Below are 55866 nucleotides of genomic sequence, written 5' to 3'. Positions count from 1 at the left end.
GGCCGCGGGCGAAGGCGGCGAGCCAGGCTTCGTCCTTCTGCCGCAGCGCCAGTGTCAGCAGGAAGCCGGCGGGGGCCGCGCCCTTGGCGGCGAGATCGGACAGGTTCACCCGCAGCGCCTTGCGCGCGATGGTGTCGGGTGGATCGTCGGAGAGATAGTGAACCCCTTCGACGATCGCGTCGGTGTTGACGACGAGGTCGTCAGCGCCAGCCGGGATGGCGGCGGCGTCATCGACGAGGCCGAAAGCGCCGGGATCGGTGGCCAGCGGCTTGAAGTAGCGGGCGATCAGCGAGTCTTCACCGGAGGGCGCTTGGGTCATTGGCGCCCACTCCATCCGCCGTTGTCATCGCCCGGCTCGACCGGGCGATCCAGTACGCCGCGGCCTCTCCGTATCCTCGAGGCGTCTCTGGAATACTGGATCACCCGCTTTCGCGGGTGATGACAGCGGAGTGAACACGCTGGCAGGGTGCCGGTCCGCAAAACTGTTGCGCCGGCCCGCCTCACCTACTTCGGCCCCATCTCGTCGCCGCGATACTGCCGGGCGAGCTGCTCCAGCACGGCGTTGACCATGCCGGTCTCGTCGCGCTCGACGAAGGCGTGGGCGATGTCGACATATTCGGACACGACGACCTTGGCCGGCACGTCCTTGCGCCGCTCCAGCTCATAGGCGCCGGCGCGCAGCACGGCACGCAGGATGGCGTCGATCCGCTGCAGCGGCCAGCCCCGCTCCAGCGCGGTGTCCAGCACAGGGTCGAGCTTGGTCTGGTCGCGCACGACGCCAGAGACGATGTCGCGGAAGAAGGCGGCTTCGGCTGGCAGATACTGCTCGCCCTCGACCTCGTTGCCGAGCCAATGACTCTCGAACTCCGCGAGGACGTCATTGATGCCGGCGCCGGCAATGTCCATCTGGTACAGCGCCTGGACGGCGGCGAGCCGGGCGGCGCCGCGGCGGTTGGCCTTGCGGTCGGAGTTGGCGCGGATCGGGCCCCTGAAGGGTTTGTTCTCCGCCATCTCAGCCTCGCGACAGACGGCGTTTGATGCGCAGCACGGCGAGCGCGGCGCGGGCGGCATCGCCGCCCTTGTTCATCTCCGAGACGCGAGCGCGCGCCCAGGCCTGGTCCTCATTGTTCACCGTGAGGATGCCGTTGCCGAGCGGCAGGCCGCGCGCCACCGACAGGTCCATCAGCGCCCGCGACGACTCCTGCGAGACGATCTCGAAATGGATGGTGTCGCCGCGGATCACGCAGCCGAGCGCGATCGCGAGATCATAGGGCTTGCCGTTCTTCGCGGCCGCGTCCAGCGCGATCGCAATGGTTGCTGGGATCTCGAGCGAGCCGGTGACGGTGAGGACGTCATAGCTCACACCGGCCGCTTTCAGCTCGGCGGTAGCGCCCTCCAGCATGGCGTCCTGGATGTCGTCGTAGAAGCGCGCTTCCACGATCAGCGCCCGGGCGCCGGTGATGTCGGTCTGGTCTTTCAGCGGCGCGCGCCGTGCGTCTGCCATGGTTCTGTTTCCATTGTCTTCAAGCTGCCTCACCCCTCAAGGGAGCGGCCACTCGGCCGCGTCGCGAAGGGCAAGATGAAATCAACTCATGCTGCGAACCGGCGCAGCAGCGCCGTCTCGCCATGAGGGCTGGCCTTGTAGGCGCGAGCGCCGACAAAGCCAAGACGGAAAGCCTCGGCTCGAGGCTACTTCATTTCCGTGAGGCGTGCCGCATAGCGCGCCATCAGGTCGACCTCGATATTGACCTCGCTGCCCGTATGCCAGGATGACAGCGTGGTCACTGCAAGCGTATGCGGAATGATCAGGACCGAAAAGGTCAGCTCGTCCACGGTGTTGATCGTGAGCGAGACGCCATCGAGGGTGATCGAGCCCTTGGTGGCGATGAAGCGCGCCAGCTCGCGGCTCGTCTTGAACACGAAGCGCGCCATGTCCGGCAGGTTCTCACGGCTGACGATGGTGGCGATGCCGTCGACATGGCCGGAGACGATATGTCCGCCGAGCTCGTCGCCGATCTTCAGCGCCCGCTCGAGATTGAGCCTGGTCCCGACGCGCCAATGCTTGGCGGTGGTCAGCGCCAGCGTCTCCGCGGCGGCGTCGACCTCGAACCAGGTCTTCCCGTCGGCTGTGCCGGACTGCACAACGGTGAGGCAGACGCCGTTGTTGGCGATCGACGCGCCATCGGCGATCGTGGACTGGTCGTAGCTGCAGGCGATGCGCAGCCGGTGCAGCTTGCCCTCGGTCCGCGGCGTCAGGCTGACGATCTCGCCGATGTCGGTGACGATGCCGGTGAACATTACACGCGCTCGTAAATCGTGAGGATGTCGGGATCGAGCGTCTCGCTAGCACGAACGCGATAGGCGGGCGACTGCGTGATTGCGGTCAGCGGCAATGCGTCCAGCGCAGCAATGCCGTCGGCGCCGATCTCGCTGGGTCCGCGCAAGAGCCAGATTTCATCGACCAGGCCGCTTTGCATGAAAGAAGATGCTACGCGGCTGCCGCCTTCGATCATCAGGCGGGTGATCCCCTTCTCCGCAAGCGCTTTGACCACGGCCGGCGGCTCCAGCGCGGAAGGGTCGGCCTGCGGCGGCACACGGATCACCTGGGCACCGGCGGCGCCCAGCCTTGTCGCCGTCGCAGGCTCCGCCACCTCGGAGGCGACGAGCCAGAGCGGCGTGGTCCGCGCGGACTGCATCAGGCGGCTATTGGCCGGAAGCCGCAGCATCGGGTCGAGCACGACGCGGACGGGCGAGCGCGGCTCCATGCCCGGCAGGCGGCAGGTCAGCAGCGGATCGTCGGCGATCGCGGTGCGCACCCCGATCAGAATCGCGTCGCTCTGCGCGCGCAACAGATGCACCCGCGTCCGCGCCGTCTCGCCGGTAATCGCGACCGGCTTGTTGCCAGCGGCGGCGATCTTGTCGTCCGCCGAGACGGCCAGCTTGAGGATGACGTGCGGCCGAGCATCGCGGATGCGGCGGAAATGTCCGGCATGGTCGCGCTTGGCGTCCGCCGAACAGAGGCCGACCTCGACCTGAATGCCGGCAGCACGCAGCTTGGCGTGCCCCTGCCCCGCGACTTCCGGATTGGGATCCTCGATCGCCGAGACAACGCGACTGATGCCGGCGGCGATCACCGCATCGACACAGGGCGGCGACTTGCCGAAATGCGAGCACGGCTCCAACGTCACGTAGAGCGTGGCACCCTTGGCGGCCTCACCGGCGCGCCGGAGCGCCTCCGGCTCGGCATGCGGCCGCCCGCCGGGCTGCGTCCAGCCGCGGCCGACGATCACGCCATCCTTGACAACAACAGCGCCGACGGCCGGGTTCGGCCATGTCCGCCCCTGCCCGCGACGTCCGAGCGTCAGCGCCAGCTGCATGTAGCGGCGGTCGGCGTCCTTCTGCGCCTTCAACTTCTCACCGACCTGATCGACCAGCACCCGGAAGATCATTTGCGGACCGGCGCCAGCCGCGGGGCCTCGTCTTCCGCCGAGAGCTCGCCGAGCACGGCCTCGAAGTCCTTGGCCTCGCGGAAATTGCGATAGACCGAGGCGAAGCGGACATAGGCAACGTCGTCGAGGTCGCGCAGATGCTCCATCACGATCTCGCCGATCGCCTCCGAGGACACTTCCGACTCGCCGCCGCTCTCGAGCTCGCGCACGATCGCCGACACCATCTTCTCGACGCGCTCCGGATCGACCGAGCGCTTGCGCAAGGAGATCTGCACCGAGCGCATCAGCTTGTCGCGGTCGAACGGCACGCGGCGGCCGTTGCGCTTGATGACGGTCAGTTCGCGCAGCTGCACCCGCTCGAAGGTCGTGAAGCGGAAGTTGCAGGTGACGCAGACCCGCCGCCGCCGGATCACCGAGGAATCCTCGGTGGGACGGGAGTCCTTCACCTGCGTATCGAGGCTGTTGCAGCTCGGGCAGCGCATGTCGCCTTACGCCTTACTGATAGATGGGGAAGCGGTCAGTCAGCGCCTTCACCTTCTCCTTGACCGCGGCTTCCACCAGCGGCGCGCTGCCGTCAGGGCCTTGCGCGATCGCGTTCAGCACCTCGGCAATGAGGCTGCCGACCTGCTGGAATTCAGCGACGCCAAAGCCTCGGGTCGTCGCCGCCGGGGTGCCGAGACGCAGGCCCGAGGTGACGAACGGCTTCTCCGGGTCGAACGGAATGCCGTTCTTGTTGCAGGTGATGCCGGCGCGGACCAGCGCCTTCTCCGAGACGTTGCCCTTCAGCCCCTTCGGCCGGAGGTCGACCAGCATCAGATGGTTGTCGGTGCCGCCCGACACGATGTCGAAGCCCTGGGCGCGCAGCGATTCCGCCAGCGCCTTGGCGTTTTCGACGATGTTCTTCGCGTAGGTCTTGAACTCCGGCCGCAGCGCCTCGGCGAACGCCACCGCCTTGGCGGCGATGACGTGCATCAAGGGACCGCCCTGCAGGCCCGGGAAGATCGCCGAGTTGAACTTCTTGGTGAACTGCTCGTCGTTCCACAGCATCAGGCCGCCGCGCGGGCCGCGCAGCGACTTGTGGGTGGTCGTGGTGGTGATGTGGGCATACGGCACCGGCGAGGCATGCACGCCACCAGCGACGAGGCCGGCGAAGTGCGCCATGTCGACGAGGAGATACGCGCCGACGCTGTCGGCGATCTCGCGGAAGCGCTTGAAGTCCCACGGGCGCGAATAGGCGCTGCCGCCGGCGATGATCAGCTTCGGCTTGACCTCTTCCGCCTGCTTCGCCACCGCGTCCATGTCGATCAGATGATCGTCGCGGCGCACGGTATAATGCGCGGCCTTGAACCACTTGCCGGACATGTTAACCGGCGAGCCGTGGGTGAGATGGCCGCCCGCGGCGAGGTCGAGGCCCATGAAGGTGTCGCCGGGCTGCAGGAGCGCCAGGAACACCGCCTGGTTCATCTGGCTGCCGGAGTTCGGCTGGACGTTGGCGAAATTGGCGCCGAACAGCTTCTTGGCGCGGTCGATCGCGAGATTCTCGGCGACGTCGACCCATTCGCAGCCGCCATAATAGCGCGCGCCCGGATAGCCCTCGGCGTACTTGTTGGTCATCACCGAGCCCTGGGCCTCCAGGACCGCCCGGCTGACGATGTTTTCCGAGGCGATCAGCTCGATTTCGTGCCGTTGCCGACCGAGCTCACCCTTGATGGCGGCGGCGATCTCGGGATCGGCCTCGGCCAGGGTGGCGGAGAAGAAGGAATCGACGGACGAAGCGGGCTTGGCGCTGGAAGCGGTCATCGGCGAATATCTCCACGTCCGCAAAGCCTTACGTGGCTTGCGGTCGGTTCGGTGAAGGCGGTCGGAAAAGACCCTTGCCCTGTACCATACGGGCGGCGGCAGGCCAAGGGACAGGCCAAGCGGTTGCGGGTCAAACCGGACAATTGCGCCAGATATGGTGGACGGCCGCGGGAGCAAGCCCCTGTTCAGGCGCCACCGCAGGCGTGCCAGCTCTCCGACATCTGCCAGGTCTCGTTGGTCCGCGGGTTGATCGCCTTGTAAATTCTCCCCCGATCATCTCCGGGCGGACACTTCTTGGGCTTGAAGACGGTGCCAAGACGCACGGGATCACCGATTTTGGAATGGGCCACGCCGGCATTCCACGCCGCGTCGATCTGCTCGGCGCCGTTCTGATACTGCACGTAGGTGCCCTGATCCATCATGGGCTCACCGTCCTTGTCGAGCGTCTCGCCGGACTTGAACGGGGTGGGCGAAAGCGGGCCATCCGACCGATCCGCGATTTTCGTGATCGTCGTTTCTGCGCAGGCTCCGACCCTTCCTAACGCCTTCCAGGCTTTCGTCACGGTCGGGGGAGCAACCGTCTCGGCTAAGCTCGTCGACCAATTCGATTGCGCACACGAGCCAGCCAAAATCACTGCTGCACTCACCCAAGGCGTCAACCGCATCGTTGCCCCCAAAAACAAACAACCCGCATGAAACCGGACGGTCTCATACAGGTTGTCGGTATCATGAGGCAAGCGTGAGGCGCGAGTGGCCTCGCGCCAAAGACATCAAAGCCCGGTGTAGCCCGCCTTCACCGGATCGACGCGGCCGTCGAGCTGGCGCAGATAGGTCAGGCCGCAAACCGTGAGGCGATGCGGATCGCGTTCGCCGGCTTCGAACAGCGTCTGGATGTAGGCGCTCACCTTCTGGCGTGCTTCCTGGCTGGCCGCAGCGGTGCGGTTCGCGAGCAGGTCGTAGGTGTGCATGATGCGATCGATAGCGGCTTCCATATCATCCCCTCTTGATGGTCAGGCCGCATGGGCCGTCTCGAACATCGAGATCGCCCTGTTTGCGAGCCTGAGCTTGTTGAACTCTCCGCGGTGGATCAGCTGCACGAGGATGTCGACGAGACGATCATCCGGCGTGATCGTGTCCGGCATGGCCCCCGACAAACGCAGATAGTTGGCCGCGATCGCGTAGGCGTCGCTGACCAGTTCCACGTTCATGACCTGCATTCCGTGATCGTGCAGCATTGGCCGACCTCCGGACGAGACAAGTCCGAGCGGCCGGATTGGTTCCAGTCGGTTTCTCGCAATCGCGAATGATGATCGGGCAAACAAAGAAAAGCGCCGGCCCGCATGGGCCGACGCGAGGTCGAACTCGAGGGATCGACGACTGTCCGGTCTTGGCTCTCTTGGGTCGGAGGCCGGGTCAGCCGAAGTGAGATCAGCTCAGAGCCGATACAGGATCTGGTCGGTCCAGAACCGCTCGAGGCGATGCAGCGACTTGTTGAGCGTGGAGAACTCCTCGCTCGAGATGCCGCCGACCTGCTCCACGGTCTTGACGTGCTTCTGATACAGCGAGTCGACGATGCGGCGGATCTCCTGGCCCTGCGGGGTCAGGCGGATGCGGACCGAGCGGCGATCGACGCGCGAGCGCTGGTGATCGAGGAAACCGAGCTCGACCAGCTTCTTCAGATTGTAGGAGACGTTGGAGCCGAGATAGTAGCCGCGCGTGCGCAGCTCGCCCGCGGTCAGCTCCTTGTCGCCGATGTTATAGAGCAGCAGCGCCTGGACCGAATTGATGTCGGAACGACCGCGACGGTCGAACTCGTCCTTGATGACGTCGAGCAGACGGCGATGCAGCCGCTCCACCAGCGTCAATGCTTCTAGATAAAGCGACTGCACGGTGCCACCCTGGCCGGGCGCAGCAGTCTCCACGGCCGTCGCAACGGCTTTCATCATGACACTTCCCCTGTCGTCGTTTTTGTCGACTTATTCGACGAAACTTGCGTCCCGTCTGATAGAGCGAACTTAAGGGGGTGCTTTGAAGATCGCCTTAAATAAGAGCATAAAGAGAGAATGAATCGCGGAGAGTGAATCGTCTTTTAATTCAGTAATTACAGAGGGTTTCGCAAGAGTCCGTTGACGGTGGAGACGCCATGTTCTCGCTTCGTTTCATCCACCTGTCGCATTCCAAAACACGCCTGGGTAGCGCCGCTAAGGTCTCTGTAACAGCTGTGGCAGGCGGTCTTAAGGTGTTCGAAACATTACTTGCATCGCGCTGAAAAGATTTATGCCGTGCAAGGATTGCAGCCCACCACCTACGGTGGCCGCTCGCGAGCCGCCATCCAGGCCAGCACGAGATACGCGGCCAGCATGACCGCCTCGCCGGCGACCACCAGCAGGTTGCCGCCATAGATGCCCGGGAACATCAGCTCGATCACCGCCATCGAGACCACGGTGGTCAGCCACACCACGGCGCCCCAGGGTGTCGCCAGCCACAGCCCGACCGCGGCGACGAGCTCAATCACCGCGAAATAGACGGTCGCAGCCTGCCAGGCCATGGGCTGGTTTTCGAACGCCTCGTCCTCGCCGCCGATGAAGCCGGTGACCTGGGCCCAGTGATAGAGCCCCTTGGCGATGGACAGCATCGCCATCACGCGCAGGAACAGCACCAGCCGCCGCGTCCAGACATTGTCGTCGCCTTCGCGCCGGTCCGAGGAGAGGGCCGCGACCGACATGGCGGTGTTGTCGCGCGCCAGATCTCGCGCCGAGGGGATCTCAGGCATGGGCGCTCGAGCAGAACTGGCACGTCGTCAAGGGGATCATCGAGGCCTCTCAAGACCGGAAGGATGGCGATTCCTGGGCCTGGGCGGCACCGTGAAACCAACCGGGCCGGAAATCAACCGGGCTGCTTGCGTCAGGTCAAGTGACGCGCGACGTGCAAAGTGGTACAGATTGTTCGAATTACAACAAATCAAAATCCGGCTCGCCGGCCAGCTCAAGGAGCCAGCACCCCATGGCGATCAAATTCGGGCGCCCGATCGAACTGCGCGATGTCGCGCACAATCCCTCCGCTCCGGCGCTCGATCTGACCATCCGGCCGCGTCGCAACCGCAAGGCCGAATGGGCGCGGCGACTGGTCCGCGAGAACGTTCTGACCACCAATGACCTGATCTGGCCGCTGTTCGTCGTGGCAGGCGACCGCGTCCGCAGCACCGTGGTCTCGATGCCGGGCGTGGAACGGCTGAGCGTCGACGAGATCGTGCGCGACGCCGAGCGCGCGGCCAAGCTCGACATCCCCTGCATCGCCCTGTTCCCCTATACCGACCCATCGCTGCGCGACGAGCACGGGTCCGAGGCCTGCAATCCGGACAACCTGGTCTGCCAGGCCGTGAAGGCGATCAAGAAGGAATTCCCGGAGATCGGCGTTCTCTGCGACGTCGCGCTCGACCCGTTCACCAGCCATGGGCACGACGGCCTGATCAGGGATGGCCGCATCCTCAACGACGAAACCGTCGCGGTGCTGGTCCGCCAGGCCCTCGTCCAGGCCGAAGCCGGCTGCGACATCATCGCGCCGTCGGACATGATGGACGGCCGCGTCGGCGCAATCCGCCAAGCGCTCGACCAGTCAGGCTTCCTCGACGTTCAGATCATGGCCTATGCGGCCAAATACGCCTCCGCGTTCTACGGCCCGTTCCGCGACGCGATCGGCTCGGCCAAGACGCTGAGCGGCGACAAGCGCACCTATCAGATGGACAGCGCCAACACCGACGAGGCGCTGCGCGAGGTCGAGCTCGACATCGCCGAAGGCGCGGACATGGTGATGGTCAAGCCGGGCATGCCCTATCTCGACGTCGTCAGGCGTGTGAAGGACACTTTCAGCATGCCGACGTTTGCCTATCAGGTGTCCGGCGAATATGCGATGATCGCGGCAGCCGCGAACAATGGCTGGATCGACGGCGATCGGGCGATGATGGAGAGCCTGCTGGCCTTCAAGCGCGCCGGCGCCGATGGCGTCCTCACCTATTTCGCGCCGCAGGCGGCGGAGCGGCTGCGCCGTCAGGGGTGAGACCTGGACCGTCGCAATTCGACCGCCGGCGCTCGAAGCCGCTTCGCTGGTCGCGCCCGCCACACGCGTCGCTGAAACGCCGGAAATTTGCCGCGCGCGTTGCAAGGATTGCCCCTTGCAAGCGCGCGCGCTGTTCCCATGTCCTGTTGGCCAGTTCTGGAGGGGACAACCATGGCGTATACGGGCCCAGGCAATGGCGGCTGGAGCAGCGGCGGAGCCGGGATCAGACCGCACGCCTATGATCCCTACCAGCAGCCGGAGCTGTTCCGCGGCGTGCTGACACGGCGGGCGATTGCCTTCCTGATCGACCTGCTCGTCCTGTCCGTCCCGGTCATTCTGGCCGTGATCTTCATCGCCTTGTTCGGCGTGGTCACGCTCGGGCTTGGCTGGGCGCTGTTCTGGCTGGTGTCGCCGGCTTCCGTGATCTGGGCGATCGTCTACTACGGCGCCACGATCGGCGGCCCGAACTCGGCGACGGTCGGCATGCGGGTCATGGATCTGGAGGTACGAACCTGGTACGGCGCGCCGGGCTACTTTGTGCTCGGTGCCGTGCACGCGGTGTGCTTCTGGATCTCGGTGTCGGTGCTGTCGCCGTTCGTCCTGCTGGTCGGACTGTTCAATGGCCGCCGCCGGCTGCTGCACGATTTCGTGCTCGGCACCGTCGTGATCAACACGTCGGCGCGGGCCCAGCCCGCCGGGGCCGCACGGACGTGGTGAGACATCGCACGTCGCATCAAAAGCGATTGACCGGTCGTCTCCGGAGCGCAATTCTGTCTGATATCGCCTCGGAGGCACACGACGTTCCTTGACCCAGCACTCGCGTGATACCCCGCAGTTCTACCTGACTGCGCCATCGCCCTGCCCGTATCTGCCCGGGCGGCAGGAGCGAAAGGTTTTCACGCATCTGGTCGGCGACAAGGCCACCGATCTCAACGACCTCCTGACCCATGGCGGCTTTCGCCGCAGCCAGTCGATCGCCTACCGGCCGGCCTGCGACCAGTGCCGCGCCTGCGTGTCGGTGCGGGTGATCGCCAACGAATTTCGGCCCTCTCGTAACTTCCGCAAGGTGCTCGCGCGCAACTCCGATCTGGTCGGCGAGCAGCGCAGCGCGGTTCCGACCTCCGAGCAATATTCGATCTTCCGCAGCTATCTCGACCAGCGTCACCGCCACGGCGGCATGGCCGACATGACGGTGCTGGACTACGCCATGATGGTGGAAGACAGCCACGTCGAAACGCGAATCATCGAATATCGCAAGCGCAACCTGAGCAACGGACCGAACGCCCGCGGCGGCGAGCTGATCGCCGTGGCCCTCACCGACGTGCTCAGCGACGGGCTGTCGATGGTGTACTCGTTCTTCGATCCATCCGAGACGACGCGCTCGCTCGGGACCTTCATGATCCTCGATCACATCGCCAGAGCCCGGCGGCAGGGTCTGCCTTACGTCTATCTCGGCTACTGGATCGAGGGCTCGAAGAAAATGGACTACAAGAGCCGCTACCTGCCGCAGCAGCGGCTTGCGGCTGCGGGCTGGCTGCGGATCGACGCCGAGGGCGGCACCGCGCCGGAGCCGCAGGAGTGAAAGCGGGCGAATAGCGATTGGCGAATAGAGCTCTTCCGTTTCCCTATTCGCTACCCTTTGTTCGCCATTCGCCTCTCATCATCCCGTCGCCAGATCCCACACCAGCTTCGCATTGAGCGCGATGATCACGGCCGCAATGACCGCGGCGATGGCCGTCAGCCAGCGCGGCGCCACGAACTGCCCCATCTTGGCGCGGCTCGCGGTGATCAGCACCAGCGGCACGATTGCGAAGGGCAGCTGCAGGCTGAGCACGACCTGACTGAGGATCAGGAGCTGACCCGTGGCCTTCTCGCCGGCCCAGATCGTCACCACGACAGCCGGCACGATCGCGATCATGCGGGTGATCATCCGGCGCAGCCATGGCGCGATCCGCCACTGCAGGAAGCCTTCCATCACGATCTGGCCTGACAGGGTGGCGGTGATCGTCGAGTTGAGGCCGCAGCACAACAGCGCGATGGCGAACAAGGTTGGCGCGAGCGTCGAGCCCAGCAACGGGGCCAGGAAGGAATGCGCCTGGTCGAGCTCGGCGACGTCATGCTGGCCGGTGCGGTGGAAGGTGGCCGCCGCGAGAATCAGGATCGAAGCGTTGATGGTGAGCGCGAGGCACAGCGCCACCGTCGAGTCGATCGTCGACAGCGTGATCGCCTCACGCTTCTCCGCCGGACTGTCGCCATAGCCGCGGGTCTGCACCAGGCCGGAATGGAGGTACAGATTGTGCGGCATCACGGTTGCACCGAGGATGCCGAGCGCCAGATACAGCATCTCGGGATTGGCGAGCAGCTGGCTGCTCGGCACGAAGCCCTTCACCACCCCCGCCCAATCCGGCTGCGCCATCGCGATCTGGATCGCGAAGCAGAGCGCGATCACGCCGAGCAGAGCGACCACGAAGGCCTCGATCCAGCGAAAGCCGAAGGCCTGCAGGGCCAGGATCAAGAACACGTCGAGCGCGGTGACACAGACGCCGATCGACAGCGGCAGCCCGAACAGCAGGCTGAGACCGATCGCCGTGCCGATGACTTCGGCGAGATCGGTGGCCGTGATGGCGATCTCGGCCGACAGCCACAGCGGGATCGAGACCCAGCGAGGCGTGGAATCCCGGCACGCCTGGGCGAGATCGCGGCCAGTGGCGACGCCAAGCCTCGTGCACAACGACTGCAGCACGATCGCCATCAAATTCGACAGCAAGGCGACGGACAGCAGCATGTAGCCGAACTTGGCCCCACCGGCGAGCGACGTTGCCCAATTGCCGGGGTCCATGTAGCCGACCGCGACCAGATAGCCGGGGCCTAGAAACGCAATCAGCTTGCGCCACAGCGAGCCCTTGGCGGTGGTACGCACGGACGCGAACATGTCGCCGAGCGACGGGTCACCCCGCTCGTTGCGCCAACCTCCCGCCATCAGGCTGTCACCCGGGGGAACCATGGCATGCAGTTGCGAGAGGTCTGACGATTTTGCGTCCATGACATCATCCTGAACGAAACCGACCTTTAATGCAACTTATTTGCAAAAGCGGATTGCAGAGGCCGATCGGCCAGCCGACGCTGGCAAAGTTCGCGCCGCGCTTCATCATCGGGACAGCCCGCTGATGCCGATTCGTCTCTGGTCGAAGGCAGAGCCATGGCCGCCGCGCGAGCCGTCGCCCCATTCACGGAATTCAAAATGCTGTCTACTCAACTCGGTCTCCGGCCCATCTCGAACGCGCCCGTGCCCTGCAAGATCTGTGACGGTCCTGCCAATCTGTTCGGCGTGGTCGACATGAACCGCCCCTGCCAGATCGCGCATGTGCCCAACGCGCCGCTGTCGGGCGTGCCGATCTACTACCGGCGCTGCGCCGATTGCGGATTTCTGTTCACGGACGCATTCGACGACTGGAGCATCGAGCAGTTCAGGACCCACATCTATAACGACGGCTATGAAGCGGTGGATCCAGACTATCGGATCAAGCGGCCGACTGACAACGCTGCGGCCATTGCCCGCTTCTGGGGGCCGCACAAGGCCGGCATGCGCGTGCTCGACTATGGCGGCGGCAATGATGTCCTCTGCGCCGGCCTGCGCGCGCAGGGCTTCGGCGAGGCTGTGACCTACGACCCGATGGTGCCGGAGCACGCGGCCCGTCCCGAGGGCAAGTTCGACCTCGTGACCTGCTTCGAGACGCTGGAGCACGTGCCCGATCCGCTGGCGACGATCGGAGCCATTGCGGCCTGCCTGGCCGAACCTGGCGGCGTGTTCTACTCGACACTGACGCAGCCCGACGATTTCGACACCCAGGGCATGGGCTGGTGGTACGTCGGGCCGCGCAACGGGCACATCTCGATCTACACCAAGCACGCGCTGGCGCTGGCCTGGAACAAGTTCGGCTTCAAAACGGCGCCGCTGAACTCGGGCACGCATCTCGCGTTCAAGACGCTGCCGCCGGAATGGGGCCTGGAGGAAGCACCGAGTGCGGCTTAGATCGGCGCGAGTCTGACACCGCGGCGCGGGCTGATCGGAAAGCGGGTGGGCGCGAGGTGACCTGCGGCGGATGATGACGGCCTCCTCATGCCAGGTTGTCTCATGCCCCTCCCGCTCCGCTTGCCCGCCAGCTTTCATCGGCTCGCCTTCTCCAATCTCACCGCGCAATCGGCCGAGCAGATCGCGCTTGCCGCCGCACCGATCGTCGCGGTGCTGGCGCTCGGTGTCGGCGAGGGTGAGACCGGCCTGCTGCAGACGGCGCTGACGGCGCCGTTCGTGTTGTTCGCCATTCCCGCCGGATTGCTCGCCGACCGCATGCCGCGGCGGCGGCTGATGGCTGCGGCGGAGGCAATGCGCGCGCTTGCGCTGCTCGCGATCCTGCTGGCCTTCGCGGCCGGGATGCTCGCGCTGTGGCTCCTGGCTGCGCTCGGCTTCGCGGCCGTCTGCGGCACGGTGGTGTTCAGCGTCGCCGCGCCGGCCCTGGTGCCGAGCTTGGTGCCGCCAAGCGAGCTCGCGCGCGCCAATGCACGGATCGAACTCGCCCGCACGATCGCCTTTGCCTGCGGACCGGCGCTCGGCGGCGTGCTCGTCGGCTGGATTGGCGGCGCGCTGGCCTTCGGCACGGCCGCGGCGCTGTCGCTGATCGCAGCCGTCTTGCTCGCGGGCATCTCCGAGCCCGCTCGCGTCCCCATGCCGCGCCGCCACCCCCTGGCCGACATCCGCGACGGCGCGGCATTCGTGCTGCATCATCCGCTGCTGCGGCCGGTGTTCGTCACCCAGTTCGTCTTCAACACCGCGCACTTTCTGCTGCTCGCCGTGTTCGTTCCCTACGCCGTTCACCGGCTTGGCCTGTCCGTAGGCGGCGTCGGCACGGTGCTGTCGATGTTCGGCGCCGGCATGGTGTGCGGGGCGCTGCTCGCAACGCGGCTCATGCGACGTCTGCCGTTCGGCACGGTGATCGGGCTCGGCCCCGTCACCGGCTTCGTCGCGGCGCTGGTGATGGCGCTCACGACGCTCGTCCCCTCTCCCTATCTGGCCGCGCTCAGCTTCTTCCTGCTCGGCGCCGGACCGATCCTCTGGGTCATCTCGACCACCACCTTGCGGCAGGCGGTGACGCCGGCCGGACTGCTCGGGCGAGTCTCGGCGATCAACATCCTCAGCTACGGCGCACGCCCCCTGGGCTCGCTGCTCGGCGCCATCGTCGGCGGCCGCTACGGCGCCGACGCCTGTATCTATCTCGCCGCCGCCATCTTCGGCCTGCAGGCGCTCGTCATCCTCGTCTCGCCCGCGGTTTCGATCGCGCGGCAGCCCGCACCGCAGCCGGCCTAGCGATAGACCAGGATCGGCACGGTCGAATGCGTCAGCACCTTCAAGGTCTCACTGCCGAGAAGCGCGGAGACGCCACGCAGGCCGTGCGAGGCCATCAGCACCAGGTCGCAAGCCTCGTTGCGCGCGGTCTCGACGATCGCCTCATAGGGCTTGTCATGCTCGACGCAGAGCGTGGCGCAGGCGACGCCCGCCTGCTCCGCATCATCCCTGACGTGATCGAGATATTTCGCGGTCTGGTCGGCCACCAGCGACTTGTATTGCGCGAGCGCCTTGGTGGCGGCGTGAGGATCGACGACGAGGGAATGCAGCGGCGTCGACACCACCAGCGCGGTGACCCTGGCGCCGGTGGCCTTGGCCAGCGCGACACCGTGCTTGATGGCGGCCCTGGACAGGTCGGATCCATCGGTCGGCAGCAGAATATGCGTGTACATGTGCGTCATCTCCCCGGCCGATGATGCTGGGCAGACTCCGCGCTGCTGGGCATTGACGTGCGTCAAGGGTGCGACATCTCGTCCGAGAGGTAGCTCTCATAGGCTTTCGTCGCAGGCCGGCTCGCCGCGATCTCGGGATCCAGCGTGTAGAGATCCTGCGCGCGGCCGATGCCGCGCAACGCGTAGCGGCCGGTCGACACCAGATAGCGCCGGCCCTCGTCGTCGAGCCCCGCGCAGAACTCCGACGACGCCAGCAACTCGCGATCGACCGAGCGACACATCGAGGCGATGCGGCTGACCTCGTTGACCGCCGGCCCCACCACGGTGAAATCGAGCCGGTCCTCGCTGCCGATGTTGCCGTAGAACACCTCGCCAACATGCAGGCCGACATAGGCCGTGGTCACGGGCCGCCCCTCCCCGCTTCGCCGCGCATTGAGCTTCAGGATGTTCAAGCGGAAGCGATGCTCGGCACGCAGCGCAGCCTGCCGCGCCGTCGCCATGTCGCCGGTGAAGATCGCCAGAACGCCGTCACCGATCAGCTTCAGCACGTCTCCGCCGGATTCGTAGATGGCTTCGATCGAGGCTTCCGCATAGTCGTTGAGCAGCGGGATGATCTCGTCCGGCGAGATGCTCTCGGAAATCGCAGTCGAGCTGCGCAGGTCGGAGAACCACAGCACGGCATTGATGCGCTCGGTGACACCGCGGGAGATGCGGCCGCGCAGCACCTGCTCGGAGGCATCGCGCCCGAGATACACCCGGCCGAGCGTGCGTACGATGTCGACCTGCTGCGCCGACTTGATCGTGAACGCCAAGAGCGGGATCAGGTCGCGCAAAGCGCCGATCTGTTCCTCAGTGAAGCCGTCGTGACGGCGCGTCAGCCAGTTCGAATAGAAGCAGTCCATCTGGCCGAGCGTGCCGGCTTCGCCGAACCGGTGCACGAAGGCAAGGTAGTGCTTATGGCCCTGGGCCGAGAGTTCCTCGATGACCGGAAAATCGAGATGCGCGGAGTTCAGCAGGTCGATGCGGAACTCATCGTCACCGCTCTCCAGCATGTGATGGAAGACTGAGCGCCGCCAGTTCTGGGCCGCCTCGCCCTCATTGCTCGAGCCGTATTCGAAGCTGTCGGGCTCGTTGGTGTCACGGTCGTTCCAGCGGAAGCCACGGCCTTCGAAGATCGGATGCAGCGTGTCGATGATCGTGAGGCTGCGCGACAGTTCGAGCCCGGCCGCGCAGCAACGCTCGCAGAACCCACGCAGGATTTCGTTTTCCGGCACGCCGGTGAGGCCCTGCGCCGTGAGCCAATTGATCACTTCGAGACGGGTCGCCGTGTCCATTTTCTCACTCACCAACGCGTCACAAAATGCTCCGGACAGCTTCAGGCAGGCCTCGCCACCACCTCGCCATCCTCCTTGGTGAAGGAGGCAACGGGATGGTCCAGCAGGTCGAGCACGAGTTCCGACGGACGGCACAGCCGCGCCCCCTTGCCCGTCACCACGATCGGCCGATTGATCAGGATCGGATGCGCGAGCATCGCCTCGATCAACTGGTCGTCGCTCCATTTGGCATCGCCGAGGCCCAGCTCGCCATAGGGCGTCCCCTTTTCGCGCAGCACCTCGCGCACCCTGACGCCCATCGCATTGATCAGCGCCACCAGCTGCTCGCGGCTCGGCGGCGTCTTCAGGTATTCGATGACATCAGGCTCCTCGCCGGAGGCACGGATCATCGCCAGCGTGTTGCGCGACGTGCCGCAGGCAGGATTGTGATAGATCGTAACGGTCATCGGGGCAGTCCATCCAACTGAAGCCAAGAGCAATTTCAGAAGCCGTTATCAGACATGCAAGCCGTGCTCCACCTCCACGGTGACATGGCTGAGGCCGTGCAGGTCACGCAAACGCTGCTTGTACATGGCCGGGGCCAATGGCGCATTGGAAACGATCGAAGCCACCACGGCGCGGTGCCCGGGCCCGACCTGCCACAGATGCAGATCGGTGACGCGGTCCCCACTCGCTTCGAGTCGCGCCCGGATCGTGGCCTCCAGCCGTCGGTCGCCATTGACGTCCAGCAGCACCGCGCCGGCATCGCGGATCAGTGCATAGGCCCAACTCGCGATCACCAGACTGCCGATGACGCCGACGGCGGCGTCGGCCCAGCTCCAGCCGAGAGTCATGCCGATGACCAATGCCCCGATGGCCAGCAGCGAGGTCGCTGCGTCCGCGAGCACGTGCAGATAGGCCGCGCGCAGATTGTTGTCGTGATGACCATGGTCATGATGGTCGTGGTGATGATCATCATGGCCGTGATGGGCATGATCGTCATGGTGATCGGCGTGATGGTGATGGCCGTGATGATGATGCTGGTGTGAATCCGCCAGCAGCCAGGCGCTGACGAGGTTGACCAGAAGACCGAGGACGGCGACCGCGATCGCTTCGCCATAGGCGATCGGCTCCGGACGCAGCAGCCGGATCACGCTCTCATAGGCCACCTGGACCGCGATGATCAGCAGGATGATCGCGCTCGAGAACGCCGCGAGCTCGCCGAACTTGCCGGTGCCGAAGGTGAAGGACGGATTGCGGGCGTGGCGGCGGGCAAACAGGTAGGCCAGCCCGGCGATGCCGAGCGCGGCCGCGTGGGTGCCCATGTGCCAGCCGTCCGCCAGCAGCGCCATCGATCCGAACAGCGAGCCGGCGGCGATCTCGCCGGCCATCATCACCAGGGTCAGCCCGACCACGAACCAGGTACGGCGCTCGTTGCGCTCGTGCTGCGCGCCGAGGAAGACGTGATCGTGGGCCCAATGATCGGCTTGTGATGGCATCTATCGTTCTCCTCATCGGTCCCGGCGCGCACCGCCGTGCGCGGCATCGAACTTATCACAGGACAAAGCGACCGCCCTGTCGCGATTGACACCGCAGACCGGTTCCGCTGTAATGTTCCCATGGGGACTTCGCGATCTCCCCACGAGGCGACATGCCCAAGTATCGCGTCCCGTCATTTTCGCACGAGGACGCATAATGTCATCCTTCGCATCGATTTCTCCCGACAAGCTGAGCCGGTTGATCGGAACCCCGAACGCACCCGTCCTGATCGATGTACGCACCGACGAGGATTTCAGCGCCGATCCAAGGCTCCTTCCCGGCGCCATCCGACGTGACGCCTTGACGGCTGCGCAATGGAGTTCGGAGTTCGCCGGTCGTTCGGTGATCGTCATCTGCCAGCGCGGCGCCAAGCTCTCGCATGGCGCTGCGGCCTGGCTTCGCGTGGCCAAGGCCTCGGCCGAAAATCTCGAGGGTGGCTTCGAGGCCTGGAAGGCGGCCGGTTTGCCGCTGGTGCCGATGTCCAAGCTGCCGCCGCGCGACGACCACGGACGAACGGTCTGGGTGACGCGCGCACGGCCGAAGATCGATCGCATCGCTTGCCCCTGGCTGATCCGCCGGTTCGTCGATCCGCAGGCGGTTTTTCTCTATGTTGCGCCATCCGAGGTCATCGCCGTGAGCGAGCGCTTCGGGGCGGCGCCGTTCGACGTCGAAAACACCTTCTGGAGCCATCGCGGAGAGCTTTGCACCTTCGATGTGATGATCGAGGAATTCTCTCTCACCACGCCTGCCCTGCAACGGTTGGCCACGATCGTCCGCGCCGCGGATACGGCGCGGCTCGATCTCAGCCCCGAAGCGCCCGGCCTGCTCGCCGCCTCGCTCGGGCTGTCGCGCATCTACGATGACGACCTCGCCCAACTCGAGGCTGGCCTTGGGCTCTACGATGCGTTCTATCGCTGGTGTCGCGACGCGACTACCGAGTCGCACAATTGGCCGACGAGCAAGGTGAAGCCATGACCGATCTGGTCTCATCGACTGCCCCCACCAAAGCTGACGCCGGCCACGGCGTCAGCTTTGCCGAGGCGTTCAAGGTCTGGCTGCGCGTAGCGTCGCTGTCGTTCGGCGGCCCGGCCGGGCAGATCGCGGTGATGCACCGGATCATCGTCGACGAGAAGCGCTGGGTCTCGGAGAGCCGGTTCCTGCATGCGCTGAACTACTGCATGCTGCTGCCCGGACCGGAGGCGCAGCAGCTCGCGACCTATATCGGCTGGCTGATGCACCGGACGGCCGGCGGCCTGATGGCCGGCGGGCTGTTCATCCTGCCCGGCATCATCGCGATCATGGCCTTGAGCTGGATCTACGTCGCATTCGGTCATGTCTGGTTCGTCGAGGCGCTGTTCTTCGGGCTGAAGGCGGCGGTGCTCGCGATCGTCATCCAGGCGGTGGTGCGCGTCGGCAGCCGCGCGTTGCGTAACACCGTCATGATCGGGCTCGCGGCAGCGGCGTTCATCGCGATCTTCTTCTTCGCGGTGCCCTTCCCGCTGATCATCATCGCCGCGGGACTGATCGGCTATCTCGGCGCTCGCGCCGGCCGGCCGGAATTCGCCGCGGCGGGCCATGGCTCCAGCGGCAATGGCGATGGCGACAGTGCGCTCGGCGAGACCCTGCCGGAGCACGCCCGGCCGAATGGACGGCGCACGCTGCTCACCGCGCTGGTCTGGCTCGCGCTGTGGCTGGTGCCGGTCGCCGCCATCGTCGCGGTGACGGGTATCGGCAGCACGTTCAGCCAGATCGCGCTGTTCTTCAGCAAGATGGCGATGGTGACGTTCGGCGGCGCCTATGCGGTGCTCGCCTATGTCGGTCAGCAGGCGGTCGAGCACTATCACTGGCTGACCCCTCCGGAGATGCTCGACGGGCTCGGCATGGCCGAGACCACACCGGGGCCGCTGATCATGGTGCTGCAATTCGTCGGCTTTGTCGCCGCGTCGCGCGATCCCGGCTCGCTCTCGCCGCTGATTGCCGGCACGCTCGGCGGCCTGCTCGCGACCTGGGTGACGTTCGCGCCCTGCTTCCTTTGGATCTTCGTTGGGGCGCCGTATATCGAGCGACTGCGGGGCAACAAGGGCCTTGCGGGTGCGCTCGGCGCGATCACGGCGGCGGTGGTCGGCGTGATCCTCAATCTCTCGATCTGGTTCGCGCTGCATACGCTGTTCCGCCAGACCGTGCCGGTCAGCGGCTTCGGTCTCGACTTCGATGCGCCGGTGCTGTCCAGCGTCGACGGCGCCGCGCTGCTGCTGTCGCTGGCCGCGGCGGTCGCGATCCTCCGCTTCAAGCTCGGCATGCTCACTGTGCTGGCTGCGTCATGCGCCGCCGGTGTGCTGATCAGGCTGGCCGGCTGGAGCTGACGCATCGCGATCTCACACCACGTCGGCCGGCGCCAGCTTGCACGGCTTGCCATCGGCCTCGATCTGCAGGGTGGAATGCTGGATCTTGAAGCGCCGTGACAGCTCGGCGCAGACCTTGTGCAGGAACGCGTCGTCGGTACCGCCGGGACACACCAGATGCGCTGTCAAGGCGGTCTCGTTGGTGCTCATCGCCCAGACGTGGAGATCGTGCACCTCGCTGACGCCGTCGAGCGACGCGAGATAGTCGCGCACCTCCGGCAGCGCGATGTCGCGCGGCACGGCGTCGAGCGCGAGATTGACGCTATCGCGGGCGAGATCCCAGCCGCTCAGCAGCACGACGAGCGCAATGACGAGGCTGACGACCGGGTCGACCCACAGCCAGCCGGTCCAGATCGTGATGGCGGCAGCGACGACGACGCCGAAGGACACGGCGGCATCGGCCGCCATGTGCAGATACGCGCCGCGGATGTTGAGGTCGCTGTCGCGGCCGCGCATGAACAGCATCGCGGTCGCGCCGTTGATGACGATGCCGAGCGCGGCCACCCACAGCACGGTGACGCCGGCCACCTCGCCCGGATTGCGCAGGCGGTCGAACGCCTCGACCGCGATGCCGCCGACCACGAGCAGCAGCAGGCCGGCATTGATCAGCGCCGCCAGGATCGAGGCGCGGCGATAGCCGTAGGTGTGGCGGTCGGTCGGGCGGCGCCCGGACAGCCACAGCGCGCCCCAGGCCAGCAGCAGCGACATCACGTCGGAGAGATTGTGGATGGCGTCGGAGATCAGTGCCAGTGAGTTGGCGGCGTAGCCGAACACGAGCTCGGCGATGACGAAGGCGGTGTTGAGCGAGACGCCGACCGCGAACGCCGTGCCGAAGCTGGTGGGCGCATGGCTGTGGCCGGCGTGGGAGTGGGAGTGAGAATGGGCGTGGGAGTGACCATGGAGATGGTCATGATCGTGGTCGTCGTGATGTTGGTGTGAGTGCGCCATCTGACAACCTACAAGCTGACAACCTACGACGCGGTGCTGATCATTGGCTCAACTGTCGTCCCGGCGAACGCCGGGACCCATAACCACCGGCGGCATTTGGTTGGCACGCGCGTCGCTCCAGCCTGCCCCATCCCGCGTCCTGTGGTTATGGGTCCCGGGTCGGCGCCCCACGCGCTCCGCGCGCGGGACTTGCACGGGACGACGACCTTTTTTGTCGTCGCGGTGAGTGGCAGACCGAAGAGGCGTTCGATCGTCACTCTGCCCGCCTCACTCGATCGGCCGGTTGAACTTGTTCGACTTCGGCAGGCCCTGCGCGATGCGGCCGGCGTCGGCGCGGTTGCCGCGGTAGTCGGCGAGGTCCTTCCAGCTCAGGCCCTGGTCGCGGCCGGCAGAGTCCTTCCAGGCGAGGCCCTGCTTCTGCTCGAAGGTCGTGACGTCGGACAGCTGCGCGCTGGTGTATTTCTGCAGGCGGACGCCGCGGCCGCGCGCCATCTCGGGCACCTGGTCGAGACCGAACACCACCATCTTGTGGTTGGTACCGATGACCGCAACCTGATCGCCGGTGACCGTGCAGATCGCGCGTGCTTCCGCCGGCGCCGTCACGTTCAGCACCTGCTTGCCCTTGCGGGTGTTGCTGACGCAGTCCTCTTCCTTGACCACAAAACCCTGGCCGTCGGAGGCCGCGACCAGGAACTTGCGCTCGCCCTTGGTGACGAACATCGAGACGATCGAGGCGTCCTGGTCGAGGTCGATGAACATGCGGATCGGCTCGCCATGGCCGCGGCCGCCCGGCAGCTTGCCGACATCGAGCGAGTAGAACTTGCCGTTGGTCGCGAACAGCAGCACCTTCGAGGTGTTCTCGGCAAAGAACCATTGGCCGAGCTGGTCGTCGGTCTTGAACTGCAGGTTCGACAGATCGGCGACGTGCCCCTTCAGCGTACGCACCCAGCCCTTCTCCGAGACGACCACCGTGACCGGCTCGCGCTCGATGAAGGCCTCCTCGATGGCGGCGAGATCGTGCTCGGGCGCATCGGCGAAATTGGTGCGGCGCTTGCCCAGCGGCGTCTTCGGCCCGAACATGTCGCGCACGGTCTTGACCTGCTCGCCGACCTTGGCCCACTGCAGCTGCTCGGAGCCGAGCAGCTCGTTGATGCCCTTCAGCTCGCCGCGCAGGTTCTTGTCCTCGGTGCGGATCTCCATTTCCTCGAGCTTGCGCAGAGAGCGCAGGCGCATGTTGAGGATCGCCTCGGCCTGCACCTCGGTCAGCTTGAAGGTCTTCATCAACACCGGCTTCGGCTCGTCCTCGGTGCGGATGATCCGGATCACCTCGTCGATGTTGAGATAGGCGATCAGATAGCCGCCGAGAATCTCCAGCCGGTTCTCGATCTGCTTCTTGCGATAGTTCGAGCGCCGCAGCAGCACGTCGCGCAGATGGTCGAGCCATTCGCGCAGGCACTCGGCGAGGCCGACCACCTTCGGAATCTTGCCCTTGATCAGCACGTTGAGGTTCAGCGGAATCTTGCTCTCGAGGTCCGTGAGCCGGAACAGCGATTCCATCATCAGCGCGGGATCGACGTTCTTCGACTTCGGCTCGATCACGAGCCGCACGTCTTCTGCCGATTCATCGCGGACGTCGCCGACCAGCGGCAGCTTCTTCTCGTTGAGCAGCTCGGCAATCTTCTCGACCAGGCGCGACTTCTGCACGAGATACGGGATCTCGGTGATGACGACGATCCAGGTGCCGCGATTGCCCTCTTCCTGCTTCCACTTGGCGCGGACGCGGAACGAGCCGCGACCGGTGGTGTAGGCCTCGATGATCGACTCCTTGGAGTCGATCACGGTGCCGCCGGTCGGGAAGTCCGGGCCCTTCACCCAGCGCAGCAGCGCGCGCGACTTCGCATCCGGCTTCTCGATCAGATGCAGCGCGGCGTCGCACAATTCGGCGGCATTGTGCGGCGGGATCGAGGTCGCCATGCCCACCGCGATGCCCTGCGCGCCGTTGGCGAGCAGGTTCGGGAAGCCGCCGGGCAGCACCACCGGCTCCTTCGACTGGCCGTCATAGTTCGGCCGGAACTCGACGCCGTCCTCATCGATCCCCTCGAGCAGCAGCCGCGCGACGTCGGTCATGCGCGCTTCGGTGTAGCGGTAGGCGGCCGGGTTATCGCCGTCGATATTGCCGAAATTGCCCTGGCCGTCGACCAGCGGATAGCGCGAGGAGAAATCCTGCGCGAGGCGCACCATCGCATCGTAGATCGCCTGGTCGCCATGCGGATGGAACGAGCCCATCACGTCGCCGACGATCTTGGCCGACTTCTTGAACGCGGTGCCGGGATCGAGCCGCAGCAGCCGCATGCCGTAAAGGATGCGCCGGTGCACCGGCTTGAGGCCGTCGCGGGCGTCGGGTAGCGCGCGGTGCATGATGGTCGAGAGCGCATAGGCAAGATAGCGCTCTTCCAGCGCCTCGCGCAACGCGACCTCGTGAATCTCCGCCGGCTCCGGCGGAATCAGTGATTTTCCCATTAGCGTCGAGCTTTCAGAGGGTTAGCCCAAAGACTTGAGCCAACGTGAACGATTTGGGAACACGCTTTATGCGATCGCGGGCCGCGGTGCAACGATGGGGTCGCAGGGTTCCGGCGGGCGAAGGACCGGGACCCGCCACGGAACACCAGGGGACGTGCAGAAATCGAGCAGCTTCGCTCCTCCCGCACGACGGCGGCGGTTAGCTCATGAATGGAGCAGCCGGCACCGATCCCCCTACGGCGCGACAGTGTCGCACATACCTCAGTATTGCTGAGAACGTCACTCGCCCTCGCTAAGGTGCCGCCACGCCTCCTCGCAGGGCTCGTGCCCGGGCGTGGAGCGTCCCCCGATTCCCCATCAGAAAGGCAGACCCATGAGCTCAGGATTCGTGACGACATCGGACGGCACGCAGATCTACTACAAGGATTGGGGCTCGGGGCAGCCCATCGTCTTCCATCACGGCTGGCCGCTGTCGTCCGACGACTGGGACGCGCAGATGCTGTTCTTCCTCGAAAAGGGTTTTCGCGTCATCGCGCATGACCGTCGTGGCCATGGCCGCTCGAGCCAGACCGAGAACGGCAACGAGATGGACACCTACGCGGCCGACGTCGCGGCGCTCACCGCCAAGCTGGACCTCAAGGATGCCGTCCATGTCGGTCACTCCACCGGTGGCGGCGAGGTCGCGCGCTATGTGGCCAAGCACGGCAAGGGCCGCGTCGCCAAGGCCGCGCTGCTCGGCGCGGTGCCGCCGATCATGCTGAAGACCGCTAACAACCCCGGCGGCCTGCCGATGGAGGTGTTCGACGGCTTCCGCGCGGCGCTCGCCGCCAACCGCGCGCAGTTCTTCCTGGATATCCCGACCGGCCCGTTCTACGGCTTCAACCGCGACGGCGCCAAGATCTCCGAAGGCGTGATCCGCAACTGGTGGCGCCAGGGCATGATGGGCGGCGCCAAGGCGCACTACGACTGCATCAAGGCGTTCTCGGAGACCGACTTCACCGAGGATCTCAAGGCGATCGACGTGCCGGTGCTGCTGATGCACGGCGAGGACGACCAGATCGTCCCGATCGACGACGCCGCGCGCATCGGCATCAAGCTGCTGAAGCATGGGACGCTCAAGACCTATCCGGGCTTCCCGCACGGCATGGCCACGACGCATGCCGACGTGATCAACGCGGACCTGCTGGCGTTCATCAAGGGGTAGCTTCCCCCTCGGTGTCGTCGCCCGGCTTGACCGGGCGACCCAGTAATCACCAGCGCTCATGATTGAGCCGATGGGCCGCGGCGTACTGGATCGCCCGCCTGCGCGGGCGATGACGACTGAGACCGGAGCGACTTACAACTCATCATCAGACGCGTCTCCGCGCTCTCGCGACGCAATTCACGCCCGAGCTATCCAATTAGATCACCCTCTCCAAACAGAGGGCGCAGGGAAGGCCGGACCTCGACTGAGGTCCGTGGCCCGCCTGCGAGAAAGAGTGCAGGCGGCAGGTACCACGGGTCAGCCGGACGACCCGGCCTTCCCTGCGCGATGGGCTTCCGAGTTATACGCAGTCTCCCCGGTGTCCGGGCTTGTTAGCCACCGTCGTCAGCGCGATGCCTGAGGGCATCCATCGCCGACTTGACGCCAGCATCGGGGCGCCAGGACGCTGCGATTTCATCGTCCTGCCGGACTCGTTCGTCCACGCACACAAGGCACGCTGCGAGCCGACAGGCCACCGCTCCCCGCCTCGCGTGTCGTGACGATCGCGCGCAACGCCCCTCCGAGTGAGGCGGGATGCGGGGAAAGATCGGCCTGATTTGCCCGACGACACAAGCCGAAGCGCCTGCGACGGATTGGCTCGACGGGCAGTTTGCGCATGGGAGATGCCTGATTCTGCATATCCGAAGCACTACCAGCCGGGAACCCGCCCGCGCCGCGGCGCGTTACTGATCGTGTCATTCGTCGAGCATCGCAGCGTATCGCGTCGTCGATCATCAGCCGAAGCCCTTGCTGCGGACAGCTTGCCATGAAGGACTTTTCAGACGCCGCCTTTTCGCCCGACGTGATCGCGCTGATGACCCAGGCACTCGACGGCGCGGTCGCCGCCCTGCCCGAGCCTGTGAATTCGACGCATGTCACCTTGCTCGCCGAATCGGTGCTGCGAACCGCCAAGACCGGCGAGCGGGATCCGACGGTGATGCAGCGGCTCGCCCTGCTCGAACTGCAGCTCATGCCGCGCATGTAGGCCGGGCGTTCAAATCGACCGGACGTGAAGGAAGATCAGCCCCACCCCGTCATTCCGGGGCAAGGCCGTAGGCCTTGAACCCGGAATCCCGAGATTGTTTTGCGTCCATCATCTCGGGATTCCGGGTTCAATCGTCAACGCGCGAACGCGCGTTGTCGATTGCCCCGGAATGACAGCGCGGATAGCGGCACCGTTGCGGAAGAGGAGCGCGCCTCGCAACATCCACAAAGCGACGCGGCAGCAAGACATTCGTCATTGACAAATCTATTCGCCATTGCCTAACTTCACGGCATCACCGCCAACAGAGCGGACGAACCGGGGAGGACTTCATGCGACGGCAATTTCTCGCCTGCGCGTTTCTGGCAACCACATCATTCATCGCGACCAGCGCCTCGGCCCAGGTGTCGGACGACGTCGTGCGCATCGGCGTGCTGACCGACCTCTCGAGCTGGGGCCGCGACAACAGCGGGCCGGGCTCGGTGGAAGCGGCGAAAATGGCGGTGGAGGAGTTCGGGCCGACCGTGCTCGGCAAGCCGATCGAGATCATCAGCGCCGACCATCAGATGAAGACCGACGTCGGCACCACCATCGTGCGCGACTGGTTCGACAACGGCAAGGTCGACGCGGTCGTCGACATCCCCAATTCCGGCATCGCGATCGCCGTGCACAACATGGTGCGCGAGCGCAACAAGATCGCGCTGCTGTCCGGCCCCGGCGCGAGCTCGCTGACCGACGAGCTGTGCAGCCCGAACACGGTGCATTTCACCTACGACACCTACGCGCTCTCCAAGGTGACGACCTCGGCCGTGATCAGCCAGGGCGGCAAGTCCTGGTACTTCATCACGGCGGACTATGCGTTCGGCCAGCAGTTGGAGAAGGACGCTGCCCGCTTCATCAAGGAGCTCGGCGGCACCATCCTCGGCGGCGTCAAGCATCCGACCAACACCGCGGACTTCTCCTCCTTCGCGCTGCAGGCGCAGAGCTCGAAGGCCGACGTCGTCGCCTTCGCCAATGCCGGCCAGGACACTGACAACGCGATCAAGCAGTCCGGCGAGTTCGGCCTGGTCAAGGGCGGCCAGAAGCTGGTCGGCCTGTTGATGTTCGACACCGACGTGCATGCGATCGGGCTCGAGGCCGCGCAGGGCACCTACATGACGACGGCATCGTACTGGAACATGGACGAGGCCACCCGCGCCTGGTCGAAGAAATTCTACGCGCGCACCAAGGTGATGCCGACGATGATCCAGACCGGCGTCTACGGCTCGGTGCTGCATTATCTGAAAGCGATCAAGGCCGCCGGCACCGATGATCCGAAGGCCGTCATGGCCAAGATGCGCGAGCTGCCGATCGAGGATACGTTCGTTCACGGCGGTCGCTTGCGCGAGGACGGCCGCGTGATCCGCGACATGTATCTCGCCCGCGTCAAGACACCGTCGGAATCGAAGGAGCCGTGGGACTATCTGGAGATCGTCAAGACCGTGAAGGGCGAAGATGCGTTCCGGCCGGTCTCCGAATCCAAGTGCCCGCTGTTGAAGAAGTAGGAGCACGCGCATGAGCGGAGCTGGTCCCAACAACGGCGAGACCTATGAGTGCGACGTGCTGGTGGTCGGCTCCGGCTGCGCCGGGCTGTCGGCGGCGGTCACCGCCGCCCATGCCGGCTTGAAGGTCGTCGTCACCGAGAAGGAGCCGCGCTTCGGCGGCACCACCGCGCGGTCCGGCGGCTGGCTGTGGATTCCCGGCACGTCGCTGGCCAAGGCCTGGGGCATCGACGAGCCGCCGGAGCTGGCGCGCACCTATCTGCGTCACGAGGCCGGCAACAGCTACGATGCGGCGCGCGTGGATGCGTTCCTGACCAAGGGGCCGGAGGCGGTAGACTTCTTCACCAGCAAGACCGCGCTGAAGTTCGACATGCCGCTGACCTTCCCGGACTATCACGCCGAGGCGCCGGGCGGCACGCAGGGCGGCCGTTCGATGGTGACGCGGCCGTTCGACGGGCGCGAGCTTGGCGACCATATCAAGGATCTCGGACAGCCCCTGCCCGAGCTCACCGTGTTCGGCATGATGCTCGGCTCCGGCAAGGAGATCATTCATTTCATGCGCGCGACCAAGTCGCTGGCGTCGGCGTTCTACGTCGCCAAGCGGCTGTCGAAGCATGCTCGTGACGTGCTGCGCCATGGCCGCGGCATGACGCTCACCAATGGCAACGCGCTGGCGGGACGGCTGGCGAAGTCGGCGTTCGATCTCGGCATTCCCCTGTGGCTGTCGTCGCCGGTGGCCGAGCTGATCCGCGACGACGAGGCCGTGCGCGGCGCTGTCGTCACGAGGCGGGGCAAGCGCGTGCGGGTCAATGCGCGGCTCGGCGTGGTGCTGGCCTGCGGCGGCTTCCCGCATGATGTCGAGAGACGCAAGGCGATGTTTCCGCATGCGCCGAGCGGCCATGAGCATTTTTCGCCCGGCCCCACCGGCAACACCGGCGACGGCTTGCGGCTCGCGGAAGCCGTCGGCGGCCGGGTCGAGGATGGGCTGCCGCATGCGGCGGCCTGGGTGCCGGTCTCCGTCACCACCCGCAAGGACGGCAGCAAGGGCGTGATGCCGCACTTCATCGACCGCGCCAAGCCGGGCGTGATCGCGGTGACCGCGGACGGCGTGCGCTTCGCCAATGAGGGCAATTCCTACCATGATTTCGTGCAGGCGATGGTCAAGGCCGCGAAGCCTGGCCGCGAGATCGCGGCTTTCCTGATCACCGATCATCGCAGCTTGCGGCGCTACGGCCTCGGCTGCGTGCCGCCCTTCCCGATGCCGCTCGGACATCATCTCAGCAGCGGGTATCTCAAGCGCGGCGCAACGCTCACGGAGCTCGCACGCGTGACCGGCATCGACGCGATGTCGCTGGAAGCAACCGTCGCCGCGTTCAACGCCGACGCAGCGCTCGGCCAGGATCCGACGTTCGGCAAGGGCTCGCGCGCCTATAACCGCTATCAAGGCGATGCGCTGCATGGGCCGAACCCGTGTGTGGCGCCGATCAAGGACGGGCCGTTCTACGCCATCAAGATGGTGATCGGCGATCTCGGCACCTACGCCGGCATCCGCACCGACGAGCACGCCCGCGCGCTCGATGCGCAGGGCCAGCCGATCGAGGGACTGTATGCCGCCGGCAACGACATGGCGAGCATCATGGGCGGCAATTATCCCGGCGCCGGCATCACGCTGGGACCGGCGCTGACCTTCGGCTACATTGCCGGCCGGCATCTTGCCGAACGCGCCAAGCACAGGAGCGCCGCATGAGCGATCAGCAGATGTTGGCCGGGAAGCTCGCGCTGGTCACCGGCGCGGCACACGGCAATGGCCGCGCGATTGCGCTCGGGCTCGCGGGCCGCGGCGCCGATGTCGTCATTACCGACATCGACCTGGAGGGTGCCGAGCGCTGCGCGGCCGAGATCCGCGCTCACGGCCGCAAGGCGTGGGCGCATCGGCTCGATGTCACCGACGCCGCCGGCTGCAAGGCGCTGGCGGCGCAGCTGCGCGCCGAGGTCGGCGCGATCTCCATCCTCGTCAACAATGCCGGCATCATCATTCGCGAGAATATCGACTCGCCCCGCGCCGCCGAGAACTGGCAGCGCGTGCTCGACGTCAATCTCAACGGCGTGTTCAACGTCACCTACGCGTTTCTCGCCGCTCTGCGCGAGACGCGCGGCACGATCGTCAACATCGCCTCCGTCGCCTCCTTCATCGGCATCAGCAACACGCTCGGCTATTCGCCGTCCAAGGGCGGCGTGAAGTCGCTGACCCAGGCGCTGGCGCGCGAGCTCGCCGCCGACGGCATCCGCGTCAATGCGATCGCGCCCGGCGTGATCGCCACCGCGATGACGGAATCGACCCGCAACGATCCGGAGCGGCTCGCCGGCTTCATGAGCCGCACCCCGCTCGGCCGCGTCGGCCAGCCGGAGGAGCTCGCAGGCCCCGTGGCGTTCCTGGTCTCCGACATGGCGTCCTACGTCAACGGCGTGACCTTGCCGGTCGACGGCGGCTTCCTGGCGGTGTAGGCAGCAGCCGAACCAGGGGGCGCATCACAGCATGGGACGAGAGAGCCGCGGCATCCAGTCGATCGAGGTCGGCGGCACCTTGTTGCAGGCCCTGGCGCGCAGCGGCGAGCCGATGATGCTGCGCGACCTCGCGCGCGAGGCAGGCTTGCCGCCGGCCAAGGCGCATCCCTATCTCGTCAGCTTCTCGCGCATCGGCCTGATCGAGCAGGATGAGGCCACCGGCCGCTACGAGATCGGCCCGCTCGCGCTCGAGCTCGGCCTCATCAGCCTGCGGCGGCTGTCGGCGGTGCGGATCGCCACGCCGAAGATCGCAGCGCTCGCGAGCGCGATCGACCACGCGGTGTCGCTCGCGGTCTGGGGCACCAACGGCCCGACCGTGGTGCGGCTGGAGGAGCCGAGCCACGCCGTGCACATCGTGATGCGCGTCGGCTCGATCATGGCGCTGCTGGAGACCGCGACCGGACGGGCGTTTGCGGCGTTCCTGCCGCCGAAGACGATCAAGGCCGCGCTGGACTCGGGCCTCGATCATCTTGGTGTCGGCTACAATCCGAAGCGCGCGCCGAAGAGTCCGAAGGTGGCGGAGATGCTGGCCGAGGTGCGGGCGCAGGGCCTCGCCCGCGCCGTGGGCGATCCCCTGCCCGGCGTCAACGCCTTCGCCGCGCCGGTGCTCGATCACGCCGGCCACGTCGCGCTGGTCATCACCGCGATGGGCCCGGCCGGCACCTTCGATGCCGGCTGGGAGTCGCCGCTTGCGAACCGGCTGCGCGCCTGTGCGGCCGAGATCTCCAAGCAGCTCGGCCACGGCACGGTGCAGCCGTAGACGCTCACGCAGCCGCGGAGCGCTGCTCCGGCCACGGCTCCGCCCAGGCCGGCAGCCGCATCAGGCTGTCAAGCCAGCGCACGACGTTCGGAAATGCCTCGAACGGCATCTCCGCCTCGCGCCAATCCGCGGCCATCGAGGCCGCCGCGAAGTCGGCGATGGTGAGGCGATCGCAGGCGATGTGGCTGTGCGCGCGCAAATGCGCGTCGAGCACGGACGCATAGGTCTTCAGCGGCGCGACCTTGTCGACCAGCGCCGCCCGGTTCGGCGCGCCGAGACCGAAATTCCTGCGCACGATGTGCTCGAAGTAGAACGGCGCGACGGCCGGGTTCCAATGGCTGTCGGTCCACGCCAGCCAGCGCAGCACCTCGACCTGCTCCTGCGGATTGCGCATCGGCCACATGTCGCAGCTCTCGCGGATGCACAGATGCGCCATGATCGCGGTCGACTCCCACAGCACGGTGTCGCCGTCGACCAGCACCGGCGCCTTCATGTTGGGATTGAGCGCGGCGAACTCCGGCGTCTTCAGGCCGCGGGTGATATCGATGAACTCGGCGGGCACGCCGAGATGCTTGACCAGCGCCAGCACGCGGCGCGGGGCCTGGGCCTTGATCCAGTAGATCTTCATGACGGTCTCCTTGGCTGATGCCTTGAAGACGAACGCGCGAGGGGCGGATCGACAGGGGTCGGCACAAACTTTTCGTGTGGCCTGAACAGTGCTGCCGTGCGCGAGGAGCACACTGTTCCCACATCGTCATTCCGGGGCGCGCGTAGCGCGAGCCCGGAATCCATAACCACGACTGTAATCGAGGAACCGAGACAAACGCCCACGGCCATCTTGCCCAGCAACGACGGCCTGTGGGTATGGATTCCGGGCTCGCCCTGCGGGCGCCCCGGAATGACGTGCGGAGGGATGTGGGCTCAAGCGGACGACGGATTTGTGCTCGGGCCATCGCCCGGTGTCGCCGCGCTCCTCACATGGCCCGCACCGCGGCCCGCGCTGTGAGGATGCAGCCCGGCAGGAAGGTGCCTTCCAGCGAGCGCTTGCCCGACGCGCCGCCGCCGCCGAAGCCGGCGGCTTCGCCGACGGCGTAGAGGCCGCTGATCGGCGCGCCGGCCGCGTCGAGCACCCTGCTCTGCAGATCGGTCTTGAGGCCGCCGAGGCTCTTGCGGGTGATGAGCTGCATGTGGATCGCGATGTAAGGCCCTGCCCCGCTCATCTGCAGCGGCGCCGGCTTGCAGGTGCGGAGCTTGTCGGGGCCCCATTGCCGTGCGTGAAGGATGCGGCGGATCTGATCGTCGTTGTGAAGCTTGTCGCCGTTCGCAAAGTTCGCGTCGAAGGCATCGGCCGTGGCCTGCAGCACCTCCGGCTTGACGTCATCCGTGCCGGTCAGTGCATTCATCTTCGCGGCGAGGCCTGCCAGCGTCTCGTCGACCAGGAAGTGCCGGCTCTCACGCTGCATCTGCCGGACCAGGCGATGATTTCCGAACAGCGTCTCCTTGAGGAACATCGGCATCTGCCGCTCGCGGATGCGTAAGTTATGCTCAGCGCCTGATATCGCGAACTCCTTGGCGGCGATACGCCAGTTCAGGAGATGCCACGTATACGGCTCCTCCTGCGCCGCGACGCGCTGGCAGAGATCATGGGTGTCGAAGCCGGTGACCAGCGGCGCCGGGCCGATGCGCTCGCCGCGATGGTTGAGCCAGAGCGCTGATTTGCACGGCACCAGCGACAGGCCATGGCCGTCGAAATGCGGAAACGGATGCGGGATGCCGGCGGCGTAGTTCCACATCTCGCCGGCGTGGGTGATCTCGGCGCCGACGGTCTCGGCCGCATGGTGATGCAGCCTGCCATCGGCGAACGGATGCGCGCCGTTGAGCATCGTCGCAGGCAGCGGCCGTCCCTTGACCCAGTTCGCCCGCGCCTCCGCGTGGCTGCCATTGATGCCGCCCATCGCGAGCACCGTGAGCGGCGCGGCGACGCGGATCTCGGCGCCGGTCGCTTCGTTGATCGCAACGACGCCCGACACCGTGCCTGCGGCAATGTCGAGGCTGACGACGCGGTGACGATGCAGCACCGTCAGCTTGCCGCCATTGTCAGCCGCGCGCATCGCATCGATCATGACGCGCGTCAGGCGCTGCGAGGTGCCCCAGACGATGTGATAGCGCGGCAGCGCATTGCCGTCGCCGCTGAGGCCGCGCTCGACCCAGTTCACGGCGGGCATGAAGGTCACGCCGTGCGAGGAGAGCCAATCGTAGACCTCGCCGCGCGAATGCTCGACGTAGTAGCGCGCCCATTGCAGCGGCCAGTGCTCGCTCGCATCGAGCTCGCCGAACCGGATCCAGTCGCGCAGCGCGATCTCCGGCGTGTCCGGAATCTTCATCCGCGCCTGCAACGGTGTGCCGACCAGCGCCATGCCGCCGAACGCCCACAGCGCCAGCCCGCCGAACCGCTCCGGCGTGTCGCGATCGACGATCACGACCGACTTGCCGGCGCGCAGCGCCTCCAGCGCGGTGACGATGCCGGCGAGACCGCCGCCGGCGATGACGACATCGGCCTGCCGCATCGCGCTCATCTCACGGCGCCAGCTTGCGCTTGAGCATGCGCGCCATCGGCAGCGGCATGCGGTCGAGCGATCCCAACAGATGCGGCAGCAGCTTCAGCTTGAGCCCGCTCAGCGCCGGCGGCACCATGGCCTCGATCAGATGCGGGCCCGGCCGTTCCAGCGCGCCCTTCAGCGCGCTGGTGAATTCATCGGGCGTGCTGACGCGGGTCGCGCGCACGCCCATGCCGTCGGCGATCTGCGCGAGCTTCAGCACCGGACCGTGCAGGTCGAGCTGCGCCTTCGCCTTCGGCCCGATCTCCTCGGCGCCGACGCGCTCGAGCTCGACATTCAGCACGGAATAGGAGGCGTTGTTGAAGATGATGGCGGTGACGTTGAGCCGCTCGCGCGCGATCGTCCACAGCGACTGGATCGTGTACATCGAGCTGCCGTCGCCGATCAGCGCGATCACGGGCCGGTCCGGGCATGCGATCGCCGCGCCGATCGCATTCGGCAGCCCCTGCCCGATCGCGCCGCCGGTCAAGGTGATCAGATCATGCCGCGGCGCGCCGGCGGTGAATTTCGGCAGCATCAGGCCGGAGCTGATCGCCTCATCGACGATGATCGCGTTTTCCGGCAACAGATGACCGACGGCCTTGCAGACCTTCTCCGCCGTGAGCTTCTTGCCGCGCGGTCGCCCCGGCCGCCACGGCGCCGACACCGCCGGTGTGACGCCGTCGGCCCCGAGAGCCTTGGCGAGCCGGGCCAGACTGCAATCGGCAGCCTGCGATGGCGTCGACAGGGTCACGACCTTGCAGCCGTCATGCGGCAGGTAGCTGCGCTTGCCCGGATAGGCGAAGAACGACACCGGCGCCTTGGCATCGACCAGGATCAGCGTATCGATCTCCTTGAGCTGCACCTGCGCCATCTCGGCGAGATAGGCGATGCGCTCGACATGCGGCAGGCCGGCGCCGCGCTCCATGCGCGTCGGGAAGGTCTCCGCGAACACCTTGACGTCGCAAGCCGCGGCAATACGCGCGGCCCACACCAGCGACTCCTCGTGCAGCGCCGTGCCGCCGAGCAGCAGAGCGCTGCGGCCCCCGGCCTTGATGGTGTCGGCGACGGCGCGCACGGTCGTGTCATCGGCCGCTGGCGGGCGCTCGATCACCGGCCCCGGCTCGGGCACGCCGCCCTCGCCCCAGGACACGTCCGCAGGAAGGATCAGGGTCGCGACCTGGCCCGGCCAGGAGCATGCCGCCTTCACCGCCGCGACCGCATCGCGGCACAGCTCCGACGTCACCTGGGAGGTCCAGACGAAGCCCGGCGACACGTTGCGCGCCACGGTCTCGATGTCCGATTGCAGCTGCGCGTCGTATGGCACGTGATAGGTCGCGTGATCGCCGACGATGTTGACCACGGGCACCTTGCCCTTGCGCGCATTGTGCAGATTGGCGAGGCCATTGCCGAGGCCGCAGCCGAGATGCAGCAACGTGGCCGCGGGCATGCCGGTCATGCGGGCGTAGCCGTCGGCCGCCCCCGTTGCGACGCCTTCAAACAGGCACAGCACGGCGCGCATCTCCGGCGCGGAATCCAGCGCCGCGACGAAATGCATTTCAGACGTGCCGGGATTGGTGAAGCAGACCCGAATGCCGGAATTGACCAGGGTCCGTAATAGAGCTTGCGCGCCGTTGGGCATGAAAAGCCTCTTAGTGGGAGACGCATGACTCGAGCGCGAGCTGATCGGCCTCGCCCCGGCGTTCCCCGCAATTTGTTTCTCTCATTGTGGGGTTGACCGCCTCAGAAATCCAATGAATTGTTATGGCGGGATCAATGAGCTCGGTGCATCAATGCACACCCCGACCTTGCGGCAGTTGCAGCAGCTGGTCTACCTCGCGGAAGAGCGGCATTTCGCCCGCGCCGCCAAGCGCGCGCACGTCACGCAATCCGCGCTGAGCCGCAGCCTGCAGAGCTTGGAGGACAGCGCGGGAATGCGGCTGTTCGACCGCAGCTCGCGCTCGGTGGAGATTACCGCCGTCGGCGAGCGGCTGGTGGCGCGCGCCCGCGCGCTGCTGTCGGGCGCCGACGATCTCGGTCGCGAGATGCGGCTGTTACGCTCGGGAGATGCCGGCGAGCTGACGGTCGGCGTCGGCGCATTCACGGGCCTGACGCTGCTGCCGGACGCCATGGCACGGCTGTATTCGGACCATCCGTCGGTGCGCATCACGGTCGTGCAGGACAATTGGCGCGCCCTCAGGGAGGCGCTGCACCAGGGGAAGCTCGACTTCTTCCTGGCGCACACCACTGAGATCCGCGCCGATGACAGTTTGGAGATCGAGCCCCTCGGCAGCCTGCCCGGGCATTTCTACTGCCGCCCGACGCATCCCCTGGCCGGCCGGCGAGACCTCAAGGCCCGCGATCTCGCCGGCCAGCACTTCGCCTCTGTCTCGCTCCCCCCGGAATTCAGCCGGCGGCTGGATGAGCTGATCGCGGCGCCGGGGGAACGCGGCTTCGACGTCGCGCTCGAATCCGAGAATGCGGGCCTGCTGGTGCAAATGGTCGTCCGCTCCGACGTAATCCTGGTCTCAGGGGATGCGGTGCTCACCCAGGAGCTCGCCTCCGGTCAATTGGTCCGGCTCGACGTCGCCGAGCTGAAAGAGCCGCGGGCATCGGACCTGCTGCTGGCGCAGTTCGGCATTCTGCGCCTGAAGGGCCGGACCCTGTCACCGGCGGCGATGATGCTGATGGACCTGGTGCGCGCGCAGGCCGCGCGCATCTTGATCCCGCCGCACCGGTCACGCGCTGTCGCAAGTCCGCTTCGACGCGGCAAACGCGCAGCTCCGCGCCGCAAGCCGGCGGCGCCCGTTCGCCGCCGGTCTCGCGTGGGCGCGTAGACGCAGGCGCGGACGAGCAGTCAGCCAAGCTTTACCGCCTCACGCCGAGCGCGCGGCCCGGCACAGCGCCGACAGACAAGCGAGCGCCTCCTCGGCCCGCTGCTCCGGCACGAACAGATGATCGTGATGATAGGCGGATACCGCGTTGACGCTGATGCCCGCCTGGGCGAGCCGCGCCGTGATCGCGGCGAGAAAGCCGACCGCATCGAGCGCGGAATGGACATTCAACGTGATCAGGCGCGACGCGAACAGATGCGGCAGCCCTGCCCGCTCGGCATCCTCGCGGCGAAGCACGAGCGTGATGCCCTCGCGCTCGCGAAACAGCAGCAGCGGCGGCAGCAGCGCGGACAGGTCGGCGTCATCGGCGACGGTGCAGAACACGAAGACGTTGTCCTGCAGCTCGGGCGACATCGTCCGCAGCAGCGTGTCGAGCGCACGCTCGCCGGTCATCGCCGGCTCAGGACGACGCGAGGCGCGCGCGGTCATGCGGCGCGGTGAAGTCCAGCAACGGTCCGACCGGAACGATGCCGGTCGGGTTGATGGTGCGGTGGCTCTCGTAATAGTGCCCCTTGATGTGCTGGAAATTGACCGTCGGCGCGATCCCCGGCCATTGGTAGAGATCGCGCGTATAGGCCGCGAGATGCGGATAGTCGGCGATACGGCGGATGTTGCATTTGAAGTGGCCGACATAGACGGCATCGAAGCGGATCAAGGTGGTGAACAGCCGGATGTCGGCCTCGGTCAGGGCATTGCCGAGCAGGAAGCGGCGCGTCGCCAGCCGCTCCTCCAGCCAGTCGAGCGTGGCGAACAGCGGCCCGATCGCCTCCTCATAGGCGGCTTGCGTGGTGGCGAAGCCGCATTTGTAGACGCCGTTGTTGAGGGTGTCGTAGACGCGCGCATTGATGGCGTCGATCTCGGCCCGCTGGGCGTGTGGATAGTAGTCGCCGGGCTTGGCCCCGACCCCATCGAAAGCCGAGTTCAGCATCCGGATGATCTCGGAGGACTCGTTGTTGACGATGGTGCGCGTCTGCTTGTCCCACAGCACGGGCACGGTGACGCGGCCCGAATAATGCGGATCGGCTGACGTGTAGACCTGGTGCAGAACCTGGGCGTGGTTGATCGAGTCGGCAATGACGCCCGGCCCGTCCGCGAAGGTCCAGCCCTGCTCGCGCATCAGCCAATGCACGACCGAGAGCGAGATCATGTCCTCCAGCCCCTTCAGCGCGCGCATGATCAAGGTGCGGTGCGCCCACGGACACGCGAGGCTGACATAGAGATGATAACGGCCAGGCTCCGCCTTGAAGCCGCCGGCACCGGTCGGACCCGGACTGCCGTCCGCGGTCACGAAACTGCGGAACGCCGAATCCTTGCGCACGAAGCGGCCGCCGGAGGCCGCCGTGTCGTACCAGACGTCGTGCCATTGGCCGTCGACCAGAAGTCCCATCACGCTCTCCTCGGCATCGGCGCCGCACAGGGGGAGCCCAACTGAGCTCCCGCGCAGCGGCGAACTGCATCAGAGGAGTACACGCCGGCCAAGCGCCGCGCCAGTGCGCTGCCCGTGTCCTGTCGGGCAGGACACGGGGGCGAGGCGCGGCTCAGAACTGGAACGGAATGGTGCGGCCCGGCTGGGCCGCCTGCTCGCGCGTATAGGACACGCCGTGCACCTTGACGCCATCGGCGTTCAACAGCGTGATGATGCCGCCCCGGTTGGAGAGCGCCACCGGCGCGGTGATCGGAACCACCAGGGTGGCGCCGCGCGCGATCGTGCCCGTCAGCCGCATCGTGTTCTTCTGCTTGTCCTTGATCTGCCAGCCGTCGAGCGCGATGTCGACATCGGCGGTGTTGAGCAGGGTCACGGTCTCATGCTCCGGCGTGCGCACGTCGTTGACATAGGCCGCGATGATGCGCACCAGCCCGTCGGGCACGTCGAGCGGCGGAATCTGGTCGCGGTTCGGCGGGGTATGCGGCGCGTCGGGATGATCGGGATCAACAGGCAGAATGACCTCGCCGCTGGTATCGTCGGAATGCCAGGCCTGGGTCTGGAATTTCAGGAAGATCGCGACCCATTGCTGCTGGTCGGGGAATTCAAAGATCAGCCCGCCATCCTGCCAAGGACCATTGTCCTTGGCGAAGCGGCCGGGCGGATTGCCCTGGTTGAAATGGATGTCGTGGATGCCGCGGCCAGGCTTGAAGCCGAAATACCGGTCGGCCTTGTTGTTCTCCGGCCCCCAGGCAACGCCGAAGGCGTAGACAAAGGCGTTTTCGTCCGACATGGCACGCTGGACATAGGCATCGATCTTCTCGTTGAGATCGTTGTCGGGACCGGCCGCCGACAGCGGCAGCGGTTTCAGCTCCCACGGCTGCATCAGATTGCCCCGGATGAAATCCAGCGCCAGGCCGCCAGGCTTGCTCTGCAACGGATGGAAACCTTCGGCGACGCCCTTCAGGCCTTCGACGATCGGATGCTCGAAACGCGAGCGGACCAGGAATTCGACCTCGCTGCCGTCCTGCGAGCGGACGTTGATGGCAATGCGGAACAGCTCGCCATCGGCCGATACCAGCACCTGGTAATGCGGGCTGCTGCCGGTCGCGAGACGGTTGTTGATGGGCCGCCCTTTCAGAAGCGAATAGTCCTTCAAAGGCATCACTCGTCTCCCTCACTCTCCAGAACAGGCCTCAAGCTGAGAACAGCAGCCGGTCGCGTTCGGCCTGCGAGCCCTCGACATAGAAGCGCTCGAACCACGCCGGCTTGCCCGACAGCGCCGTCGGCTTGCGCAGCGTGATGGCCGACGGTGCCGGCGCGGAGCGCTGCTTCTCGGTCTTGCCCTTGAAGGCGTCCCGCATGCGGTTGCGAAACTGCAGATGGTCGAACACGCGCGCCGCCTCGATGGCATAGGCGGTGGCGACCTTGCGGTCTTCGATCATGATGAGATGGTCGCCATTGCCCTTCTCCCCGCTGGGCGAGAAGTTGCTCGATCCGGTGAAGACCTTCGCGGTGGGCAGGCTGAAATCGGTGACCAGGAACTTGTGATGGATGTTGCGGCCCTTGCCGCCCGACCATTCGCTCCGGAACGGCTCCGGCGCCTTGCTCGCGAGATAGGAGAAATCGACCAGGCCGATCGAGCCGTCCGGCTTGCGCAACTCCAGCGCGCCGCGCTTGTCGACCGTGCCGTAGCTGAAGATCGGCCGTTCCATCACCCGGTCGAACGCGTCCTTGGTCGGCCCATCCCCCATCTGGCTCAGGAATGCGACCGAGTAGAACACCGACGAGGTCGCCTGATCGATCGCCGCGCGGATCGGGTTGAGCGACAGGTCGGTGGCCTGATGCGGCGAGAAGCAGAGCTGGATGGTCGGCTTGCCCGGCGAGTGGACCGCGTGCCATTTCTTGGAGAAGTCATCCTTCCGGAACGCGGAGGCATCTTCGAACGCCAGATCGAACATCTGGCCGAACAATTCGGCCACGCCGGCCGAATGAAACACCAGCATGTTGTTGGCCTGGATGTAGAGGCCGCGGAACGTGAAGTTGGTCGAGCCGCACAGCACTTTTTCAGGCTTGCCGTCACGCCGGGTGATCAACACCTTGTTGTGCTGCAGCGAACTGAAATGGGTGCGGACCACCGCAGCGCCCGCGTCCCGGAAGCGCTTGGCGCTGCGGGATTCCGCGCTGCCGGGCGCCTTGTGGGGGTTATCCGCGGCGTTGGAATCGTCGATGATCGCGCGCAGCCGATCGCCGAACTGTTCGAGCAGATCGATCACGTCAGGTTCGTTGAGATCATAGGCCATCACGTCGAGCGTGAGTCCTGGATCTGCCAGAGCCTCCTTCAGAAAGCCGAACAGCAGGTCATAGGCCTCGAAGCCCAGCCAGGCATAGACGCTCTCTCCGGCGCTGTTGGTGAGATCGAGCTTCTTGAATTTCGGACCGTCGCGGCTCTCGGCCGGAATGATGTCCGCATTGTTGCCGAACTCGTCGCGATAGGCCTGCGACGACGCGAAATTGCGCGTGAAGCCGATGTCGACGAGACCATCATAGGTCACCGCGCTCTGCGCGATGTCGAGCGTGAGCCCGGTCCCCTGCACCAGCGAGCCGTCGTCTCGCATATGCTGCTTGGCGACGCGGTAAGTGTACGTCCCGTCCTTCGGGCGGTAGGGAAAGTGAATCCAGCGGAATTTCTGGAATGGTGCTTCGGTCGACGGAAAATTCCGGTTGCCGTTCACCGCAGCATCCGCGCCTTGCGGATAGGAGAAGGCGATCCGGTTGCGAAGCGGCGAAAAATCGCGCGCGCCCGGCGACTTCACCTCGATCGAGAAACCGACGAGGTCGGGCTCCGGGTCGGCCACGTCGAAGCCGATCATCGTCATGCGCTCTCCGCGCCAGAGCTTGCAGGCGAAGCCGTCCTTCAACGCGCGGTTCTCGAAATCGCTCATGATCAAAATGTCCCTGCCGTCGCAATGCAGCGCGCCGAGGGTTGCTCAAAGGCTGCTCGGGTCAGGCAACGATCTTCACCGCGAGCAGCGGCTAACGCAACTTGAAAATGATCCGACGCTCATACTCAACCGTCATGTTCGCCCACTTGTACGTCAGCGATGTGAAGGCGGCTGTGAACGAGCTCACAAGCGTGGCGGTATCTGGATCGGCTTCAGGACAAGTCGAGCGACGCTCCGTCGTGGGCGCTGCCGGCGGGACCGTGGCGCGCATCAGCGCAAAGCGGGACGGGATCGCTTCATGGCGTTGATGAATCCCTCGCGCGCGTCCGAGTGCCCCTGCCCGCGCGGCTCCAGCACATGGCGCAGCAGGAACATTCCAGTCAGGCGAAAGCCGTCGATCAGATCCTGGTCGGACCACGCGTGATCCTCGTCATCGTCACGCAGGAAGGCCGGTAGCGGCAGCAGCCGGTCGGCCCAGGGCGCGCCGGCGCTGCGCGACACCGCGCCGCCCGACTTCGGCGAGACATAGACGAGGTCGGTGGTCTCTCCTGTCGCCGCACAGGACTCGAGATCGAGCCCGAAGCCGAGCTCGGTCAGGATCGCAAGCTCGAAGCGGACGATGTGCACGGCCGCGCCGCCGGCGTCGGCGAAATCATCGAGCGCGTGCTCGAGCCTCAGATACATCTCCTCATGCGGATCGCGCTCCGGCAGCAGCCGCGCCAGGGCGGCGAGATGGGTGATGCCGTAGGCGCCGTGCGAGACGGACATCAGCTCGGCCGCCCGCAACGTGAGCCCGTCGATCGCGTACATGCCGAGATGCTCGTCGAGCCGCGCCCGCCAGATCGCGCGCACCGTGTTGCCCGGCTGCAGGACCGGACGCATGCGCTTGCCGCTGGCGCCGCGCACGAGACCGAGATGCCGGCCATGTTCGCGCGTCAGCAGCTCGACGACGGCGGACGATTCGCCGTGGCGCCGGATGCCGAGCACGATGCCGTCATCGGTCCATTCCATTTCACGAACCGCCCAACTCATTTGACACGCGATTGAACCTGAAGCCGGCCGCGCATTCAAAATCAACGTAGCCTGCGCGAACTGCCGCCGCAAACACCGTCATTGCGAGCGAAGCGAAGCAATCCAGGGCTGCGTATCCGACTCTGGATTGCTTTGCGGAGCCTGTCATCCGGCCGCGCTTCGCGCGGACCGGGTGGCTGGCAATGACGGCTTGGCGGCTTGGCGGCTTGTGCGCCAGCCCCGCGGGCGCGCTGCTCGTTGCCGACTACGGCCGATGCGTCACGCGTTGAACCAGCCGCGCGCGTCGCCGGTGAACGAGTAGTACAAGCCCATCGTCGTCAGCGCGCAGGAAATGACCTCGATGCCGGCATCCAGCGTCATGCCCGTCCGATTGATGATCTGGATCAGTCCGATGACAGACAGGACCAGCGCGCCGAGCAACACCCAGCGCGGCCAGTTCTTGCGGCGTTGCGCGGCAAGGTGGACGAAATAGAGCAGCAGCAGGATCATGCCGCCGCTGAAGATCGTCTGCTGCGTGAGCATGGCCTCGGTCATCTCGGGGCTGGGCGTGCGGTCCGACACGGCAACCGACAGCGCATCCAGCATCAAGGAGATGTAGAGCAGCACTTCGAACCACAACACGTTGCGCGGCACGCTCATCGTCATTCCCTGGGGAACTCGAGCCCCATTTCCCGGTAGCGGTCGGGATCGTCGCCCCAGTTCTCACGCACCTTCACGAACAGAAACAGGTGCACCGGCACGCCGGTGATCTCGGCGATCTCCTTGCGCGACTGGGCGCCGATCGACTTGATCGTGGCGCCGCCCTTGCCGAGCACGATCTTGCGCTGGCTGTCGCGCTCCACGAAGATCGTCTGCTCGATCCGGATCGAACCATCCTTGCGCTCGGTCCAGCTGTCGGTCTCGACCGTGGACTGATACGGCAGCTCCTGATGCAGATGCGAGTAGATCTTCTCGCGGGTGATCTCGGCCGCGAGGTGACGCATCGGCGCGTCCGACATCTGGTCTTCGGGATAGTGGAACGGCCCCGGCGGCACCATCTCCGCCAGCGCCCGCCTGAGATCGTCGACACCGTCGCCTGAGATCGCCGAGATCATGAAGGTGCGGGCGAAAGACAGCTTCTCGTTGGCGGCCGCGACCAGCGCCAGCAGCTTTTCGCGCGGCACCAGGTCGACCTTGTTGACCACCAGGATCTTCTCGTGGGCGACGCCCGACGCCTTGTCGATGATGGCCAGCGCTTCGTCGTCGAGGCCCTTCTTGGCATCGAGCAGCACGCAGACGAGATCGGCGTCATGCGCTCCGCTCCAGGCCGTCGTCACCATCGCACGGTCGAGCCTTCGCTTCGGCGAGAAGATGCCGGGCGTGTCGACCAGGATGATCTGCGATGGGCCTTCGATGACAATGCCGCGGATCAGCGCCCGCGTGGTCTGCACCTTGCGCGAAACGATCGTGACCTTGGAGCCGACCAGCGCGTTGACGAGGGTCGACTTGCCGACATTGGGGGCGCCGATCAGCGCGACGAAACCGCAGCGGGTCGCGGCCGCCGGCCCGGCCTGTTTTTCAGCCGTCATTGCTGCCGCCGCTGACGCCTTCGCGTTCGATCATGACGGATGCCGCCACCTTTTCCGCCGCACGCTTGGAGCCGCCGATGCCTTCTGCGGGCTCCAGGCCCGGCAGATCGACGGCGACACGGAACTGCGGGTCGTGATGCGGCCCGGTGCGCTCGACCTCGCGATACACCGGCGTCGGCAGACCCTTGCCCTGCGCCCATTCCTGCAGCACGGTCTTCGGGTCGCGCAGCGGACGCCGCGGCTTGTGCATTCGCTCGGTCCAGTTGCGCTCGACGAAGCCCGCGGCCGCCGCATAGCCGCCGTCGAGGAAGATCGCGCCGATCACGGCCTCGCAGACATCGCCGAGGACCGACTTGCGGAGCCGCGCGCCGGCGCCGGCGCCGACCGCGCCGAGCTTGATATCGTCGAGCAGGCCGAGCGACTTGGCGACGTCGGCGCAGCTCTCCTTGCGGACGAGATCGGCCAGGCGCTTCGACAGCTCGCCCTCGTCAGCGCTCGGAAACGAGCGGTACAGCATGTCCGACACGATCAGGCCGAGCACGTGGTCGCCGAGGAATTCGAGCCGCTGGTAGCTGTCGCCGCGCTTCTTGGCGGATTTCAGCGCCGAGACGTGAGTGAATGCGGTGCTGAGCAGCGACGGATCGGCGAAGCGGTGGCCGATGCGCGCCTCGATCGCGGCATTGGCGGCCTTCTCGGCCGCCTTTGCACCCTTGGTGGCGCCGGTCCCCGCGCTCTTGGCGCGCCGGCTGCCCTTCGCCTTGCCCGGCTTCGCATCGGCCTCCACGGCCGCAGGCGCGGCACTGTCAGCCTCAGTCGGGGGCGGCGCCGCGGGAACGGGCTCGACCTTCGCGTCGCTGCGCGGCTCGCTCTTCAGCTCGCCCTTCGCCTCACCCTTGATGTCACCCTTAACTTCACTCTTGGTCTCGCTCCGGGCCTCGGCCTTCGGCTCCGACCGCATGTCGGCTTTGACCTCGGATCTCGGGCGCGAGGCAGCCTTCGGCGTCGCCTCGATCGCACCCGTGCCGGGTTGCGCGCTCGAAACGGCGGCCTGCGTGGTCTGCACCTCGGTTGAGTCGTTGGTCATCGCACGATTTTGAAGATTCTGTTCCAGCGCACCGACACCGGCCAACGCCAGAACGCCCAGGCATGCTCGCCTTCGGCAATGGAGAAGAAGATCAGTTGCGCCCGGCCGACGATGTTCTCGAACGGCACATAGCCCACCTGGCTCAGGAAGCGGCTGTCGGTCGAGTTGTCGCGGTTGTCGCCCATCATGAAGAAATTGCCGGGCGGCACCGTGTAGACCGCGGTGTTGTCGACATAGCCGTTGTCGACGCAGTCGAGCGTCTCGTAGCTCACGCCGTTCGGCAACGTCTCCTTCCAGCGCTTCACGCGCGCGGTGGAGTCCGGCTGGCCGCACGGGTCCTCGCCGACGAAGTCGGACAGGCGCTCGCGCTGGACGGGCTTGTCGTTGATGTACAGCAGCCCCTCGCGCACCTGGATGCGGTCGCCCGGCAGGCCGATCACGCGCTTGATGTAGTCGGTGGTGTCATCCTTGGGCAGGCGGAACACGACGATGTCGCCCCGGCTCGGCTCCGAGCCGAAAATGCGGCCGGAGAAGATCGGCGGCGACAGCGGGATCGAGTAGTGGCTGTAGCCATAGGAGTATTTCGAGACGAACAGATAGTCCCCGACCAGCAGGGTCGCCTTCATCGAGCCCGAGGGGATGTTGAACGGCTGGAACAGGAACGTGCGGATGACCAGCGCGATCAGCAGCGCATGAACGACGACACGAACGGTTTCACCGAGGCCGCTCTCAGTCTTGGTTCCGGAGGTCACGCTCATCGCTCTTTCAATGTCCTTTGGCGAATGGTCCGACGATTCGCCAGCCTTTGCCGAACACCCCTCCGTCCGCGAACACAATACCGTTCCGCGGCTTGAGGGAAGTCTGTCCTGATTCTGGTGGTGAAGGCCAATTCCGGTTTGACCCAGAATCCGCCTACGAAGCAGCCGGTTCGATCCCGGCGGGTTTTAGACGACTGTGCGGGGCGGCGCAATCAATCGCCGCATCAAAACTACATAACTCGCTGAAAACGATCGCATTTTTGTTTTCCCGCCGGCATCCCGGGCACCGTCAAGATGTCTCCCGGCGCACCGCCGAAATTATGACGAAGGCCTGGGCCAGCGGCCAGTCGTCGGTGATCGACAGGTCGATGCGGGCCTCATGCCCCTCGGGAACAAGCGCTTTCAGCCGCTCGGCCGCCCCGCCCGTGAGCTGCATGGTGGGCCGGCCACCGGGCAGATTGACCACCCCCATGTCGCGCCACCAGACCCCCTGGCGGATCCCGGTCCCGAGCGCCTTGGAGCAGGCCTCCTTGGCCGCGAATCGCTTGGCGTAGGTGGCGACGACCATCTTCTCGTTCTTGGCCCGCCGCTCGGCCTTGGCGCGCTCGGCCTCGGTGAAGATGCGGTTCAGGAAGCGCTCGCCATGGCGTTCGATCACCTCGCCAACCCGGCGGATGTCGATCAGGTCGGAACCGATGCCGATGATCATGCCGAGGTCCCGGCCTGGGCGCGGCCGCGGTCCATCGCCGCCCGCATCGCCTTCACGGTCGCCGGCAGGCCCACGAACAGCGCCTCGCCCATCATGAAGTAGCCGATGTTGAGCTCGCGGATCTCGGGCAGTGCGGCGATCTGCTCGGCGGTGGCATAATCCAGGCCGTGGCCGGCATGGACCTCCAGTCCCGCGGCATAGGCCCGCTTCGCGCCAGTGACGATGCGCTGCCACTCGGCCTCCGCCTTGTCATGATGGCCGTCGGTGATGGCGTCGCACCAGCCGCCGGTGTGAATCTCGATCACCGGCGCGCGCAGCCGCGCGGCCATGTCGATCTGCGCAGGGTCGGCGGCGATGAACAGCGACACCCGGATGCCGGCGTCGCTCAGCCGGGCGATCGCAGGCGCCAGCGCGTTGTGCTGGCCGACCACGTCGAGACCGCCCTCGGTGGTCAGCTCCTCGCGCCGCTCCGGGACCAGGCAGCAGGCGTGCGGCCGGGTCGCGAGCGCAATCCGCACCATCTCCTCGGTGGCCGCCATCTCGAAGTTCAGCGGCTTGGAAATCTCGGCCTTCAGCCTGGCCATGTCGTCGTCGCGGATGTGCCGGCGGTCCTCGCGCAGATGCGCGGTGATACCGTCGGCGCCGGCCTCGATGGCCAACAGCGCCGCCCGCACCGGATCAGGCGCGCGACCGCCGCGTGCATTCCGCAAGGTGGCGATGTGGTCGACATTGACGCCGAGGCGAAGCTTCGGAGGGTGGGACATCGGCAGGCTCGCAAAGGTCTCGATCATTGAGGCCGCTGGTTTAGCGCATCATGAGAGCAAACGCTGCCGCCAAAGCGGCAGATGAGCCATTCACCCTCTAGCCATTCACCCGGTCGACCCGCGCCACGATGGTCTTCGCGCGCAACTGGTTGATGATCGCCGAGAGGTGCTTGAGGTCGTAGACTTCGAGGTCGATCGTCAGCTCGGTGAAATCGGGCGAACGGCGGCTCATGCTGATATTGTCGATGTTGCCGTCGTGCTCGGCGATCACGGTCGCGACCTGGGCCAGGCTGCCGGGCTCGTTGACGTTCTCGACCCGGATGCGCGCCGGGAAACGCTGCGGCGAGGTCTCGTCGACGTCCCAGCGCACGTCGAGCCAGCGCTCCGGCTCGTCCTCGAAATCCTTCAGCGCCGGCGACTGGATCGGATAGATCGTGATCCCCTCGCCCGGCGTCACGATGCCGACGATGCGGTCGCCCGGCACCGCGCCGCCGTTCGGCGCGAACTTCACGGGGAGCCCGGAATTGAGACCGCTGATCGGAATGGCGAACGGCCCGCGATGCGGCTCGGCCGCGGGCGCTGCCGACTTGGCGGCGGTCGCCGGCGCGGACGTCTTCTTGGCGCCGTAGCGCACGACGCGCTCTTCCTTGTAGTCGGGATACATCGCGCGGGCGACGTCGGAGGCCTTGATCTCGCCGCGGCCGACCGCAGCCATCACGTCCTCGATCGAGGCGCGCGCCAGCCGCGGCAGCGCGCCTTTCAACTTGTCGTCGGCATATTCGAGCTTGGTGCGCTCGAACAGGCGCTCGACGATCCGGCGTCCGAGACCGGCGTATTGATCGCGCACCGCGGTGCGCGTGGCGCGCCGGATCGCCGCCCTCGCCTTGCCGGTGATGGCGAGCGTTTCCCACGCCGAAGGCGGGGCCGACTGCGCGTCCGAGGTCAGCACCTCGACCTCGTCGCCGTTCTGCAGCTCCGAGGACAGCGCCGCGAACTTGCCGTTGATCTTGCAACCGACGGCGCTGTTGCCGACGTCGGTGTGGACGGCATAGGCGAAGTCGATCACGTTTGCGTGGCGCGGCAGCGCGATCAGCTTTCCCTTCGGGGTGAAGCAGAACACCTGATCGTGAAACAGTTCGAGCTTGGTGTGTTCCAGGAATTCTTCCGGATTGGAACTCTCGGAGAGGATGCCGATGGTGTGACGCAGCCAGGCAAAGGCATTCGATTCGCGCTTCAGCCGCTCGGTCGGCGACGCCAGATCGTCCTTGTAGAAAGCGTGAGCGGCGATACCAAGCTCGGCGATCTGGTCCATGTCCTCGGTCCGGATCTGCAGCTCGACGCGCTGCTTGCCCGGCCCGATCACAGTTGTGTGTATGGAGCGGTAGTCGTTCTGCTTCGGCGTCGAGATGTAATCCTTGAAGCGGCCGGGCACGACCGGCCACGTGGTGTGAACGATACCGAGCGCCCGATAGCAGGATTCCAGGTCCGGCATGATCACGCGGAACCCGAAGATGTCCGACAGCTGCTCGAACCCGATGGATTTGCGCTCCATCTTGGTCCAGATCGAAAACGGACGCTTGCGGCGGCCGAACACCCGCGCGGTCAGCCCGTGCTCGCGGAACTTGCGGGAGAGCTGGCTCTCGATTTCGCCGATGAGATTGCGGTTGCGATCGGCCAGCGCATCGAGCCGCTGCATGACGACGCCGTAGGCCTGCGGATCGAGCGTGCGGAACGAGAGATCCTCGAGTTCCTCGCGCATTTCCTGCATGCCCATGCGGCCCGCGAGCGGCGCATAGATGTCGAGAGTCTCCTCGGCGATGCGTCGGCGCGACGCCTCCGGCACGAACTCCAAGGTGCGCATGTTGTGCAAGCGATCCGCGAGCTTGACTAGCAACACACGCACATCATCGGCAATCGCCAGCAACAGCTTGCGCAGGTTTTCGGCCTGCTTGGCCTCGCGCGACACCAGCTCGAGCCGCTTCAGCTTGGTCAGCCCCTCGACGAGCGCGCCGATCTCGGGCCCGAAGAAGCGATCGATCTCGGCGCGGGTCGCCTCGGTGTCCTCGATCGTGTCATGAAGCAGCGCCGCGACGATGGTGGCGTCGTCGAGCTTCAGGTCGGTCAAAATGGCCGCGACCTCGAGCGGATGGGTAAAATACGGGTCGCCAGAGGCGCGAGTTTGCGAGCCGTGCGCCTTCATCGCGTACACATAAGCGCGATTGAGCAGATCCTCGTTCGTGTCCGGGTTGTAGGACCGGACCCGCTCGACGAGGTCGTACTGCCGCATCATCCGGGACCGCGGCTTCTGCGCCCGTGGCCGCTCGGCGGGCGGCGGCGGCGCCACGGCGGCCGATTCGGCCGCCGCCTGCATCTGCGAGGGTGTGTGGCCCGAAACCGCCATGGAAAATGACTAAACCTTTATCTTCGTGACCGAATCCGCCCGACGCGGGCGGCTGACGCGCACCTATGGTAATCACGGAATCACGTTCAAATGCAAAGGCCCGGACATGGTCCGGGCCTTCACATTCTCACAAGTTAATCCGCTGCCGCGCGAACGATGATAGGGCTGTCACTCGTCCTCTTCGGGCTGCTCTTCCGGCGGCGCGAGGCCTTCGAGGCCCTTCAGCAGCTCTTCCTCGGTCATCCGCTCGACAGCGACCTCGGTGTCGTCGGCGTCGACGCTGGCACCAGCGGAGCCGATGAGAGGCACGGTGTCCGGCTCCGGCTCGTCGACCTCGACGAACTTCTGCAGCGAATGCACCAGTTCTTCCTTCAAGTCCTCGGGAGAAATGGTCGAATCCGCAATCTCCCGGAGTGCCACAACGGGATTCTTGTCATTATCTCTGTCAATTGTAAGTTGTGATCCCGACGAGATCATGCGCGCGCGATGCGCGGCCAGGAGGACCAGGTCGAACCGATTGTCTACCTTGTCGATACAATCTTCCACGGTCACGCGCGCCATTGTCGCTCCGGTCCTTTGTGTGCTTAATATGCTGATTATGTTGGGCTAGTTATAGAGACTGACCGGTTTTCGCAAGACTAAACTGGCGCTTGGTCTCAGTAACGGGCAAGGAGTAACCAATTCCTAACCCTTGCTGGCGGGCCCTTCCGAGCCGCAGAACGGGCTTTGGACAAGAAAACGCTTCATTGCGTCATCACAACTGCGCCTTTGTTGCCCCGATCACCCCCGTTTGCGGTATCGTCACACCCGACCACCGCACGAGCCTCGGCAATCTTGGCAAGTATCTTGGAATGCGCGACCGGGCTGGAGTCGCGCCAAAAAACAGAAGCTAACTGAACGCGAGACACTGAATGTCATCTTCGACCAACAAGATTGCGCTCTTCATTGACGGCGCCAACCTATACGCTACGGCCAAGACTCTCGGCTTCGACATCGACTACAAGCGCCTGCTCAAGGAATTTCAGAGCCGCGGCACGCTGCTTCGCGCGTTCTACTACACGGCGATCATCGAGGATCAGGAGTACTCGTCGATTCGCCCGCTGATCGACTGGCTCGACTACAACGGCTACACGGTCGTCACCAAGGCGACCAAGGAATTCATCGACGCCAGCGGCCGCCGCAAGGTCAAGGGCAACATGGACATCGAGCTCGCCGTCGATGCGATGGAACTCGCCGAGCACATCGACCAGATGGTACTGTTCTCGGGCGACGGCGACTTCCGCTCGCTGGTCGAGGCGATGCAGCGCCGCGGCGTTCGCGTGACCGTGATCTCGACCATCTCGAGCCAGCCGCCGATGATCGCCGACGAACTGCGCCGTCAGGCCGACGTCTTCACCGACCTCGTCGAGCTGCAATCCAAGCTCGGCCGCGATCCCTCGGAGCGTCCGGCGCCGCGCGAGCCGCGGCATCATTCGCCGCAATTCCTGCAGCGCTCGACCACGACGCCTGCCCGCACGCCCACCCCCGCTGCGCCTACCGGCAACGATGACGATTTCGACGACTAGGCGGCGAGCGGGCTCTGCGCCCGCGCCGTCTGCGCCGTCATCGACAGATCCCGGCAGAGACTGTCCGCTGTGCCCTCGCCTCGTGGATTTCCGCGAGGCGCAGCGCGCACGTGAACCGTCGTGGTTCAACGCGCCGGTCCCGTCTTTCGGCGATCCTGACGCGCGCGTTCTGATCGTCGGTCTCGCGCCTGGGTTGCAGGGAGCGAATCGCACGGGACGGCCATTCACGGGCGACTATGCCGGCGAGTTGCTCTACGGCACCCTGCTGAAGTACGGCTTCGCCAACGGTCGGTTCGAGGCCCGGCCCGATGACGGGCTGACGCTGGTGGATTGCCGGATCAGCAATGCCGTGCGCTGCGTGCCGCCGCAGAACAAGCCGCTGCCAGCGGAGATCAACCAGTGCCGCGCCTTTCTCGGCGCCACCATCGCCGCGATGCCGCGGTTGCGCAGCATCGTCGCGCTCGGCCGCATCTCGCATGACACACTGTTGAAGCTGCTGGGCTTGCGCGCTGCCACAGCGCCGTTCGGCCATGGCGCGGTGCATCAGGCCGGCGCGGTCAGGCTGTACGACAGCTATCACTGCTCACGCTACAACACGAACACCGGTGTGCTGACCACGGAGATGTTCCACGCCGTGTTCGCGCGCGTGAAGGCGGAGCTGGACTGGGAGCCCTGAAGCTCACTCCACGCGCTTGAAAGCTTCGGACACAAGTACGGTGTCCGTGAATGTGCCCTCGCCCCTTGTGGGAGAGGGCATGGACGGCTTATCCGCGAGCTCGGTTGGGTGAGGGATTTCTCGCCGCCAGCGTCGCTCGTGGAAAGAGACCCCTCACCCAACCGAGGTCGCGACGCTTTCCCACATGCCCTCTCCCACAAGCGGAGAGGGCGCTGCATCGGACAGCGTACGCGCTGACGGTCTTCAAGATGGGCCAAGCGACCGGTAGAGGCGTGTGCCGATCGGCGGTCCCCGTGTCGGGCGATGCGGCCTCACGCCGTCGAGGCAGGATTGTCCTTCAGCCATGCCAGCACGTCGCCCGCGTTCCGGTCCGGCGGAAACACCGGATAGAAGACGTGGGTGATGCGGGCATCGTCGACGACCATCGCGAGGCGCTTGATCAAGGTGAGACCGGCGATCTCCATCGTCGGCAGACGCAGCGCGTGGGTCAGTTCGAGCATCTCGTCGGACAGCACCGGAAACGGCAGATGCAGACGGGCCGCCATCTCGGTCTGGTAGGCGTTGCTCTGCGTCGACAGGCCGAACACGTGGGCGGCGCCTGCCGCCTTCAACTCGCCGAACAGGTCGCGGAAGCTGCAGGCCTGCGGGGTGCAGCCGCGCGCGCCGGGAATCAGGTCCCAGTCTTCGACCAGCGACACCTTGCCCGGCTCTCCGGTTCGCGGATAGGCGAAGATGACGGTGCGCCCCGGCAGGTCCGACAGCGTCACCACCGTATCGTCGGTGGCGCGCAGGCGGATCGCGGGAAGCGTCATTCCCACCAGATGCTCGGCCGCGCCATCATCGGTCGGCGCCGGAATGAGGCTCCAGTCGACATTCAACAGGTTCTTCTGGTTCATCAGCTCGCTTCCCTGGCCTGGGCGGACCGTCGCGGAAAGCGCGATAGCAGCTGACGCGCGTCAGCCGCGCGCCCGCAGCAGACGGCCCTTCTCGCGGCTCCAATCGCGCTTCTTCTCGCTCTCGCGCTTGTCGTGCAGCTTCTTGCCTTTGGCAACCGCGAGCAGGAGCTTGGCGCGGCCGCGCTCGTTGAAATAGAGCTTCAACGGAATCAGGGTCATGCCTTCGCGGTCGACGGCGCCCAGCAGCTTGTTGATCTGCTTGCGATGCAGCAGCAGCTTGCGCGGCCGCTTCGGCTCATGATTGAAGCGGTTGGCCTGCAGATATTCGGGAATGTTGGCGTTGATCAGCCAGATCTCGCCGTCGCGTGAATCCGCATAGGATTCCGCGATCGTCGACTTGCCGCTGCGGACCGACTTCACCTCGGTGCCGGTCAGCGCGATGCCGGCCTCGATGGTGTCCTCGATCGCATAGTTGAACCGCGCCTTGCGGTTCTCGGCGGCGACGGTGATCTTGGGCTCGTTCTTGTCGGCCACGTCAGGCTTTCTTCAGGAGATCCCTGATCTCGGTCAGCAACTCGACTTCGCGCGAAGGCTTCGGCGCCGCCGCAGGCTCACTCTCCTGCAGCCGCTTCAGCCGGTTCATCACCCGGATGATCATGAACAGCACGAAGGCGATGATGAAGAAGTTCAGGGTCAGTGTCAGGAACTGTCCATAAGCGAGCACGGCGCCCTGCTTCTTGGCATCGGCGAGGTTGCCGGCGCTCACCGACTTGGACAGCGGGATGAAGTAGTTCGAGAAGTCGAGGCCGCCGGTGATCGCGCCGATGATCGGCATGATGACGTCGGCGACCAGCGAGTTGACGATGGCGCCGAAGGCCGCGCCGATGATGACGCCGACCGCGAGGTCGACGACGTTGCCCTTCATCGCGAATTCACGGAACTCCTTCAACATGTCTGCATCCCCCTCAGACGTGCGAGAAACGGCTCAACTCAGTTGATCAGCCCGGCATGAACCATGGCCTGGCGCACCGCGATCCGCGTCGGCTCCGACACCGGCACCATCGGCAGCCGCAGCTTCTCCTCGAGCTTGCCGAGCAGCGACAGCGCGTACTTGATCGGCGCCGGATTGGACTCGATGAACAGGTTGGTGTGCAAGGGCATCAGCTTGTCATGGATCTTCAGCGCGGTCGCCAGATCACCCTTCTGCCAGGCCGTGTGGAACTCCGAGCACAGCCGCGGCGCGACGTTGGAGGTCACGGAGATGCAGCCATGGCCGCCATGCGCCATGTAGCCGATGATGGTGGCGTCCTCGCCGGAGAGCTGGTTGAACTCCTCGCCCATCGCCGCGCGCTGCTGCGACACCCGCACCATGCTGGCGGTGGCGTCCTTGACGCCGGCGATGTTCTTCAGGTCGAACAGCCGCTTCATGGTGTCGACGGACATGTCGATGACCGAGCGCGGCGGGATGTTGTAGATGATGATCGGAATGCCGATCGCGTCGTTGATGGCCTTGAAGTGCTGATAAAGGCCTTCTTGGGTCGGCTTGTTATAGTACGGCGTGACGACCAGCACTGCATCGGCGCCCGCCTTCTCGGCATGCTGGGCGAGCTCGACGGCTTCCTTGGTGGAGTTGGAGCCGGCACCGGCGATCACCGGGACGCGACCCTTGGCCTCGGCGATGCACCACTCCACGACCTGCTTGTGCTCGTCATGGCTGAGCGTCGGGCTCTCGCCGGTCGTGCCGACCGGCACCAGGCCATGGGTGCCCTCGTCGATCTGCCAGTTCACCAGGCTCCGGAACGCCGCCTCGTCGACCGCGCCGTTCTTGAAAGGCGTCACCAAGGCGGTGAAAGAGCCCCGGAAATTCGTCTTGGCTGCCATGAAACTCCTCCCAAACGCCTTTTGGCCCCTGCACGAACGCACTTCATAACGGGTCTGCCGACGGGGCGGAAGGCCCGCCCGCGGCGGACCTGCCTTCTCAACAGGCACCATTCGACCGCCAAACCGACCGGCCAAGCCGCCCGCGCCGTCGAAGATGGCGAACGCGGCGGACGGCTGGCGGAGCCTCACGCCGCCCTTCGGTCGTGATTTCGCCCCGGTGTTGGCGCAGGTTGCAATCCTTCCCTGCACATTTAGGATTTGTTCACCTTTTCGATAGACCCATTGGTCAGGGATCGTAGACATCCGTTGCAAAGGAACGCCGTGCCCTTTTCTGCCCGCGCCGCTGCATTGCGATCGACCGCCCTTTCGGTGTCTCTCTCGGTGTCCTTGGCCGCCGGCCTGACGCTCGGACCGGCGCTCGATCTGGCTCTCGCCAAGGAAAAGGACAAGGCGACGACCGCCAAGACTCCGATCAAGGTTCCGATGCCGAAGGTGCGCCCGATCGCGCGCGGCGCGGTTCCGAAGCCTGCCGAGACGGCCGAGACCAGAAGCAAGGTGGATGCCCGCGCGGAGGTAAAGGCGGACGCCAAGTCCGCCGCGAAGGGAACGGGCGACGTGCCGCGGTCGGCCCCGGCGCCAAGGGACATCACCCCGCCCCCGGCCGCCAGCCTGCCGCCGCGCCATCATGCCGCCCTGCCCGCCTCCCGGAAGCCGATCGTCCCGGCCGCGATCGCCGCGACGGCATCGACCTCGCAGTCGGACAAGGAGGCGCTGGAGAACGTCATCGAGCTCGTGCGCAAGCGCAAGCCCGACGACGCGACTCAGGTCGTGCAGGCGATCTCCGATCCGGTCGCGCGCAAGCTCGCCGAATGGGTGATCCTGCGCAGCGACAACAACAATGTGAGTGTCGAGCGCTATCGCGCCTTCATCACGGCCAATCCCAGCTGGCCGTCGCAGACCTTCATGCGGCGCCGGCTCGAGGCTGCGCTGTGGGACGACAAGCGCGATGATTCCGTCGTGTGGTCCTGGTTCGAGAACGAATCGCCGCTGTCGGCCAAGGGCCGCTTCGCGCTCGCCCGCGTCCTGCTCAACCGCGGCGACCGCGCCAATGCCGAACGGCTGGTGCGCGAGGCCTGGCGCAGCGACGCGATGTCGGAAGAGACCGAGAACAACGTGCTCGACCAGTTCGGGGCGCTGTTGTCCGGCGGCGACCACAAGGCGCGGATGGACACGCTGCTGTATGGCAGCGAGCACGACGCGGCGATGCGCGCCGCGCGGCGGCTGGGCTCAGGGCATGTCGCACTCGCCAAGGCGCGGATCGCGGCCTATCGCAAGGCCTCCAACAGCCAGAGCCTGCTGGAGGCGGTGCCGCGCGAACTCCACGGCGATCCCGGCTACATCTTCAGCCGCATCCAGCTCCTGCGCCGCGACGAGAAGTTCACGGAAGCCGCGCAGCTGATGCTGAGCGCGCCGAAGGATCCCGGCCGGCTGCACAATCTCGACGAATGGTGGATCGAGCGCCGGCTGCTGGCGCGCAAGATGATCGATACCGGCGAATACAAGAGCGCCTATCTGATCGCCCGCGACGCGGCGCTGCCGAACCGCGACATCTACAAGACCGAGCAGGAATTCACCGCCGGCTGGATCGCACTGCGCTTTCTCAACGATCCCGCCACCGCCGCCCAGCATTTCGCCCGCATCGGCGTCGGCAGCGTCAATCCGACGACCCTGGCGCGGGCCGGCTATTGGCAGGGCCGTGCCG

56 protein-coding genes (2 of these 56 only partly in view) are annotated in these 55866 nt (G+C 65.9%); 17 read left to right on the top strand and 39 right to left on the bottom strand.

What is annotated here, in order from left to right; translation table 11 throughout:
* From thiL to ACQR0Z_RS22685, 12 genes are all read right to left on the bottom strand, one after another.
* On the bottom strand, positions 1 to 319 hold the 5' portion of the coding sequence (thiL, locus tag ACQR0Z_RS22740) for a thiamine-phosphate kinase (RefSeq protein WP_434920105.1). Its footprint begins 674 nt before the window's first position; 319 of the gene's 993 nt are visible here — the first part of the coding sequence; its start codon is at positions 317 to 319; its stop codon lies beyond the left edge, outside the window.
* Between the two features lie 185 nt (positions 320 to 504).
* The gene (gene nusB, locus ACQR0Z_RS22735; protein ID WP_434878640.1) at positions 505 to 1011 is read right to left on the bottom strand and encodes a transcription antitermination factor NusB; all 507 of its coding nucleotides are present in this window, start codon (positions 1009 to 1011) and stop codon (positions 505 to 507) included.
* 1 nt (position 1012) lies between these two features.
* On the bottom strand, positions 1013 to 1504 hold the full coding sequence (ribH, locus tag ACQR0Z_RS22730; RefSeq protein ID WP_434862153.1) for a 6,7-dimethyl-8-ribityllumazine synthase: 492 nt from the start codon (positions 1502 to 1504) through the stop codon (positions 1013 to 1015).
* 185 nt (positions 1505 to 1689) lie between these two features.
* Positions 1690 to 2298: a riboflavin synthase gene (locus tag ACQR0Z_RS22725; protein WP_434920104.1), complete on the bottom strand. Its 609-nt coding sequence runs from the start codon at positions 2296 to 2298 to the stop codon at positions 1690 to 1692.
* Positions 2298 to 3449 carry a bifunctional diaminohydroxyphosphoribosylaminopyrimidine deaminase/5-amino-6-(5-phosphoribosylamino)uracil reductase RibD gene (gene ribD, locus ACQR0Z_RS22720; protein WP_434920103.1) on the bottom strand — a complete coding sequence of 384 codons (1152 nt, stop codon included), beginning with the start codon at positions 3447 to 3449 and terminating at the stop codon, positions 2298 to 2300. The genes ACQR0Z_RS22725 and ribD overlap by 1 nt, the downstream gene beginning before the upstream one ends.
* Positions 3446 to 3931: a transcriptional regulator NrdR gene (gene nrdR / locus ACQR0Z_RS22715; RefSeq protein WP_006612773.1), complete on the bottom strand. Its 486-nt coding sequence runs from the start codon at positions 3929 to 3931 to the stop codon at positions 3446 to 3448. The genes ribD and nrdR overlap by 4 nt, the downstream gene beginning before the upstream one ends.
* Before the next feature lie 13 nt (positions 3932 to 3944).
* On the bottom strand, positions 3945 to 5249 hold the full coding sequence (glyA, locus tag ACQR0Z_RS22710) for a serine hydroxymethyltransferase (protein ID WP_434862150.1): 1305 nt from the start codon (positions 5247 to 5249) through the stop codon (positions 3945 to 3947).
* A 185-nt stretch (positions 5250 to 5434) separates the two neighbouring features.
* The gene (locus tag ACQR0Z_RS22705; RefSeq protein ID WP_434920102.1) at positions 5435 to 5896 is read right to left on the bottom strand and encodes a hypothetical protein; all 462 of its coding nucleotides are present in this window, start codon (positions 5894 to 5896) and stop codon (positions 5435 to 5437) included.
* Positions 5897 to 6019: 123 nt separating this feature from the next.
* Positions 6020 to 6241 carry a hypothetical protein gene (locus tag ACQR0Z_RS22700; RefSeq protein ID WP_434862148.1) on the bottom strand — a complete coding sequence of 74 codons (222 nt, stop codon included), beginning with the start codon at positions 6239 to 6241 and terminating at the stop codon, positions 6020 to 6022.
* A gap of 18 nt (positions 6242 to 6259) precedes the next feature.
* On the bottom strand, positions 6260 to 6484 hold the full coding sequence (locus ACQR0Z_RS22695) for a hypothetical protein (RefSeq protein WP_434920101.1): 225 nt from the start codon (positions 6482 to 6484) through the stop codon (positions 6260 to 6262).
* A gap of 198 nt (positions 6485 to 6682) precedes the next feature.
* Positions 6683 to 7195, bottom strand: coding sequence for a transcriptional regulator LdtR (gene ldtR, locus ACQR0Z_RS22690; RefSeq protein ID WP_008962376.1), 513 nt, complete (start codon positions 7193 to 7195; stop codon positions 6683 to 6685).
* Between the two features lie 359 nt (positions 7196 to 7554).
* The gene (locus ACQR0Z_RS22685) at positions 7555 to 8022 is read right to left on the bottom strand and encodes a DUF6163 family protein (protein WP_434878636.1); all 468 of its coding nucleotides are present in this window, start codon (positions 8020 to 8022) and stop codon (positions 7555 to 7557) included.
* 230 nt (positions 8023 to 8252) lie between these two features.
* On the opposite strand from ACQR0Z_RS22685, the gene hemB reads away from it, so the two are divergent.
* The 3 genes from hemB to ACQR0Z_RS22670 all read left to right on the top strand — a co-directional run bounded on the left by hemB (position 8253) and on the right by ACQR0Z_RS22670 (position 10887).
* On the top strand, positions 8253 to 9305 hold the full coding sequence (gene hemB, locus ACQR0Z_RS22680; protein ID WP_434862145.1) for a porphobilinogen synthase: 1053 nt from the start codon (positions 8253 to 8255) through the stop codon (positions 9303 to 9305).
* Positions 9306 to 9476: 171 nt separating this feature from the next.
* Positions 9477 to 10022 carry an RDD family protein gene (locus tag ACQR0Z_RS22675; RefSeq protein WP_434920100.1) on the top strand — a complete coding sequence of 182 codons (546 nt, stop codon included), beginning with the start codon at positions 9477 to 9479 and terminating at the stop codon, positions 10020 to 10022.
* 88 nt (positions 10023 to 10110) lie between these two features.
* Positions 10111 to 10887 carry an arginyltransferase gene (locus tag ACQR0Z_RS22670; protein WP_434862143.1) on the top strand — a complete coding sequence of 259 codons (777 nt, stop codon included), beginning with the start codon at positions 10111 to 10113 and terminating at the stop codon, positions 10885 to 10887.
* A 78-nt stretch (positions 10888 to 10965) separates the two neighbouring features.
* On the opposite strand, the gene ACQR0Z_RS22665 is transcribed toward ACQR0Z_RS22670, so the two are convergent.
* The gene (locus ACQR0Z_RS22665; protein ID WP_434920099.1) at positions 10966 to 12348 is read right to left on the bottom strand and encodes an Nramp family divalent metal transporter; all 1383 of its coding nucleotides are present in this window, start codon (positions 12346 to 12348) and stop codon (positions 10966 to 10968) included.
* Positions 12349 to 12546: 198 nt separating this feature from the next.
* Here ACQR0Z_RS22665 and ACQR0Z_RS22660 point away from each other — a divergent pair, with 198 nt between their 5' ends.
* Both ACQR0Z_RS22660 and ACQR0Z_RS22655 read left to right on the top strand, forming a co-directional pair.
* A complete protein-coding gene (locus tag ACQR0Z_RS22660) occupies positions 12547 to 13338 on the top strand; it encodes a class I SAM-dependent methyltransferase (RefSeq protein ID WP_434920098.1) in 792 nt (263 codons plus the stop codon).
* A 102-nt stretch (positions 13339 to 13440) separates the two neighbouring features.
* On the top strand, positions 13441 to 14667 hold the full coding sequence (locus tag ACQR0Z_RS22655) for an MFS transporter (RefSeq protein ID WP_434920097.1): 1227 nt from the start codon (positions 13441 to 13443) through the stop codon (positions 14665 to 14667).
* On the opposite strand, the gene ACQR0Z_RS22650 is transcribed toward ACQR0Z_RS22655, so the two are convergent.
* The 4 genes from ACQR0Z_RS22650 to dmeF form a co-directional block, all read right to left on the bottom strand.
* Positions 14664 to 15098: a universal stress protein gene (locus ACQR0Z_RS22650; RefSeq protein WP_434920096.1), complete on the bottom strand. Its 435-nt coding sequence runs from the start codon at positions 15096 to 15098 to the stop codon at positions 14664 to 14666. The two genes, ACQR0Z_RS22655 and ACQR0Z_RS22650, sit on opposite strands and share 4 nt — an antisense overlap.
* Before the next feature lie 62 nt (positions 15099 to 15160).
* Positions 15161 to 16432: an adenylate/guanylate cyclase domain-containing protein gene (locus ACQR0Z_RS22645; protein WP_434920095.1), complete on the bottom strand. Its 1272-nt coding sequence runs from the start codon at positions 16430 to 16432 to the stop codon at positions 15161 to 15163.
* Positions 16433 to 16473: 41 nt separating this feature from the next.
* Positions 16474 to 16878, bottom strand: a complete 405-nt coding sequence (arsC, locus tag ACQR0Z_RS22640; RefSeq protein ID WP_434920094.1) for an arsenate reductase (glutaredoxin) — start codon at positions 16876 to 16878, stop codon at positions 16474 to 16476.
* A gap of 48 nt (positions 16879 to 16926) precedes the next feature.
* The gene (dmeF, locus tag ACQR0Z_RS22635) at positions 16927 to 17910 is read right to left on the bottom strand and encodes a CDF family Co(II)/Ni(II) efflux transporter DmeF (protein WP_434920093.1); all 984 of its coding nucleotides are present in this window, start codon (positions 17908 to 17910) and stop codon (positions 16927 to 16929) included.
* A 196-nt stretch (positions 17911 to 18106) separates the two neighbouring features.
* Here dmeF and ACQR0Z_RS22630 point away from each other — a divergent pair, with 196 nt between their 5' ends.
* Entirely contained in the window at positions 18107 to 18925 is an 819-nt protein-coding gene (locus tag ACQR0Z_RS22630; protein ID WP_434920092.1) for a chromate resistance protein ChrB domain-containing protein, read from the top strand.
* Complete coding sequence (gene chrA, locus ACQR0Z_RS22625) at positions 18922 to 20313, top strand: chromate efflux transporter (RefSeq protein ID WP_434920091.1); 1392 nt, start codon at positions 18922 to 18924, stop codon at positions 20311 to 20313. Before ACQR0Z_RS22630 ends, chrA begins: the two co-directional genes overlap by 4 nt.
* Positions 20314 to 20325: 12 nt before the next feature.
* Here the strand turns inward: chrA and ACQR0Z_RS22620 are convergent, their stop codons facing one another.
* A complete protein-coding gene (locus ACQR0Z_RS22620) occupies positions 20326 to 21300 on the bottom strand; it encodes a cation diffusion facilitator family transporter (RefSeq protein ID WP_434920090.1) in 975 nt (324 codons plus the stop codon).
* 267 nt (positions 21301 to 21567) lie between these two features.
* Positions 21568 to 23820: a DNA topoisomerase IV subunit A gene (gene parC / locus ACQR0Z_RS22615; RefSeq protein ID WP_434862133.1), complete on the bottom strand. Its 2253-nt coding sequence runs from the start codon at positions 23818 to 23820 to the stop codon at positions 21568 to 21570.
* 373 nt (positions 23821 to 24193) lie between these two features.
* Between parC and ACQR0Z_RS22610 the strand changes: the two genes are divergently transcribed.
* From ACQR0Z_RS22610 to ACQR0Z_RS22585, 6 genes are all read left to right on the top strand, one after another.
* Positions 24194 to 25024 (top strand): alpha/beta fold hydrolase, encoded by an 831-nt coding sequence (locus ACQR0Z_RS22610; RefSeq protein ID WP_434920089.1) that lies wholly within the window; start codon positions 24194 to 24196, stop codon positions 25022 to 25024.
* 805 nt (positions 25025 to 25829) lie between these two features.
* Positions 25830 to 26048, top strand: a complete 219-nt coding sequence (locus ACQR0Z_RS22605) for a hypothetical protein (RefSeq protein WP_434920088.1) — start codon at positions 25830 to 25832, stop codon at positions 26046 to 26048.
* Between the two features lie 329 nt (positions 26049 to 26377).
* A complete protein-coding gene (locus ACQR0Z_RS22600) occupies positions 26378 to 27589 on the top strand; it encodes an ABC transporter substrate-binding protein (protein WP_434920087.1) in 1212 nt (403 codons plus the stop codon).
* Between the two features lie 10 nt (positions 27590 to 27599).
* On the top strand, positions 27600 to 29333 hold the full coding sequence (locus ACQR0Z_RS22595) for an FAD-dependent oxidoreductase (RefSeq protein WP_434920086.1): 1734 nt from the start codon (positions 27600 to 27602) through the stop codon (positions 29331 to 29333).
* Positions 29330 to 30091, top strand: coding sequence for an SDR family NAD(P)-dependent oxidoreductase (locus ACQR0Z_RS22590; RefSeq protein WP_434920085.1), 762 nt, complete (start codon positions 29330 to 29332; stop codon positions 30089 to 30091). Before ACQR0Z_RS22595 ends, ACQR0Z_RS22590 begins: the two co-directional genes overlap by 4 nt.
* 31 nt (positions 30092 to 30122) lie before the next feature.
* A complete protein-coding gene (locus tag ACQR0Z_RS22585; protein ID WP_434920084.1) occupies positions 30123 to 30911 on the top strand; it encodes an IclR family transcriptional regulator in 789 nt (262 codons plus the stop codon).
* 4 nt (positions 30912 to 30915) lie between these two features.
* Here ACQR0Z_RS22585 and ACQR0Z_RS22580 read toward each other — a convergent pair whose 3' ends face one another.
* From ACQR0Z_RS22580 to ACQR0Z_RS22570, 3 genes are all read right to left on the bottom strand, one after another.
* The gene (locus ACQR0Z_RS22580) at positions 30916 to 31539 is read right to left on the bottom strand and encodes a glutathione S-transferase family protein (protein ID WP_434920083.1); all 624 of its coding nucleotides are present in this window, start codon (positions 31537 to 31539) and stop codon (positions 30916 to 30918) included.
* Positions 31540 to 31885: 346 nt separating this feature from the next.
* Positions 31886 to 33487, bottom strand: a complete 1602-nt coding sequence (locus ACQR0Z_RS22575; protein ID WP_434920082.1) for an FAD-binding protein — start codon at positions 33485 to 33487, stop codon at positions 31886 to 31888.
* A gap of 1 nt (position 33488) precedes the next feature.
* Positions 33489 to 35150, bottom strand: a complete 1662-nt coding sequence (locus ACQR0Z_RS22570; protein WP_434862124.1) for an acetolactate synthase large subunit — start codon at positions 35148 to 35150, stop codon at positions 33489 to 33491.
* 151 nt (positions 35151 to 35301) lie between these two features.
* On the opposite strand from ACQR0Z_RS22570, the gene ACQR0Z_RS22565 reads away from it, so the two are divergent.
* Positions 35302 to 36345, top strand: coding sequence for a LysR family transcriptional regulator (locus ACQR0Z_RS22565; RefSeq protein ID WP_434862123.1), 1044 nt, complete (start codon positions 35302 to 35304; stop codon positions 36343 to 36345).
* A gap of 39 nt (positions 36346 to 36384) precedes the next feature.
* Here the strand turns inward: ACQR0Z_RS22565 and ACQR0Z_RS22560 are convergent, their stop codons facing one another.
* From ACQR0Z_RS22560 to rpoZ, 13 genes are all read right to left on the bottom strand, one after another.
* Positions 36385 to 36795, bottom strand: coding sequence for an ACT domain-containing protein (locus ACQR0Z_RS22560; RefSeq protein WP_434920081.1), 411 nt, complete (start codon positions 36793 to 36795; stop codon positions 36385 to 36387).
* A 7-nt stretch (positions 36796 to 36802) separates the two neighbouring features.
* The gene (locus tag ACQR0Z_RS22555; RefSeq protein ID WP_434920080.1) at positions 36803 to 37789 is read right to left on the bottom strand and encodes a glutathione S-transferase family protein; all 987 of its coding nucleotides are present in this window, start codon (positions 37787 to 37789) and stop codon (positions 36803 to 36805) included.
* A gap of 151 nt (positions 37790 to 37940) precedes the next feature.
* Positions 37941 to 38990: a DUF2278 family protein gene (locus ACQR0Z_RS22550; protein ID WP_434862120.1), complete on the bottom strand. Its 1050-nt coding sequence runs from the start codon at positions 38988 to 38990 to the stop codon at positions 37941 to 37943.
* Positions 38991 to 39021: 31 nt separating this feature from the next.
* Positions 39022 to 40770, bottom strand: coding sequence for a phospholipase D-like domain-containing protein (locus ACQR0Z_RS22545; protein ID WP_434878615.1), 1749 nt, complete (start codon positions 40768 to 40770; stop codon positions 39022 to 39024).
* A gap of 270 nt (positions 40771 to 41040) precedes the next feature.
* Positions 41041 to 41781 carry a DNA repair protein RecO gene (recO, locus tag ACQR0Z_RS22540; RefSeq protein WP_434862118.1) on the bottom strand — a complete coding sequence of 247 codons (741 nt, stop codon included), beginning with the start codon at positions 41779 to 41781 and terminating at the stop codon, positions 41041 to 41043.
* 279 nt (positions 41782 to 42060) lie between these two features.
* On the bottom strand, positions 42061 to 42441 hold the full coding sequence (locus ACQR0Z_RS22535) for a hypothetical protein (protein ID WP_434862117.1): 381 nt from the start codon (positions 42439 to 42441) through the stop codon (positions 42061 to 42063).
* A 2-nt stretch (positions 42442 to 42443) separates the two neighbouring features.
* Positions 42444 to 43370: a GTPase Era gene (gene era / locus ACQR0Z_RS22530; protein ID WP_434878613.1), complete on the bottom strand. Its 927-nt coding sequence runs from the start codon at positions 43368 to 43370 to the stop codon at positions 42444 to 42446.
* Positions 43360 to 44454: a ribonuclease III gene (gene rnc / locus ACQR0Z_RS22525; protein ID WP_434920079.1), complete on the bottom strand. Its 1095-nt coding sequence runs from the start codon at positions 44452 to 44454 to the stop codon at positions 43360 to 43362. Before rnc ends, era begins: the two co-directional genes overlap by 11 nt.
* A complete protein-coding gene (gene lepB, locus ACQR0Z_RS22520) occupies positions 44451 to 45212 on the bottom strand; it encodes a signal peptidase I (RefSeq protein WP_434862114.1) in 762 nt (253 codons plus the stop codon). The genes rnc and lepB overlap by 4 nt, the downstream gene beginning before the upstream one ends.
* A 289-nt stretch (positions 45213 to 45501) precedes the next feature.
* Positions 45502 to 45921, bottom strand: a complete 420-nt coding sequence (gene acpS / locus ACQR0Z_RS22515) for a holo-ACP synthase (protein ID WP_434862113.1) — start codon at positions 45919 to 45921, stop codon at positions 45502 to 45504.
* Positions 45918 to 46685, bottom strand: a complete 768-nt coding sequence (locus tag ACQR0Z_RS22510; RefSeq protein ID WP_434878610.1) for a pyridoxine 5'-phosphate synthase — start codon at positions 46683 to 46685, stop codon at positions 45918 to 45920. Before ACQR0Z_RS22510 ends, acpS begins: the two co-directional genes overlap by 4 nt.
* A 97-nt stretch (positions 46686 to 46782) precedes the next feature.
* On the bottom strand, positions 46783 to 49086 hold the full coding sequence (locus ACQR0Z_RS22505) for a RelA/SpoT family protein (RefSeq protein ID WP_434920078.1): 2304 nt from the start codon (positions 49084 to 49086) through the stop codon (positions 46783 to 46785).
* 168 nt (positions 49087 to 49254) lie between these two features.
* Positions 49255 to 49647: a DNA-directed RNA polymerase subunit omega gene (rpoZ, locus tag ACQR0Z_RS22500; protein ID WP_006612728.1), complete on the bottom strand. Its 393-nt coding sequence runs from the start codon at positions 49645 to 49647 to the stop codon at positions 49255 to 49257.
* A gap of 350 nt (positions 49648 to 49997) precedes the next feature.
* On the opposite strand from rpoZ, the gene ACQR0Z_RS22495 reads away from it, so the two are divergent.
* Positions 49998 to 50651 carry an NYN domain-containing protein gene (locus tag ACQR0Z_RS22495; RefSeq protein ID WP_434862110.1) on the top strand — a complete coding sequence of 218 codons (654 nt, stop codon included), beginning with the start codon at positions 49998 to 50000 and terminating at the stop codon, positions 50649 to 50651.
* Positions 50632 to 51327 carry a uracil-DNA glycosylase gene (locus ACQR0Z_RS22490; RefSeq protein WP_434920077.1) on the top strand — a complete coding sequence of 232 codons (696 nt, stop codon included), beginning with the start codon at positions 50632 to 50634 and terminating at the stop codon, positions 51325 to 51327. Before ACQR0Z_RS22495 ends, ACQR0Z_RS22490 begins: the two co-directional genes overlap by 20 nt.
* A gap of 311 nt (positions 51328 to 51638) precedes the next feature.
* On the opposite strand, the gene ACQR0Z_RS22485 is transcribed toward ACQR0Z_RS22490, so the two are convergent.
* The 4 genes from ACQR0Z_RS22485 to dapA are packed head-to-tail and all read right to left on the bottom strand — an operon-like array spanning position 51639 to position 54104.
* On the bottom strand, positions 51639 to 52223 hold the full coding sequence (locus ACQR0Z_RS22485) for a peroxiredoxin (protein WP_434920076.1): 585 nt from the start codon (positions 52221 to 52223) through the stop codon (positions 51639 to 51641).
* A 60-nt stretch (positions 52224 to 52283) separates the two neighbouring features.
* Entirely contained in the window at positions 52284 to 52757 is a 474-nt protein-coding gene (smpB, locus tag ACQR0Z_RS22480) for an SsrA-binding protein SmpB (protein ID WP_434862107.1), read from the bottom strand.
* 1 nt (position 52758) lies between these two features.
* Positions 52759 to 53175, bottom strand: a complete 417-nt coding sequence (mscL, locus tag ACQR0Z_RS22475; RefSeq protein WP_434862106.1) for a large conductance mechanosensitive channel protein MscL — start codon at positions 53173 to 53175, stop codon at positions 52759 to 52761.
* A gap of 38 nt (positions 53176 to 53213) precedes the next feature.
* Positions 53214 to 54104 carry a 4-hydroxy-tetrahydrodipicolinate synthase gene (gene dapA, locus ACQR0Z_RS22470; RefSeq protein ID WP_434920075.1) on the bottom strand — a complete coding sequence of 297 codons (891 nt, stop codon included), beginning with the start codon at positions 54102 to 54104 and terminating at the stop codon, positions 53214 to 53216.
* 321 nt (positions 54105 to 54425) lie between these two features.
* Here dapA and ACQR0Z_RS22465 point away from each other — a divergent pair, with 321 nt between their 5' ends.
* Positions 54426 to 55866, top strand: the 5' portion of a protein-coding gene (locus ACQR0Z_RS22465; protein WP_434920074.1) for a transglycosylase SLT domain-containing protein. It continues 890 nt past the right edge of the window; only the first 1441 of its 2331 coding nucleotides appear in the window; the start codon lies at positions 54426 to 54428; its stop codon lies beyond the right edge, outside the window.

This window comes from Bradyrhizobium sp. HKCCYLS3077 (genome assembly GCF_051167555.1).
Classification (GTDB): Bacteria; Pseudomonadota; Alphaproteobacteria; order Rhizobiales; family Xanthobacteraceae; genus Bradyrhizobium.
Note: the sequence above shows the minus strand (reverse complement) of the source record. Positions and strands in the feature narration are given on the sequence as shown.

Coding starts and splice junctions, on each gene's coding strand:
- ACQR0Z_RS22590 (WP_434920085.1), top strand. CDS start 29,330: ATGAGCGATCAGCAGATGTTGGCCGGGAAGCTCGCGCTGGTCACCGGC.
- ACQR0Z_RS22560 (WP_434920081.1), bottom strand. CDS start 36,795: ATGACCGGCGAGCGTGCGCTCGACACGCTGCTGCGGACGATGTCGCCC.
- ACQR0Z_RS22655 (WP_434920097.1), top strand. CDS start 13,441: ATGCCCCTCCCGCTCCGCTTGCCCGCCAGCTTTCATCGGCTCGCCTTC.
- ACQR0Z_RS22565 (WP_434862123.1), top strand. CDS start 35,302: ATGCACACCCCGACCTTGCGGCAGTTGCAGCAGCTGGTCTACCTCGCG.
- ACQR0Z_RS22695 (WP_434920101.1), bottom strand. CDS start 6,484: ATGCTGCACGATCACGGAATGCAGGTCATGAACGTGGAACTGGTCAGC.
- ACQR0Z_RS22605 (WP_434920088.1), top strand. CDS start 25,830: ATGAAGGACTTTTCAGACGCCGCCTTTTCGCCCGACGTGATCGCGCTG.
- ACQR0Z_RS22485 (WP_434920076.1), bottom strand. CDS start 52,223: ATGAACCAGAAGAACCTGTTGAATGTCGACTGGAGCCTCATTCCGGCG.
- ACQR0Z_RS22650 (WP_434920096.1), bottom strand. CDS start 15,098: ATGTACACGCATATTCTGCTGCCGACCGATGGATCCGACCTGTCCAGG.
- parC (WP_434862133.1), bottom strand. CDS start 23,820: ATGGGAAAATCACTGATTCCGCCGGAGCCGGCGGAGATTCACGAGGTC.
- ACQR0Z_RS22600 (WP_434920087.1), top strand. CDS start 26,378: ATGCGACGGCAATTTCTCGCCTGCGCGTTTCTGGCAACCACATCATTC.
- ACQR0Z_RS22585 (WP_434920084.1), top strand. CDS start 30,123: ATGGGACGAGAGAGCCGCGGCATCCAGTCGATCGAGGTCGGCGGCACC.
- ACQR0Z_RS22545 (WP_434878615.1), bottom strand. CDS start 40,770: ATGAGCGATTTCGAGAACCGCGCGTTGAAGGACGGCTTCGCCTGCAAG.
- rpoZ (WP_006612728.1), bottom strand. CDS start 49,647: ATGGCGCGCGTGACCGTGGAAGATTGTATCGACAAGGTAGACAATCGG.
- ACQR0Z_RS22595 (WP_434920086.1), top strand. CDS start 27,600: ATGAGCGGAGCTGGTCCCAACAACGGCGAGACCTATGAGTGCGACGTG.
- ACQR0Z_RS22610 (WP_434920089.1), top strand. CDS start 24,194: ATGAGCTCAGGATTCGTGACGACATCGGACGGCACGCAGATCTACTAC.
- ACQR0Z_RS22505 (WP_434920078.1), bottom strand. CDS start 49,086: ATGGCGGTTTCGGGCCACACACCCTCGCAGATGCAGGCGGCGGCCGAA.
- ACQR0Z_RS22490 (WP_434920077.1), top strand. CDS start 50,632: ATGACGATTTCGACGACTAGGCGGCGAGCGGGCTCTGCGCCCGCGCCG.
- ACQR0Z_RS22620 (WP_434920090.1), bottom strand. CDS start 21,300: ATGGCGCACTCACACCAACATCACGACGACCACGATCATGACCATCTC.
- ACQR0Z_RS22630 (WP_434920092.1), top strand. CDS start 18,107: ATGTCATCCTTCGCATCGATTTCTCCCGACAAGCTGAGCCGGTTGATC.
- rnc (WP_434920079.1), bottom strand. CDS start 44,454: ATGACCAACGACTCAACCGAGGTGCAGACCACGCAGGCCGCCGTTTCG.
- ACQR0Z_RS22495 (WP_434862110.1), top strand. CDS start 49,998: ATGTCATCTTCGACCAACAAGATTGCGCTCTTCATTGACGGCGCCAAC.
- ribH (WP_434862153.1), bottom strand. CDS start 1,504: ATGGCAGACGCACGGCGCGCGCCGCTGAAAGACCAGACCGACATCACC.
- ACQR0Z_RS22580 (WP_434920083.1), bottom strand. CDS start 31,539: ATGAAGATCTACTGGATCAAGGCCCAGGCCCCGCGCCGCGTGCTGGCG.
- ribD (WP_434920103.1), bottom strand. CDS start 3,449: ATGATCTTCCGGGTGCTGGTCGATCAGGTCGGTGAGAAGTTGAAGGCG.
- lepB (WP_434862114.1), bottom strand. CDS start 45,212: ATGAGCGTGACCTCCGGAACCAAGACTGAGAGCGGCCTCGGTGAAACC.
- nrdR (WP_006612773.1), bottom strand. CDS start 3,931: ATGCGCTGCCCGAGCTGCAACAGCCTCGATACGCAGGTGAAGGACTCC.
- nusB (WP_434878640.1), bottom strand. CDS start 1,011: ATGGCGGAGAACAAACCCTTCAGGGGCCCGATCCGCGCCAACTCCGAC.
- ACQR0Z_RS22725 (WP_434920104.1), bottom strand. CDS start 2,298: ATGTTCACCGGCATCGTCACCGACATCGGCGAGATCGTCAGCCTGACG.
- ACQR0Z_RS22575 (WP_434920082.1), bottom strand. CDS start 33,487: ATGAGCGCGATGCGGCAGGCCGATGTCGTCATCGCCGGCGGCGGTCTC.
- ACQR0Z_RS22510 (WP_434878610.1), bottom strand. CDS start 46,685: ATGTCCCACCCTCCGAAGCTTCGCCTCGGCGTCAATGTCGACCACATC.
- hemB (WP_434862145.1), top strand. CDS start 8,253: ATGGCGATCAAATTCGGGCGCCCGATCGAACTGCGCGATGTCGCGCAC.
- ACQR0Z_RS22555 (WP_434920080.1), bottom strand. CDS start 37,789: ATGGGACTTCTGGTCGACGGCCAATGGCACGACGTCTGGTACGACACG.
- ACQR0Z_RS22535 (WP_434862117.1), bottom strand. CDS start 42,441: ATGAGCGTGCCGCGCAACGTGTTGTGGTTCGAAGTGCTGCTCTACATC.
- mscL (WP_434862106.1), bottom strand. CDS start 53,175: ATGTTGAAGGAGTTCCGTGAATTCGCGATGAAGGGCAACGTCGTCGAC.
- ldtR (WP_008962376.1), bottom strand. CDS start 7,195: ATGATGAAAGCCGTTGCGACGGCCGTGGAGACTGCTGCGCCCGGCCAG.
- acpS (WP_434862113.1), bottom strand. CDS start 45,921: ATGATCATCGGCATCGGTTCCGACCTGATCGACATCCGCCGGGTTGGC.
- ACQR0Z_RS22665 (WP_434920099.1), bottom strand. CDS start 12,348: ATGGACGCAAAATCGTCAGACCTCTCGCAACTGCATGCCATGGTTCCC.
- ACQR0Z_RS22685 (WP_434878636.1), bottom strand. CDS start 8,022: ATGCCTGAGATCCCCTCGGCGCGAGATCTGGCGCGCGACAACACCGCC.
- era (WP_434878613.1), bottom strand. CDS start 43,370: ATGACGGCTGAAAAACAGGCCGGGCCGGCGGCCGCGACCCGCTGCGGT.
- arsC (WP_434920094.1), bottom strand. CDS start 16,878: ATGACCGTTACGATCTATCACAATCCTGCCTGCGGCACGTCGCGCAAC.
- glyA (WP_434862150.1), bottom strand. CDS start 5,249: ATGACCGCTTCCAGCGCCAAGCCCGCTTCGTCCGTCGATTCCTTCTTC.
- ACQR0Z_RS22700 (WP_434862148.1), bottom strand. CDS start 6,241: ATGGAAGCCGCTATCGATCGCATCATGCACACCTACGACCTGCTCGCG.
- ACQR0Z_RS22550 (WP_434862120.1), bottom strand. CDS start 38,990: ATGCCTTTGAAGGACTATTCGCTTCTGAAAGGGCGGCCCATCAACAAC.
- recO (WP_434862118.1), bottom strand. CDS start 41,781: ATGGAATGGACCGATGACGGCATCGTGCTCGGCATCCGGCGCCACGGC.
- ACQR0Z_RS22675 (WP_434920100.1), top strand. CDS start 9,477: ATGGCGTATACGGGCCCAGGCAATGGCGGCTGGAGCAGCGGCGGAGCC.
- ACQR0Z_RS22645 (WP_434920095.1), bottom strand. CDS start 16,432: ATGGACACGGCGACCCGTCTCGAAGTGATCAATTGGCTCACGGCGCAG.
- ACQR0Z_RS22570 (WP_434862124.1), bottom strand. CDS start 35,150: ATGCCCAACGGCGCGCAAGCTCTATTACGGACCCTGGTCAATTCCGGC.
- dapA (WP_434920075.1), bottom strand. CDS start 54,104: ATGGCAGCCAAGACGAATTTCCGGGGCTCTTTCACCGCCTTGGTGACG.
- chrA (WP_434920091.1), top strand. CDS start 18,922: ATGACCGATCTGGTCTCATCGACTGCCCCCACCAAAGCTGACGCCGGC.
- dmeF (WP_434920093.1), bottom strand. CDS start 17,910: ATGCCATCACAAGCCGATCATTGGGCCCACGATCACGTCTTCCTCGGC.
- ACQR0Z_RS22660 (WP_434920098.1), top strand. CDS start 12,547: ATGCTGTCTACTCAACTCGGTCTCCGGCCCATCTCGAACGCGCCCGTG.